At 71.7% G+C, this 57671-nt stretch carries 46 protein-coding genes, 1 tRNA gene and 1 pseudogene (1 of these 48 running past the window's edge); 15 read left to right on the forward strand and 33 right to left on the reverse strand.

The genetic code is table 11. From position 1 onward, the window contains the following. Window positions 1-553: 553 nt before the first annotated feature. Entirely contained in the window at window positions 554-2656 is a 2103-nt protein-coding gene (locus AB1460_RS15145) for a DUF7507 domain-containing protein (RefSeq protein ID WP_420497274.1), read from the reverse strand. A gap of 199 nt (window positions 2657-2855) precedes the next feature. Here AB1460_RS15145 and AB1460_RS15150 point away from each other — a divergent pair. Beyond that, window positions 2856-3113 (forward strand): annotated as a pseudogene (locus tag AB1460_RS15150) (helix-turn-helix domain-containing protein); the annotation flags it as partial. An 18-nt stretch (window positions 3114-3131) separates the two neighbouring features. Here the strand turns inward: AB1460_RS15150 and AB1460_RS15155 are convergent. Further along, window positions 3132-4346 (reverse strand): FAS1-like dehydratase domain-containing protein, encoded by a 1215-nt coding sequence (locus AB1460_RS15155; RefSeq protein WP_368961919.1) that lies wholly within the window; start codon window positions 4344-4346, stop codon window positions 3132-3134. A 355-nt stretch (window positions 4347-4701) separates the two neighbouring features. Here AB1460_RS15155 and AB1460_RS15160 point away from each other — a divergent pair, with 355 nt between their 5' ends. Beyond that, window positions 4702-6528, forward strand: coding sequence for a flavin-containing monooxygenase (locus AB1460_RS15160; RefSeq protein WP_368961920.1), 1827 nt, complete (start codon window positions 4702-4704; stop codon window positions 6526-6528). Between the two features lie 156 nt (window positions 6529-6684). Here the strand turns inward: AB1460_RS15160 and AB1460_RS38355 are convergent, their stop codons facing one another. Together AB1460_RS38355 and AB1460_RS15165 are read right to left on the reverse strand one after the other, a co-directional pair. Continuing rightward, on the reverse strand, window positions 6685-6924 hold the full coding sequence (locus tag AB1460_RS38355; protein WP_420497275.1) for a DUF7507 domain-containing protein: 240 nt from the start codon (window positions 6922-6924) through the stop codon (window positions 6685-6687). A gap of 82 nt (window positions 6925-7006) precedes the next feature. Beyond that, complete coding sequence (locus AB1460_RS15165) at window positions 7007-7492, reverse strand: hypothetical protein (protein ID WP_368961981.1); 486 nt, start codon at window positions 7490-7492, stop codon at window positions 7007-7009. Between the two features lie 442 nt (window positions 7493-7934). Here AB1460_RS15165 and AB1460_RS15170 point away from each other — a divergent pair, with 442 nt between their 5' ends. Next, window positions 7935-8321, forward strand: coding sequence for a hypothetical protein (locus AB1460_RS15170; RefSeq protein WP_368961921.1), 387 nt, complete (start codon window positions 7935-7937; stop codon window positions 8319-8321). Here the strand turns inward: AB1460_RS15170 and AB1460_RS15175 are convergent, their stop codons facing one another. The 7 genes from AB1460_RS15175 to AB1460_RS15205 are packed head-to-tail and all read right to left on the reverse strand — an operon-like array spanning window position 8322 to window position 15101. After that, complete coding sequence (locus tag AB1460_RS15175; RefSeq protein ID WP_368961923.1) at window positions 8322-8480, reverse strand: hypothetical protein; 159 nt, start codon at window positions 8478-8480, stop codon at window positions 8322-8324. Between the two features lie 44 nt (window positions 8481-8524). Next, window positions 8525-9940, reverse strand: a complete 1416-nt coding sequence (locus AB1460_RS15180) for an MFS transporter (RefSeq protein WP_368961924.1) — start codon at window positions 9938-9940, stop codon at window positions 8525-8527. Between the two features lie 17 nt (window positions 9941-9957). Beyond that, window positions 9958-10911, reverse strand: a complete 954-nt coding sequence (locus AB1460_RS15185; RefSeq protein WP_420497276.1) for an STM4011 family radical SAM protein — start codon at window positions 10909-10911, stop codon at window positions 9958-9960. Next, window positions 10911-12221 carry an STM4012 family radical SAM protein gene (locus tag AB1460_RS15190; RefSeq protein WP_368961926.1) on the reverse strand — a complete coding sequence of 437 codons (1311 nt, stop codon included), beginning with the start codon at window positions 12219-12221 and terminating at the stop codon, window positions 10911-10913. Before AB1460_RS15190 ends, AB1460_RS15185 begins: the two co-directional genes overlap by 1 nt. Beyond that, window positions 12218-13009 carry an STM4013/SEN3800 family hydrolase gene (locus AB1460_RS15195; RefSeq protein ID WP_368961983.1) on the reverse strand — a complete coding sequence of 264 codons (792 nt, stop codon included), beginning with the start codon at window positions 13007-13009 and terminating at the stop codon, window positions 12218-12220. Before AB1460_RS15195 ends, AB1460_RS15190 begins: the two co-directional genes overlap by 4 nt. After that, the gene (locus tag AB1460_RS15200) at window positions 13006-14139 is read right to left on the reverse strand and encodes an STM4014 family protein (RefSeq protein ID WP_368961927.1); all 1134 of its coding nucleotides are present in this window, start codon (window positions 14137-14139) and stop codon (window positions 13006-13008) included. The genes AB1460_RS15195 and AB1460_RS15200 overlap by 4 nt, the downstream gene beginning before the upstream one ends. Continuing rightward, window positions 14136-15101, reverse strand: a complete 966-nt coding sequence (locus AB1460_RS15205; RefSeq protein ID WP_368961929.1) for an STM4015 family protein — start codon at window positions 15099-15101, stop codon at window positions 14136-14138. The genes AB1460_RS15200 and AB1460_RS15205 overlap by 4 nt, the downstream gene beginning before the upstream one ends. 208 nt (window positions 15102-15309) lie before the next feature. Here AB1460_RS15205 and AB1460_RS15210 point away from each other — a divergent pair, with 208 nt between their 5' ends. Both AB1460_RS15210 and AB1460_RS15215 read left to right on the forward strand, forming a co-directional pair. Then, a complete protein-coding gene (locus AB1460_RS15210) occupies window positions 15310-15714 on the forward strand; it encodes an SRPBCC family protein (protein ID WP_368961931.1) in 405 nt (134 codons plus the stop codon). A gap of 152 nt (window positions 15715-15866) precedes the next feature. After that, on the forward strand, window positions 15867-16037 hold the full coding sequence (locus tag AB1460_RS15215; protein WP_368961932.1) for a hypothetical protein: 171 nt from the start codon (window positions 15867-15869) through the stop codon (window positions 16035-16037). A gap of 170 nt (window positions 16038-16207) precedes the next feature. On the opposite strand, the gene AB1460_RS15220 is transcribed toward AB1460_RS15215, so the two are convergent. Next, complete coding sequence (locus AB1460_RS15220; RefSeq protein WP_368961934.1) at window positions 16208-16903, reverse strand: NAD(P)-dependent oxidoreductase; 696 nt, start codon at window positions 16901-16903, stop codon at window positions 16208-16210. Further along, entirely contained in the window at window positions 16900-17850 is a 951-nt protein-coding gene (gene sigJ, locus AB1460_RS15225; RefSeq protein WP_368961936.1) for an RNA polymerase sigma factor SigJ, read from the reverse strand. The genes AB1460_RS15220 and sigJ overlap by 4 nt, the downstream gene beginning before the upstream one ends. 245 nt (window positions 17851-18095) lie before the next feature. Between sigJ and AB1460_RS15230 the strand changes: the two genes are divergently transcribed. Continuing rightward, window positions 18096-18776 carry a class I SAM-dependent methyltransferase gene (locus AB1460_RS15230; protein ID WP_368961938.1) on the forward strand — a complete coding sequence of 227 codons (681 nt, stop codon included), beginning with the start codon at window positions 18096-18098 and terminating at the stop codon, window positions 18774-18776. A 104-nt stretch (window positions 18777-18880) separates the two neighbouring features. Here AB1460_RS15230 and AB1460_RS15235 read toward each other — a convergent pair whose 3' ends face one another. Together AB1460_RS15235 and AB1460_RS15240 are read right to left on the reverse strand one after the other, a co-directional pair. Then, the gene (locus AB1460_RS15235; RefSeq protein ID WP_368961940.1) at window positions 18881-20086 is read right to left on the reverse strand and encodes a glycoside hydrolase family 64 protein; all 1206 of its coding nucleotides are present in this window, start codon (window positions 20084-20086) and stop codon (window positions 18881-18883) included. A 20-nt stretch (window positions 20087-20106) separates the two neighbouring features. Next, window positions 20107-21735, reverse strand: a complete 1629-nt coding sequence (locus AB1460_RS15240) for a cellulose binding domain-containing protein (protein ID WP_368961941.1) — start codon at window positions 21733-21735, stop codon at window positions 20107-20109. Window positions 21736-21927: 192 nt separating this feature from the next. Here AB1460_RS15240 and AB1460_RS15245 point away from each other — a divergent pair, with 192 nt between their 5' ends. Beyond that, window positions 21928-22110 carry a hypothetical protein gene (locus tag AB1460_RS15245; RefSeq protein WP_368961943.1) on the forward strand — a complete coding sequence of 61 codons (183 nt, stop codon included), beginning with the start codon at window positions 21928-21930 and terminating at the stop codon, window positions 22108-22110. Between the two features lie 85 nt (window positions 22111-22195). Here AB1460_RS15245 and AB1460_RS15250 read toward each other — a convergent pair whose 3' ends face one another. Further along, entirely contained in the window at window positions 22196-23710 is a 1515-nt protein-coding gene (locus AB1460_RS15250; protein WP_368961945.1) for an ATP-binding protein, read from the reverse strand. Between the two features lie 16 nt (window positions 23711-23726). Further along, window positions 23727-24416, reverse strand: coding sequence for a response regulator transcription factor (locus tag AB1460_RS15255; RefSeq protein ID WP_368961947.1), 690 nt, complete (start codon window positions 24414-24416; stop codon window positions 23727-23729). Between the two features lie 108 nt (window positions 24417-24524). On the opposite strand from AB1460_RS15255, the gene AB1460_RS15260 reads away from it, so the two are divergent. After that, on the forward strand, window positions 24525-25124 hold the full coding sequence (locus AB1460_RS15260) for a hypothetical protein (RefSeq protein ID WP_368961948.1): 600 nt from the start codon (window positions 24525-24527) through the stop codon (window positions 25122-25124). Between the two features lie 99 nt (window positions 25125-25223). Here the strand turns inward: AB1460_RS15260 and AB1460_RS15265 are convergent, their stop codons facing one another. The 5 genes from AB1460_RS15265 to AB1460_RS15285 form a co-directional block, all read right to left on the reverse strand. Continuing rightward, on the reverse strand, window positions 25224-25685 hold the full coding sequence (locus AB1460_RS15265; protein ID WP_368961950.1) for a hypothetical protein: 462 nt from the start codon (window positions 25683-25685) through the stop codon (window positions 25224-25226). Further along, window positions 25682-26563: a mechanosensitive ion channel family protein gene (locus AB1460_RS15270; protein WP_368961985.1), complete on the reverse strand. Its 882-nt coding sequence runs from the start codon at window positions 26561-26563 to the stop codon at window positions 25682-25684. The genes AB1460_RS15265 and AB1460_RS15270 overlap by 4 nt, the downstream gene beginning before the upstream one ends. A 189-nt stretch (window positions 26564-26752) precedes the next feature. Further along, a complete protein-coding gene (locus AB1460_RS15275) occupies window positions 26753-27502 on the reverse strand; it encodes an SDR family oxidoreductase (RefSeq protein ID WP_368961952.1) in 750 nt (249 codons plus the stop codon). Window positions 27503-27691: 189 nt separating this feature from the next. After that, complete coding sequence (locus AB1460_RS15280; protein ID WP_368961954.1) at window positions 27692-28420, reverse strand: hypothetical protein; 729 nt, start codon at window positions 28418-28420, stop codon at window positions 27692-27694. Between the two features lie 371 nt (window positions 28421-28791). Next, window positions 28792-30483: a phospholipase D-like domain-containing protein gene (locus AB1460_RS15285; protein WP_368961956.1), complete on the reverse strand. Its 1692-nt coding sequence runs from the start codon at window positions 30481-30483 to the stop codon at window positions 28792-28794. A gap of 352 nt (window positions 30484-30835) precedes the next feature. Here AB1460_RS15285 and AB1460_RS15290 point away from each other — a divergent pair, with 352 nt between their 5' ends. Continuing rightward, a complete protein-coding gene (locus AB1460_RS15290; protein WP_420497277.1) occupies window positions 30836-31690 on the forward strand; it encodes a polysaccharide deacetylase family protein in 855 nt (284 codons plus the stop codon). On the opposite strand, the gene AB1460_RS15295 is transcribed toward AB1460_RS15290, so the two are convergent. Beyond that, the gene (locus AB1460_RS15295; protein WP_368961957.1) at window positions 31666-33237 is read right to left on the reverse strand and encodes an aldehyde dehydrogenase family protein; all 1572 of its coding nucleotides are present in this window, start codon (window positions 33235-33237) and stop codon (window positions 31666-31668) included. The two genes, AB1460_RS15290 and AB1460_RS15295, sit on opposite strands and share 25 nt — an antisense overlap. Before the next feature lie 484 nt (window positions 33238-33721). Here AB1460_RS15295 and AB1460_RS15300 point away from each other — a divergent pair, with 484 nt between their 5' ends. Next, a complete protein-coding gene (locus AB1460_RS15300) occupies window positions 33722-34450 on the forward strand; it encodes a response regulator (RefSeq protein ID WP_071085282.1) in 729 nt (242 codons plus the stop codon). A gap of 1167 nt (window positions 34451-35617) precedes the next feature. On the opposite strand, the gene AB1460_RS15305 is transcribed toward AB1460_RS15300, so the two are convergent. From AB1460_RS15305 to lon, 4 genes are all read right to left on the reverse strand, one after another. After that, window positions 35618-35693 (reverse strand) — tRNA-His (locus AB1460_RS15305). Between the two features lie 113 nt (window positions 35694-35806). Next, the gene (gene orn / locus AB1460_RS15310) at window positions 35807-36403 is read right to left on the reverse strand and encodes an oligoribonuclease (protein ID WP_368961958.1); all 597 of its coding nucleotides are present in this window, start codon (window positions 36401-36403) and stop codon (window positions 35807-35809) included. A 187-nt stretch (window positions 36404-36590) separates the two neighbouring features. Beyond that, window positions 36591-37175: a hypothetical protein gene (locus AB1460_RS15315; RefSeq protein WP_368961960.1), complete on the reverse strand. Its 585-nt coding sequence runs from the start codon at window positions 37173-37175 to the stop codon at window positions 36591-36593. Between the two features lie 413 nt (window positions 37176-37588). Next, a complete protein-coding gene (gene lon / locus AB1460_RS15320) occupies window positions 37589-40096 on the reverse strand; it encodes an endopeptidase La (RefSeq protein ID WP_368961962.1) in 2508 nt (835 codons plus the stop codon). A gap of 298 nt (window positions 40097-40394) precedes the next feature. On the opposite strand from lon, the gene AB1460_RS15325 reads away from it, so the two are divergent. From AB1460_RS15325 to AB1460_RS15345, 5 genes are all read left to right on the forward strand, one after another. Next, the gene (locus AB1460_RS15325; RefSeq protein ID WP_368961963.1) at window positions 40395-41363 is read left to right on the forward strand and encodes a pirin family protein; all 969 of its coding nucleotides are present in this window, start codon (window positions 40395-40397) and stop codon (window positions 41361-41363) included. 216 nt (window positions 41364-41579) lie between these two features. Then, window positions 41580-42320 carry a Crp/Fnr family transcriptional regulator gene (locus tag AB1460_RS15330; protein WP_368961965.1) on the forward strand — a complete coding sequence of 247 codons (741 nt, stop codon included), beginning with the start codon at window positions 41580-41582 and terminating at the stop codon, window positions 42318-42320. 250 nt (window positions 42321-42570) lie between these two features. Continuing rightward, the gene (locus tag AB1460_RS15335; protein WP_368961966.1) at window positions 42571-43296 is read left to right on the forward strand and encodes a hypothetical protein; all 726 of its coding nucleotides are present in this window, start codon (window positions 42571-42573) and stop codon (window positions 43294-43296) included. A 149-nt stretch (window positions 43297-43445) separates the two neighbouring features. Next, complete coding sequence (locus AB1460_RS15340; protein WP_368961967.1) at window positions 43446-44282, forward strand: HipA family kinase; 837 nt, start codon at window positions 43446-43448, stop codon at window positions 44280-44282. Continuing rightward, entirely contained in the window at window positions 44275-44673 is a 399-nt protein-coding gene (locus AB1460_RS15345) for a DUF3037 domain-containing protein (protein ID WP_368961968.1), read from the forward strand. Before AB1460_RS15340 ends, AB1460_RS15345 begins: the two co-directional genes overlap by 8 nt. Before the next feature lie 121 nt (window positions 44674-44794). On the opposite strand, the gene AB1460_RS15350 is transcribed toward AB1460_RS15345, so the two are convergent. From AB1460_RS15350 to AB1460_RS15375, 6 genes are all read right to left on the reverse strand, one after another. Beyond that, window positions 44795-46480 carry a glycoside hydrolase family 26 protein gene (locus tag AB1460_RS15350; protein WP_368961970.1) on the reverse strand — a complete coding sequence of 562 codons (1686 nt, stop codon included), beginning with the start codon at window positions 46478-46480 and terminating at the stop codon, window positions 44795-44797. 353 nt (window positions 46481-46833) lie between these two features. Next, a complete protein-coding gene (locus AB1460_RS15355) occupies window positions 46834-51729 on the reverse strand; it encodes an alpha-(1->3)-arabinofuranosyltransferase domain-containing protein (protein ID WP_368961971.1) in 4896 nt (1631 codons plus the stop codon). Next, window positions 51726-53102, reverse strand: coding sequence for a glycosyltransferase family 4 protein (locus AB1460_RS15360; RefSeq protein ID WP_420497278.1), 1377 nt, complete (start codon window positions 53100-53102; stop codon window positions 51726-51728). Before AB1460_RS15360 ends, AB1460_RS15355 begins: the two co-directional genes overlap by 4 nt. Beyond that, the gene (locus tag AB1460_RS15365; protein WP_368961972.1) at window positions 53099-54895 is read right to left on the reverse strand and encodes a lipopolysaccharide biosynthesis protein; all 1797 of its coding nucleotides are present in this window, start codon (window positions 54893-54895) and stop codon (window positions 53099-53101) included. The genes AB1460_RS15360 and AB1460_RS15365 overlap by 4 nt, the downstream gene beginning before the upstream one ends. Window positions 54896-55031: 136 nt before the next feature. After that, on the reverse strand, window positions 55032-56033 hold the full coding sequence (gene gmd / locus AB1460_RS15370; RefSeq protein WP_368961973.1) for a GDP-mannose 4,6-dehydratase: 1002 nt from the start codon (window positions 56031-56033) through the stop codon (window positions 55032-55034). A gap of 64 nt (window positions 56034-56097) precedes the next feature. Then, on the reverse strand, window positions 56098-57671 hold the 3' portion of the coding sequence (locus tag AB1460_RS15375) for an acyltransferase family protein (protein ID WP_368961974.1). The gene runs 1087 nt beyond the window's last position; 1574 of the gene's 2661 nt are visible here — the last part of the coding sequence; its start codon lies off the right edge, out of view; it ends in the stop codon at window positions 56098-56100.

Consider the following 57671-nt stretch of genomic DNA (forward strand, 5'->3'; position numbering starts at 1 on the left):
CGACGAACTGCGCGACAGCGTCAAGAAGGCGTTCGCTCGCCTCTTGGCCACACCGGAGATTATCCGAGGCTTCTTCCGATCTCCAGACCTGTCCTACATCAATATTCCACTAACTTAGTTTTCTCTTGGTAGTTGGACGGACGATGACACCGTGGATTCCGGCACCCCCAATGATGATCACCAAACAGGCGAGCTTTCCCCGCTGCGTCCTGCCGTTCTGGCAACGGCCTCCGCGGGCTGGTTGATCTGGACGTCGACAGAATTCCCAGCGGTCCTCGAACCGCACGCACTTACTGGCGATCGGCTGGACGATCGCATTTCGGACACCGATGGGCATGGGGCGGCACTGAAACCCGGTCGTGCCGACTTGGTAGACATCGGTGGAGCCCTGCTCGTCCCGGTGTGCTGCCCGCGGACGATGGTCGCGGGCAGCACACCGGCGGTGCCCTGCGGCAGGCAGCGCGTGCCGGGGATCGCCGAGGTCTCGGGTTCCTCTGTCATGCGACTGGCGGCGCGGGCCGATGGCCGGTACCGGGAGGGCGATGGTCCGGGATCAGAGGAGGGACGCGGGCCTGAAGATCACGTAGGCTTTGGCGGCCGAGGCCACGGGTGCTCCGACGGCCGGGACCGCGGTGACAGCCGCGGTGTTCCAGACGCTGCCGATCAGGACGTCGGCCGCGGTGGTCGTGTACTGGGCTGGGCAGGCCATGGTCGCGCCGGGTGCCAGGGTGGTAGACGGGCAGGTGATGGCGCCAAGCCGATCGTCAACGAGCCGAATGCCTGACAGGGCGAGGCGGGACGGGTTCGTGACCCGGTAGACATAGGTGATTGTCTGGCCTGGGGCCGCGAAGGTGGCGGGGGTCGCGGCCTTCACCAGGCTGATCGCGCCAGCGATGTCCTCGAATGACACCCGCGCCTGGGACAGCGACCTCACGGTTACTCCGGTGGGCGGAGTCGCGGTGGCTGCCGCGGTGTTCACGATGCTGCCGGCTGCGACATCCGCCGCGGTGGTCGTGTACTGGGCCGTGCACACCATGGTCGCGCCGGGTACCAGGGTGGTGAACGGGCAGGTGATGGCGCCGAGCCGATCGTCGACCAGCGAGACTCCCGAAAGTAGGACCTGGGAAGGGTTTCGCACCCGGTAGACATAGGTGATTGTCTCGCCGGCGGCGGTGAAGGTTTCCGAGAGCCCGACCTTCTCCAGTGCTATTGCACCGGCCGCGGGCATGGCGACGACCTCTGTACCGGCGGTCGCGGTCACGGGTGGCCCGGCGGGCGGGTTCGCGGTGACGGTCGCGGTGTTCTGGATGCTGCCGGCAGTGATGTCGCCCTCGGTGGCTGTGTACTGCGCCAGGCAGTCCATCGTCCCGCCGGGCGGCAGGCTCGTGGCTGGACAGGCCACAGCTCCGAGACGGTCGTCGACCAGTGACACCCCGGACACCTCGACTGCGCCGTTGGTGATTCTGTAGCCATAGGTGATCACCTGTCCGGGGCTGGTGAACGTCGTGGGGCTCGGAATCTTGGAGAGGCGGAGCGCCGGTGCTGATCCGGTGTACGGGACGGCCGCCGTGGTCCGCCTTGTAATAATTGCCCCTTCGGCCCGCTCGCCCATGGCGAACACGGTGTTCGCAACGCCTCCGGCGACCACATCGGCCTGGGTCGTCGTGTACTGCGCGGTACAGACGAGAGGCTGCAGGCGCGGCATCTCGGTGGACGGGCACGGAACCGGACCGATCTTGCTGTCGACCAGCGACACGTTCGTCAGGCCTGTGACGGCGCTGATCAGCCGGTAGGTATAGGTGAGCACCTCACCTGGACCGGAGAACTGGCTCGGGGTCGCCTGCTTGGTGAGCGAGAGCCAGTTGTTGTTGCCGAAGGGCACACTTGCGCTGGCTCGTTGGGAGACGGGCTGACCCGTGGTGCTGGTCCCGGTCACGGTCGCCGTGTTCACGATGACGCCCGCGAGCACGTCGGCCTCGGTGACCGTGTACTGGGCCGTGCAGGTCATTCTGCCGCCGGGAGTCAGAATGCTGGACGGGCAGGAAACCGCACCGATCTGGTCGTCGACCACGGTTATGCCCACCACCCCCAGCGGACCGTTGACCACCTGGTAGGTGTAGGGCAGAACCTCCCCGGGCCGGGTGAAGAAGCTGGCGCCTGTCTTGCCGACGATGAGCGAGGGGACAAGGCCGCTGTAGGGGATGGTCACCGATTCCTGCCTGACGATGCGCGTACCGGTGACCTCGGTCAGGGTCAGCGTGGCGCTGTTCGAGGCAGCTCCGGCCGTCACGTCCGCGCTGGTCGTCGTGTACTGGGCCACGCATTCCATCGAAGCGTTCGGCGCCAGGCTGGTGGCGGGGCATGAGATCGGTCCGATATCGGAGTCGGTCACCGAGATCTGGGTTGCGGTAACAGGGCCGTTAACCACGAGGAAGGTGTAGGTGATGACCTGCCCGGCGCCATCGAAATGGAACACGCCGGAAGTCTTTCTGAAGACGACCTGATCCGTCTGCGCGGATGCGGCCGTGGCGACCGAGAAAATCGCTCCAAAGGCCAGTATGACCGCGAGGGCTCGCGCTGTGGTGCGGGTTGCGGCTCTTGTTCTCCTCCCTGATCGGGCTCGTGGCGCGCCGTGTTGCCTTCTTATGTGAAACATGAGTCTTGCTCCGTACTCGCAGGAGCGGTCGCCGGTATGGCTGACCGAACGGCGAGATTAACGGTCTGATGGCACAGCGTCACGCACGTCGTTGTGGTCGTTTCCGTGCCGGCCGGAATGTCATGAAAGACATTATTGTGCTCGGGCGTCCCGCGCCGAACGGCCGAAGGAATCCGTCGCATCCACCGATCCGCAGGAGATGCGGGGTGATGCGGTCATCAGCCCCTCCGTCACCCGCGGCTCATCGTCGGGTCCGCGAGTCGCCAGGAACGCTCGTCGAGAGCCTGCCGCCCGGTTCCGTGCCCTCACCGGCAGTGAACGTGAGGCCCTGCGGCTGGTCGACGCAGGATGCACCGACCACGAGATCGCCGCTCGGCTGGTGGTCTCCCCCTCACAGCGAAGACCCCACGTCGGCCGCATCATGGCGAAACCGGGCGCGCGGGACAGGTGCCAGGTCGTGGTCAGGGCGTATGAGTCATCGGACTGGCAGCTCGATCTCGGCGGTGCAGTCGACCAGCACGCCGCCGTCCTGGTTGGTGAGCTTCAGCTTCACCTGGACCAGCGGCACACCCCACGCCGAGTCCGCCTGCCTGTCGACGATCTCGGCGTCGAAGTAGGTGACGTCGCCCTCGAAGGCGGGGCCGCGGAAGTTGGCCTTGGTATGGCGGACCATGCCGTCGTGGCCGGCCCAGTAGGCGAGGTAGTCGGTGCACCAGGCGCCCATCGTGGCGCCGTAGCCGTAGGCGCGGGCCATGCCGACCTCGCTGGCCTTGTCGGCGTCGATGTGGCCGCGCGACGGTCCGACGTAGAGGCCGTCGCGCAGCCTCGGATCGATTCTGGCGCCTTCCTCGTCGAAGCCGAAGCCGTCGACCCAGCCCGGGTCCTGGTTGATCCAGGGGTCCTCGACGCCGGGCGGTGCGGTCCAGTGGGACGTGCCCCAGATGTTGAACAGGAAGGCGCGGTACTCGGTGGTGAAGCTGGCGATGCTGTGCGGGCCGATCACCCGGCGCGGCAACGTGTCTCCGACCCTGACGTCCGCGAAGTGCGGCGAGACGCCCTCGCGGTTGCTGAGGAGCCAGGCGTGGCGGACCTTCTCGACTGCGAGCAGCTCCGGGTTCGTCCAGTGCTTCACGGCGCCGAGCTGGTTCTCGTACATGCCACGTTTCTCGGCCTCCGAGGCGAGGTACCGGATCGCGGTCGAGCGCTCGCGGGCCACCAGAGCGCCGCGCTGGTTGGTGTGGACGGTGTCGCCGCGTGAGAACATCGTCGGGCCGGCGAACTTCGTCTCCACGACCTTGTAGTCGTGGAAACGCCGCTCCTGGAACAGCTTGTCGCCCACCCGGACCGGCACGCCGTAGAACCACCACTCCTCGCCACCGAAGATCAGGTGGCTGCCGGGGATGTAGCCCACGCACGCCTGCTGGGCGCCGTGGCCGAAGTCCAACGCGACCGCGATGGACTGCGGGGCGGTAATCTCGCCGAACCGCGACGCGCGGGCGAACTGCTCGTCCCAGTGCAACGGGTTGGGGTAGTCCATCGCCATCACCCAGCGACGGACGTCGGAGGAACTGCACGGGTCGTACAGCTGCCCGCCGCCGACCAACTGACCTACCCGGTGGTCGACGTCCGACAGGTCGAGTTCGAGCTTCTCCGGCGCCGCTTTCTCTGGTGCTGCGGACTTTCCACTCATCAGGCGCTCCCGACTGTCGGTTGACGGCTACGACGATGCGCGGGGTCGGGCGCCGAGGGCCCGGGACGGCCCCCGGGGCACCTCGGACCCGGGAGGCTGTCCCGTCGGTGGGACTCCTCACCGCCAATGGCTAGAACCGTATGGTGGATATTGACACCGCAATACGGTCGCGTCCAGAGTGAGCGCGGCGGACGTCGGCCGGCCGCCTCACCGCTGCCGCGGCCGGGCAGCAGCGGTCTCTGGCACTCGCTTCACGAGCGGAGACGCGCTGTCATGGCACCTGACTTCATCGACCTGACCGGACGTGTCGTCGTCCGCGGCGCGGGCGGCACCGGCCCCGAAGCGAGGAACCTGAATGCAGAACTGTGCTCCTACCGACACGCCTGAGGTCGACCATGATGCCCTCCGGACCAAGTACCTGTTAGAACGCGACAAGCGGCTGCGTCCGGAGGGGCAGCAGCAGTACCTGGTCACCGAGGGGGACTTCGAGGAGTTCTACGAGGCCGACCCGTACACGCCGGTCGTGCCCCGGACGCCGATCGTCGAAGACGTCGACGTGGCGATTCTCGGCGGCGGCTGGGCCGGCCTGGTGGCCGCGGTCCGGCTCGCTGAAGCGGGTGTCACGAACTTCCGGATCATCGAGCTGGCCGGCGACTTCGGCGGCGTGTGGTACTGGAACCGCTACCCCGGCATCCAGTGCGACACGGACAGCTACTGCTACCTGCCGCTGCTCGAAGAGACCGACTACGTCCCCAGGGAGAAGTACGCCCGCGGGGACGAGTGCCTCGAGCACGCGCAGCGCATCGGCAAGCACTACGGGCTCTATGAGCACGCGATCTTCAGCACATTGGTGCGGTCGCAGGAGTGGGACGAGGAAGCCAGGCGCTGGAAGCTCGACACGAACCGGGGCGACGAGATCCGGGCCCGGTTCGTGGTCATGTGCCAGGGGCCCTTCAACAAGCCGAAGCTCCCCGGTATCCCCGGTATCAAGGAGTTCGCCGGCCACACGATCCACACCGCCCGGTGGGACTACGAGTACTCCGGTGGCGACCTGCACGGCGGGCTGGACAAGCTGGCCGGCAAGAAGGTCGCGGTGATCGGCACCGGTGCCAGCGGCGTGCAGGTCATCCCGCACATCGCGCAGACCGCCGAGCACCTGTACGTCTTCCAGCGCACCGCGTCATCGATCGACGAGCGCGGCGACATCCCGACCGACCCGGAATGGGCCGCCTCGCTGCAGCCGGGCTGGCAGAAGGAACGCCGTCGCAACTTCCACACCGCGGCGTACGAGGCGTTCGCGCCGGGCCAGCCGGACCTGATCTGCGACGGCTGGACCGAGATCAGCCGCAACCTGCAGGCGCACCTGGACGCCACCGACGGCTGGGCCGCCATGGCGGACCCGGCGACGTTCATGGAGCTGCGTGAACTCGTCGACTACCAGGTGATGGAGCGGCTGCGCGGCCGGATCGACGCGATCGTCAAGGACGCGGACATCGCGGAGATCCTCAAGCCGTACTACCGGTTCCTGTGTAAGCGGCCGTGCTTCAACGACCAGTACCTGCCGACGTTCAACCGCCCGAATGTCACCCTGATCGACGTGTCGGCGACCAGGGGCGTCGAGCGGATCACCGAGAAGGGCATCGTCGCCGACGGCGTCGAGCACGAGGTCGACTGCATCGTGTTCGCCAGCGGTTTCGAGATCACCACCGACCTCGACCGGCGGCTCGCGATCCACCCGTTCGTCGGCCGCGAAGGCCGGTCGCTCTACGACCACTGGCGCGAGGGCTACCGCACGCTGCACGGGATCATGACCCACGGCTTCCCGAACCAGTTCTTCACCGGCTATATCCAGGGCGGCATCACGGCGGCGGTGCCGGCGATGTTCGAGCAGCAGGCCGTCCACATCGCCCACGTCATCAGTGAGACCCTCGCCCGTGGCGCGGCGACCGTGGAACCCACGTTCGAGGCACAGGAGGAGTGGGTCGCCACGATCCGCGCGAACGAGATCGACAACACCAACTTCGCCCGCGAGTGCACGCCCGGCTACTACAACAACGAGGGCGAGCAGCGGATCCGCTCCGTTCTCGGCGACCCCTACTGGCCCGGTTTCTACGCCATGGAGGACCTGCTGCAGGCCTGGCGTGACGCTGGCGACCTGGCAGGACTCACTCTCGACGGGTGACCGTCAGGCGGGTCCTTCCGGCTCTGGTCTGGGCTGGTCCGGCGGGCGTGGCTCCCCGCCGCTCGCCGTTCGACCATACGGAATCACCAACCCATTACTCGTGAAGATTTTCGCCGCCGCCACCTCCGACGCGCCGGAGGTGGCGGCGGCTGGCTGTTACGAGCGGCTTTCGCCGAGTCGGGCGAAACCAGGTCCGCTGAATCCGTCGGTCGCCCGGGCCGTGACGAACACGCTGTTCGTCACGCTTTCGTTGAGCACATCGTCCTGCGTCGTAGTGCACCGCGACGTACATTCGAGAACCCGTCCGGGTGCTATCACGGTGGACGGGTGGGAAACCGGCCCGAGTGTGCTGTCGACCAGCGACACATCCGTCAGACTTACGTAAGGGCCGGGCAACGTGTAGCGATAGGTCAGTACCTAACCCGGGAACCAGTGGGTCGGCCACAGGGAGATCTTCGTCGGCCTCCCCCTGACCCGATCACATGGAACCGCCGTGATCAGAGCCGAGATCTCTGGTACTGAGCCATCGGGTCGCCGTGTCGGTGAGGACCACCTCGTACGGAAGACCTCGCAGCTCGTCCGCGGTCACCTGCAGGCCGCGCGCCCGCCCCAGGTCGGCCAGCCACGACCAGGGATGGTCACTGGGCTGGTCGCCGTCCGGGAGCACGACGTTCAACACGTTCTGGATGATGCTCTCGCGGGTCTCGCCGAACTGGCCAGCTCCGGAACCTGGGCCACCGAGTACCCGGCTGACGGTGAAGCCCCGGTCCTCGTGCAGGATCACCCGCCGGCCGTCGTCCAGCGTGACGAACTCGCTGACCGAGAAACTCTGGGAACTCCCGTCGTCGGTGCGCGGCGGCCACAGGTCACACAGGGCGCCCAGACCCACGATGCGACCGGGCTTGACAGGGCGAAGATCCCTGTGGTTGACCGCATCCGGGTACAGCTGCCAATTCCATTCCATACCGCTCACGTCCCCCACCTCGGAGTCCCGGGTGGACTGTCCGCAGTGTTCCTCGGGCTCCACCATAACCGCCGGTCACGGCGTGGCCGACGCCGTGACCGGCCACACGGGTGAGGCGCGTTCTACCGCGGCGAACTCCGCTGCGCGAGATCCTTTGTGCGCAGTGCGGGGAAGATAATCCGGTTCACTGGTTTCGTGGGAGCAAGGAGCGGTGTTCGTCGAGAACTTTCCCGGTATTTTCGCGTCGTTTGTCTGGTGAACGAGTGGCGAATCATCATGGAAGTGCGGGAGGAACCTGTGTTCTCGCTGTCACTGTGGTGAACCGGAAGTGGATCCCTGTCGAGACCCGTGAAAAACGCGCGCGAACAACGCACGGGGAGAGCGTGCGGGAAGAACGGGCGTCGGATCCGCGGTTTCTACCCGCCACCGAACTGGAGAGAACATGCGGAAGAAGTCCCTCAAGGCCGCGCTGGTCGCCACGGCGGCCGCGGCGGCGAGCCTGGTCCTCGCGCTGCCGGCGTCGGCGGCGTCCTTCAGCCTCAACGTCGGCGACGGTACCGTCACCTACTCCGACGGCGTCAACCAGTTCTGCCTGACCGCCTACAACTCGGAGGGCGCACGCTGGGTCCAGGCCGTCGTGACGCCCGTCAGCAGCAGCTCCGCGCCCAGCTACACCCGCCGGGACAACAACAACTACTACGGGCACTCGGGTTCCACGTGCTGGACCATCAACGCCCCGGAGGACACCCGCTACCGCGCTGTCATCACGAGCTACTGGGGCGAGCGGGGCACCACGGTGAGCCGCGGCACCCAGACGTTCTACAGCTGATCAGGAAGAGGATGCGGCGCTGATCACGGCCGCGAGCTCCTCGACGTGGTGGGTCGGCCCGGCGATCACGATCGGATCGCCGGGCGCGAGGAGGGGGCCGGCGGTCCGATCGTGGCGGACGGCACGGTCTGCCACAAGGCGCGCCGTGCTGCAGATCACCAGAACCTCAGGCCCTTTGTGATCTGCGGCTGGCGAGCCGGTGTTCATCGGCGGAGGCGGCCGCGGTCAGGCAGGTCGTCCTGGTCGGATCGGTACTGACGCGGTGGGTGCGTCGCGCCGCCGGCCTGCCCGTCCATCTCCCGTCCTGGTCCCTGCCGCCGGGGCCGCCGCCCGGGCCGTTGCCGCAACGCTGCGCCCAGCGGCGGGGAGTCGAGCGCGGCGTCCGGGCCGTTCTGCCAGGCGACGATGCGCGGTGCCTGCAGCCGCAGCCCGCCGCTCACGGCGATCGCGGCCACGAGCAGGACGCCGACCACCACCAGCACGAAGCAGGCCAGGGCGGCGTTCCTGATCCCGGCGGTGAGGTCGTCACCGGTGGTCCGGGCCAGGTGCACGATGAGGGGTGCGGTCAGGAAGGCCGCGACGCCGCGGAGAAGCTCGACCAGCGCGAAGATCCGTGGAAGCTGCAGCGAGGGCAGGGCGAAGCCTGCCACGAACAGTCCTGGGGCGACGGACGCGCCGACGCCCAGGCCGATGCCCGCGGTGCAGACGGCGACGATCGCGGCGCTGCTGCCTGCCGTGGCCACGACCAGTGCCGTCGCCGTCAGGCACAGCATCCCGGCGAACGCGAGCACCGGGACGTAGGCGGTGAAGAACAGGCGGCCGAACAGGAACGCCGTGACGACGGCGCCGATGAACTCGGGCCAGAACAGGGCGGGGGACAGGCCGCCCGCCTCGCTGCTCAGCTGCAGCAGCCCGACAAGCGAGACCGACACACCGCCGCCGAAGAGCGCGAGCACGATGGCCGCCAGCGGAATGGTGCTCGCGAGCTGGCGGATCGGCATCAGCGGATCACGGACGAAGGTCTGGTGCACGATCAGCCCCAGCAGGCAGAGCACGCCGAGGAGCATCGGAACGAGCACGGTCGGTGCGGTGACCGAGTGGTCGACCAGGCGGGAGGCACCGAAGAAGGCGGCCACGCACCCGACGGAGGCCAGCGCGAGCGATGCGGCGTCGAACTTCAGTGCGCGGTCCTGCGGCGGGAGGTCGGTGAACGTCAGGACGGCGAGCAGGAGCGCGACAGCGCCGACCACCGCGGACAACCAGAACAGCAGCCGCCAGTCGCCGAGGCCGTCGAACGCACCGCCGATCACCGGCCCGATGGCGACCGCCCCGAAGATCCCCATGTTCATCACCATCGCGGTCACCCGCATACGGGCCACCGGCCAGCCGAGCACGAGGGCGGGGGCTGCGGTGAGCAGCATGAGGCTGGTCGTCAGCCCCTGCAGGATACGGCCGGTGAAGTACACGGCCGGCGCCGTCGCGGCCGCCGTGAGCACGGAGGCGATCACGAAGACCGCGGTGTGGAGCACCAGCAGCCGGCGTCCGGGCAGCCTCGCGTTCAGCTGCACTGCGAGGACGGTGCCGAAACAGTAGGCGGCGTCGGCCATGCCGGCGCTCATCTCCAGCCCGGCGCCGTTCAGGCCGACATCCGGCTCGGCCAGGCGGCGGGGATGCGTTCCAGGATGCCGCCGGCGAAGGTGCGGGACAGGCCGAGCGGTTCCAGGTGGACGTAGCCGATGTGGCAGTCGCACCGGGGGAGGGGGCACGGCCGGGGGCGCAGCGCTGCGCGGAACGAACCGTCGTACAGGTTGCCCAGCACGGCCGGGACGAAGTGGCAGCGCCGCACTGTTCCCTCACCGTCCACGGACACGACGGTCTCGCCGGTTCGGCAGGGCAGGCCGCGGCTGGGGTGCGGGTGGCGGCTGTGGGCGAACAGCGGATCGATCTCCGCCCAGCCGGCGGCCTCGGCGTCGGTGTAGGAGCGGCCCTCGGCCGCGTTCACCCACAGGTAGACCTCGCGGGGGAGATCCCCGCGCAGGCGGCGTGCCGCGTCCAGATGCTCGGGCTGCCCCACGACGCCGGCGCTGAAGCGGACTCCCCGTGCGGCCAGGTCCCGGCACCGGCCAAGGAAACGCTCGTACCGCACCTGGCCCGGGTGGTAGGTGCACCACAGCGCAAGCCGGGACGGATCAGCCTGGGCCGTCCAGTCGACGCGGTGGCTGAGATTGGTCTGGATCGCGACCCGTTCCACCTGCGGGCAGTGGCTGAGCTCGACCAGCGCCCGCCGGTACCAGGAACGGGCGAGGCCCTCACCCCACGGCGTGAACAGCACCGAGACACCATGGCCCTGCTCCCGGACCCAGCCGACGAAACGCTCGAGCGCCGCCCGGTCCGCCCGCAGCTGCGCGGGCGTGTCCCGCCGTTTCGCGAACGGGCAGTAGGAGCAGTCGTAGTCACAGCTGGCCAGCGGGCCGCGATAGAGGATCGTCAGCTGCCGCGGAGCGACAGGGCCGTGGCGCTCGGGCACGGGTCCGGGTGCACGTCCGGGTGCGGGTCCAGGCCGGCGTGGGGGTGGGGGTGGGAGCGCCATCAGTGCAGGGTGTAGCCGGTCATCAGGGTGCGGACCCGCGGTGAGAAGAGAGCCGGGCCCAGGGCGTCGGAACGGGCCAGACCGTCGGGGGTCAGCCGCAGGATGGTCGGGGTCTGCTCCAGCCAGCCGCGGTCGGCGAAGGCGGTGAGATCGAAGTCGGCGGCGGCGTCGGTGCCGAAACGTTCCCGGTAGGCGGCCCGGTCCAGGCCGTCGGCCTGCAGCAGCGACTGGATCAGGTGGCGGCGCCGGCGCTCCTCGCCGGTGAGGGCGAAACCGACCCGGGCACTCGCGAACTCGGTCTCCCGGACGTAGTCGTCGATGATCGCGCGTACGTGCCGGGCACCCACCGCGTACTCGAACGAGTAGTGCAGGGCCGAGGTGTAGGAACGGGCGCCGCACCCCAGGCCGACCATCCCGTCGGTCTGGCAGCAGTACTCCGTCCCGGTGGGGCGTCCCCTGAGAACGCGGTTCGCGGCACCAGCGGTGCTGGGGGGCAGGCGGAACATACGCATGGAGACCTGCTCGTACCCGTTCGCCAGGAGGTGGTCGCGGCCGAGGCGGTACAGCCGCAGGCGCTGGTCGTCCCAGTCGAGCTCGCGCCGGCCCAGGCCGGTCAGGGGGCGGACGTACAGCGGGTACAGGTACAGCTCCTCCGGGCGCCAGGCCAGGGCGGCGTTCAGGGAGTGCAGCCAGGTGGCCGACGTCTGGCCGCCGATGCCGTAGATCAGGTCGATGTTGAGCGTCGGGAAGCCTGCGGCGCGGATGCGTTCCAGCGCGGACTCGACCTCGGCCCGCCGCTGGGGGCGGCCGGCCGCGCGGGCCTCGACATCCAGGAAGCTCTGCACGCCGATCGAGACGCGGGTGGTGCCGCGTTCGCGCAGGACGGCGAGGCGGTCGGCCGTCGCGGTGGCCGGGGAGGTCTCCACCCCGAGCGGGATGGCGCCCAGCGGGGCGAGGCGGGCGGCGATGTCGCAGAGGCGCCCCAGCTCGGGGGCGGTCAGGTAGGTGGGGGTGCCCCCGCCGAAGGCCGCCGTGGCGAACGCGGCGTCGCCGAGGGCGTCCGCGACACCGGCGGCCTGGCGCTCGAGTGCGTCCAGGTAGGCGCCGGTGAGCTCCTCGGGCGCGCCCGTGCGGGTGAACAGGTTGCAGAAACCGCACCGCATCTCGCAGAACGGGACGTGCAGGTAGAGGAACAGCGCGGAGCGGTCCTGGGCGGCCCACACGTCCCGCAGCGCAGGTCTGGGTGACAGCGGGCGGTAGGCGGTCTTGTGCGGGTACGCGTACACGTACTGCTCGTAGGGCCCGCTCACGCGAGCACGAACTCTCCGTAGGGGACGGTCCAGACGACCTCGTGGCCGAGGCGGTGGCCGGTGTGGCCGTCCTCGCCGTAGGCCGTTCCGTGGTCCGAGCAGACGATCACGAGGCAGGGGCGGCGCATCAGGGCGAACAGGCGCCCGAGCTGCCGGTCGACGTGACGCAGCGCCGCGGCGTGGGAGTCGCGCGAGTCACCGTGGTCGCGGGTGGCACCGGCCAGGTAGAACCAGTTCGGCTGGTGCAGGGCGGCCACGTTGAGCAGCAGGAACAGCCGCCGGTCGGGTGGAAGGCGCCTGATCACCTCGCCGACCCGGTCAATCTGGTGGCTGAGGGAGTCGGGATCGGTGACGCCGAAGCCGGGCTCCCAGTGGCTCTCGACGAACAGGGACGGCAGCGCTGACCCGAGCGGGCTGAGCTTGTTGAAGAAGCCGACCCCGCCCACGCAGACCGTGTGGTAGCCGATCTCGGCCAGGCCGGTGGGGAGGTCCGCCGCGTCGAACGTCCAGGTGCCGGGAGCGGTGGTCTCGCTGCCGGGGAACCGTGCGGCGAACAGCCGTGGGTGCGGGCCGGGACGGGTCGGCGTCGGCAGGAATCCCGCGAGCATGGCGGTGTGCGCCGCGTAGGTGAAGCTGCCCGGGGTGTGGCGCCGTTCCCAGTGCCCACCGGGCAGCAGGCCGCGCAGGGTCGGGGTCTGCCCGGCGGCGGCGAGTTCGGCCGCGACGTCGTAGCGCAGGGTATCGAGGGTCACCAGCAGCAGGTCGTGGCTGCCGATGACCTCGTTCATGTCGCGCACGCCGCCAGCACCGCGTCGATCTGGGCGGCGTAGGTGTCCAGGCCTTCCGCCCGGGTGCCGGGCAGGCCGGTGATCCCGGGCAGCAGATCGCCGAAGGCGTTGACCTCGCCGACGGCCACCCGCCGCCAGCCGATCCCGACGAGGAGGTCGACCCCGACCATGAGACTGCCGGGGAAGCACGCGGCGGCCTGGGCACACACGCCCAGGGCCCGTTCCCAGCCGGCGGTGCCGAGCGCGTCACGCACCGCCGCGACCGAACCCCGCAGGCCGCCGAGGTGCAGGTTGGTCATCGGGGTGTGGCTCGTGCGGACGACCACATGAGTCGGCTCCCCGGCGATCACCACCACCCGCAGATCGAGGACACGGCCACCCAGCGCGGCCTTGGGCAGCCACCGCTCCACGTGCAGCCCGTCCGGTGCCAGCAGGTCGATCAGCCTGGCCACCTCGCTCTCGCTCTCGTGGACACGGACCCGCAGCGAGTTCACGAGACCAGGGCCGCTCCCGTCGCGGGTGCCGCCGCCGCTCCCGCTGCCGGCGCCGCTGCCGGTGCCGCTCCGGGTGAGCGCGGCGGAGGTGACGGCCCTGACCCGCCCGGCGGGCGTGGCCCGCAACGCCACGACACCGGATGCGGACGAGCCGTGTGCCGGTTTCACGAACACCTGGTGCAGACCGGCCTGCACCATCCGGGCACGCAGCTCGGCGTAGCCGTGCACGGGCGGCAGCGCCTCCGGGACGGGGACACCGGCCGCGGCCAGCAGGGCGTGGCAGCGCCTCTTGTCGCACATCACGGCGATGTCGTCGACGTCGCCCAGCGGGCGGGCACCGGCCCGCTCGGCCGCGGCGGCGACACGCCCCAGCGCCGCGGTGAAGGCCGCGTACCACCGTGCACCGCCGCCGACCCGGGCCGGATCACCGGGCCCGCGCAGCAGGGCGTCCACCTCGGGATCGTCGCCGGGCGAGTCGATCCGCAGTGGCGCGCCGGGCACGACCGGCAGCTCGCCGCCGCGCAGCACCTGAGCCCACGGGACGACACGGGGCGCGGCCAGGCCTGCGGCGCGGCACGCGGCGGCGAACAACCCGGTGCGCCGGTCGCCCGGCGCACCGACCACGGTGAACATCATTCGGAGACCGCGACGTAGAACCAGTCGTCCTCCGGCTTCTCCTGCTGCTCGAGGTCGACCTCGACGCCGGGCAGCGCGGCGCGCACGCGCTCGACCATGGCGTCGCCCAGGAAGTGGTGGTGCAGGTCGAGCCGGTCCAGATGGGTGAGCGACTGCCCGGACAGCAGCGACTCGGCGCCCCGGTCGGTGAGCGCCCCCATGGCGAGGCTGAGCGACGTCAGCCGCGCGACGACCGGCGCGCTCGCGACCGCCGCGGCCACCTCGTCCGCGATCCGGGCGTCCTCCAGCCCCAGGTGCGCCAGCGCGGGCAGCCGTTCGCCGCCCAGGATCCCGGCCAGGTCGGCCGCGGTCGCGTCGCCGCCGTAGTCGTCGGTGCCCAGCCACAGGTCGAGGTGTTCCAGGGCGGGCAGGTCGCACTCGCCCACGGCCCGTACCACCGCGGCGGGCAGCCCGCCCGACTCGAACCGCAGCGTTCTCAGCGCACGGCTGTGGACGGGACGCAGCCCCAGCCCCTCACTCCCGCGGACCTCCAGCTGCTCCAGCCCGGGGAAGGCTTCGAACAGCGGCGTGACGTCGGACTGCTCGATCCAGGAGATCTCCGACTCCTCCAGCACGATGTCGCCCAGGAACAGCGCACGGAGCGCGGGCAGCTGCCCGGCGGCCTGCACCAGCCGGCCTACCGGGCCGACGGCGTCCGTGGCGTCATAGGAGGCGCCCCAGTAGCCGATGACCAGATGGGTCACCGCGGCGGTGTCGACCTCGTCGAGGAACGCCTGGAAGACGTCGCCGAAGCTGGGACCGTCGAACCAGGTGCCGACCCGCCAGGCGACGTCGCCGGGGGAGGCCGGGGTGCCGCCCGCGGCGGGCCTGTGGTGATCGTCTGACGACTCACCGTCCCGCTCGTACCGGAAGCCTCGCACCGGCTTCCCGGCGAACTCGGCGAGATGTTCGTTGATGGTCATCTGGTTCCCTTCGGGACGCCCTACGGGAACCGTCCTATCAGTCGCCACCGACACGACCGGGCGACGGAAGGCTGTCACCGGGCGTGACAGTGGGCGATCCCGTCCCGTGGGCCGCCGTGACCTGCGAGTCCGCCGGCGCGGTCGGTGAGCTGCTGACGGGCGGATCCACGGGGGACCGGACCGCCGTGGCTTCTCGTAGCCTGTTCGGATGACCTGGCGAGCGCTGCACCTCTCCCAGCCCATCGAGCGCGCCCCCGAGGCGGTCGCCGCCTTCGCGGGGAACCCGGAGAACCTGCCACTGTGGGCCGCGGGACTCAGCAGTGGCATCCGGTGCGAGGAGGGGCGCTGGGTGACGGACTCGCCGATGGGAAAGGTCGAGGTGTCCTTCTCGGGTCCGGTGGAGCACGGTGTGCTCGATCACGACGTGACCCTCCCGGACGGCACGGTGACGCACAACCCGCTCCGCGTGCTTCGCAACGGTGAGGGGAGCGAGGTCGTCTTCACGCTCTTCCAGCCTCCCGGCGTGGCGGATGATGCCTTCGACCGGGACGCGGCGCACGTGCGCGCGGATCTCGCCCGGCTGCGGAACCTCCTGGAGTCCCAGGGGCGGTAGGTGCCTCCGGCCGGGCCGGGTGCGCAGAGGGCGGTGCGCAGGCGTCCCGTCGTCCTTGGGCCGGCCGCCAGGTCGATGGCGGCCGCGATCCGCAACGTCCCGAAGGGACGCTTGCCCTGCCCACACCGTGCCCGGACTATCGGCTCGGGGCGTTGGTCGGTCATGTCGCCGGCCTGGCGGTGGCGTTCAGCGGCGCCGCGGCGAAGGATCTCGACGCAGGGTCGCAGGCGCTGCCGGCGGGTGGCGCCGACTCCCACCGATACCCGGGCTGTTCGGCAGAGTCGTGGACGTCCCGCCCGACGCTCCGCTGCTCGACCGGGTGATCGGCCTCAGCGGCAGAGACCCGCGCTGGACCAGCGCCGCCACCGCCACCGCGGGCAGTACTGCGAGCAGTACTGCCCGCTGACCGCACCGCGGCCCACGGATCAGCGGCGGGTGTGTCACCGGCTCAGCTGCACTCCTCGGGCTGGACATCGAGATTTCTGGTGTTTTATCAGTCTCGTTTGAATGCCTCCCGTCGCAGCATCTGGAACAGGGTCGGGGCGCCTTCGGAGGTGGTCACGGCGACGAACTTCCGTAGGAACCGGATATCGGTGGCCTGCCCGAGCATGCTGGCGGCGAGGTCCGCGCGGCTGGTGAAGATGCCGGGCGCCTGGTTCTCGTGAAGGTCGTAGCCGGTCACATCGGGCGCGTCGAACAGACCTGACGGCCGCATGATCGTCCAGTCGAGATCGCTGGTACGTGCGAACTCCTCCATGCGGCGCATGTCGGCGTAGGTGGTCCTGCCGATGGTGGCGGTGAGTACTGGTTGGAGAATCCGGTTCAGCAGAAAGCCGCCGTCGGCGTGATGGTGCGGTTCGGTGGCGCTGGAACTCACGGCGACCAGGCGCCTGACCCCGTGCCGGCGCATCGCGGCGTCGATGGTGTGCATTCCGGCGCTGTAGACGTGGACAGGCCGGCGGGTGAACGGCACGCCGAGCGTGGACAGCACCGCGTCGGCTCCCCTGACGGCTCGGTCGACGGCTGGCGGATCGTGAACGTCGGTCTCCACGACGTCCAGGCGAAGGTGCGTGATCGGGAACCCCGCCGGTCGCCGGGTCACCGCGGCGACGTCGTGGCCGGCGGCGAGCGCCTGCTCGGTCAGCAGCCGACCGGTGGGCCCGTTGGCTCCGAAGACGGCGATTCTCACTGTGTCGCTCCTCCTCGTTCAGATGCGCCTGCAGGCACGTGTGGGTCCCGTTGTTCCGGTTGTTCGCGGTGCTCGACGGCATCGAGTTTCACCGGATCGAGGATCAGGTTGATCTCGACGACAGTGGCGCCGACGACGGTCATTCCGGCGACCGCGATGACGCCGTCCGGCCCTCGAGCGATGATTCCGGCGGCTCCGTTGACCAGCGTCGGGTGACACAGCTGGGCGAAACGCGGTCCCACTGTGGCGGTATGCCTGGCAACGGCTTCGCGACCGCTGATCAGGCCGGGCAGCGGTATCGGCATGGGGCGGGAGCCGATATCGATGCGGAAGACCACGTCGGGGTGAAGGATGTCGAGCAGCGCGTCGAAGTCGCCGCTGCGGGCGGCGGCCAGGAATGCCGTCACGACCTCGCGTTGCCGGGCGGGATCGGTCTGCGTCGCGGTCGGGGCCCCGCGGACCCGGCGGCGCGCCCGGCTGGCAAGCTGGCGGGCGGTCGCGGGTGTCCGGTCAAGGATCGCCCCGATCTCCTCGAAGGGGACTGCGAAGATGTCGTGCAGGACGAACGCAAGCCGTTCGGCGGGTGTCAGAGTCTCCAGCACGACGAGCAGCGCCATCCCGACGGCGTCGCTGAGTTCGGCCTGCTGCTCGGGCCCGTCCTGGGCGTCGGTGACGACGAGCGGTTCGGGCAGCCAGGTGCCCTGATGGTTCTCCCGACGAACCCGGCGGGAGCGCAGCATGTCCAGGCAGATCCGGCCGACGACCGTCGTGAGCCAGCCCCGCAGGTCGGCGATCGTGTCCGGAGCGCCGCCGTTGAGCCGCAGCCACGCCTCCTGGACGGCGTCCTCGGCATCAGCGCGCGAACCCAACATCCGGTAGGCGACCGCGAACAGGTGCTGTCGCTGCGCCTCGAACTGCGCGGTCGTCCACGCCTGGTGCGTTGTCATCGCCGTGAGACCTCCGCCGCCGTTGTTCCTGCCCTGGTGGACGCGCAACGCCGAGCGAATGTGACATGACGTCCGCGGACAGACCGAGGACGACTTCTCGCGTCAGACCGACCCGACGCTCTCCGTCGACTGCCCGGGCAGCGTCGAGGCGAAGGTCGGCGCCAGCATCGTCTGAGGGCCGGGGGCGCTTGCCGAAACGGCAAAGAAGTTTGGGGGCGAGGGGCGTCATGGATGAGAGTGGCCAAATGATCGACAACGCTGCGGCCGGATCGCCCACCTCCCACGCCCCCTCGCCCACCGGCGCCTTCCTCGGCGACCCTGCGGTGCAGGAGCAGTGGGACAGGCGGTACGCCGAACGGGAACAGCTGTGGAGCGGCCAGCCCAACGGCGCACTCGTGGCCGAGGTCGCCGGCCTGACGCCCGGCCGGGTGCTGGACGTCGGCTGCGGCGAGGGCGCGGACGCCATCTGGCTTGCGAGCCACGGCTGGGACGTGACCGCGGTCGAGGTCTCGGCCGTGGCGCTGGAACGGGCGACCAGGCACGGGCGGGACGCCGGTGTCACGGTGCGGTGGGTGCATGCCGAACTCACGGAGGCGGCGTTCGCACCGGCGTCCTTCGACCTGGTCTCCGCCCAGTATCCGGCCCTGCTGCGGACGTCCGACGCCGCGGCCGAGCGGGCGCTGCTCGCGGCTGTCGCACCGGGCGGTGTGCTGCTGTTCGTGCACCACGCCGGTATGGACACCCATCCCCAGCACGACGGCGGCTTCGACCCGGCCGACTTCGTGTGGCCCGCGATGATGGCCGCGCTGTTCGACGACGACTGGGTGGTGGAGGTGGACGAGCAGCGGCCGCGCGTCGCGCCGGTGGGCGGAGCCGGCGCCCACCACGTCGACGACGTTGTCCTGCGCGCGCGCCGGCTCCGTTGAGGTTCGCCTGAGGCTCCGGGATCCGCCTGGGTCTCGGCTGGGATCCGCCTGAGGTTCGCCTGAGGTTCGCCGCCCCGGAAGGGGGGTCCCGGGACGGCGGATCTCTAGAAGGGGGTCAGCCAGAGAGTCGCCGACGTCGGCGCCGTGTCCTGGATGTAGGAGGCGAAGCCGGCGACGTCGTCGAAGGCGAAGCCGTAGGCGCGGCCGTCCTCGGTGTGCTCGTGCAGCGCCCGGGCGTAGTGGTTGGTGGTCGGGTCGCGGTAGAAGCCCGCCGGGTCCGCCGCCGGCTGGACGGCCTGGCTCAGCAGGGTCGAGCGGTTGAAGCCGGCGCCCAGCACGGCGGCCACCGGGCCGGTGACACCGTCGTTGGGCGCCGCGAGCGCGCCGTCGCAGAACAGGACGTCCCGCGTGCTCGGCCTCGCGAACGGCGCGACGCCGCCGCCGAAGCGCAGCAGGTCACCGTCCACCGTGCCGGTGTGGGTGCGCGTCCCGACGTCGACGGTGAGCGGACGGGTGGCGATCTGGCGCCACACCGCGTCGATGTAGCCGTCGTAGTAGGACGCGGGGAAGACGCCGGCTTCCAGACCGTGACCGGGCGCGATCACCCGGGTGTCGCCGACGACCAGGGGAGCGAACGTCGGATGGGCCCGTAGCGCGTCGAAGACCGCGGCCCGGCCGCCCGCGGCCAGCCGGCCGGTCGTCTGGTCGGCGGCGCCGCGCAGCCGCAGTGCCATCGGCACGCTGAACATGTCGACGGCCGTGGTGTTGCAGAACATGCCGGCCGCGTTGTGCGTGAACTCGACGAAGTCGTGCACCACGCCGAAGCTGGGATCACCGCGCACCCAGCCGGCCGGATGCTGCAGGGCCGGGGCGCCCGCACCGTCGGCGACCACCTTGAAGCGCAGTTTCGCCCCGGTGGACACGTAGATCCGCCCCGACATCGCGGGCGGGACGACGAACGGCGTGTCGCCGTCCGGCAGGAGGGGGACGGCGAGGTCCGCGAAGCCGTCCGGGCCGTTGTCGGCCGGCGAGACCTGGGCGAGACTCCCGTCGGGACGGGCGTACACCTGCCGACCGGTCGTCAGATCCGTGCCGACGACGTAGAGCCAGATCTGGTTGTTCGCATACCGGTAGGTGTGGTTCACCACGGTCAGTGGCAGGCCGGTGCCGCTGGACGCGGCGGTCAGCGCCGCGGCGAGCGGGCGCTCCCGGCCGTGGCTCCGGCCGCCGGTGACGGACCAGGCGGCGCCCCCGGCGGAGCCGGCGGCCACGGCGGACGCCGCCAGCAGAAAGGTGCGGCGGTTCGGCATGAGAGATGCCTTTCGTCGGCTCAGAAGGCGTTGAACACGCGGGTGAAGTCGAGCGGTGCCGTGGCGAGGCCGCCGCAGGTCGGCTGGGCGTGGGAGACCGGGCCACCCGGGCAGGGCTGGTCGCGGGTCAGTGACCACATCGACAGCCAGGCAAGGTCGACGCGGTGGGCGAAGTCGACCAGCTGCTGTGCGTCCGCCAGGGTGAACACCTCGCTGGCGACGTCGTTCACACCGATCATCGGGGTGACCGCCACCCGCGCCCACGCCTGCGTGTCCGACAGCTCGAGCACGCCCCTGACCTGGGCCTGCGTGGCGGTGGCGGCGTCGATCGCGTACTGGCCCATCCGGCCGGCGGGGTTCGGTGCCGCGCCGTCGCCGTAGTCCATCGCCATGACGTTGACGGCGTCCACTGTCACGCCGTTGTCCCGGGCGTTGGCCAGCAGGTCGACCCCGTCCTGGGTGAGACCGGACGGCAGCACCGGCAGCGTGAACGAGACCTCCAGGCGCCGGCCGGCGGCCGTGGCCTCCCGCTGGAGCTGGGCGATCGCCTGGGCCCGCCGGGTGTTTGCCGTGACGTCGGGCAGGGCGGCGCCCTCGACGTCGAAGTCCAGGCGGGTCACCCCGTAGACATCGACCACCTGGCGGTAGGCGGCGGCGAGCTCGTCGACGCTGGAGCAGGCGCGGGCCAGCTCGGTGCCGGCAACCCCACCGAACGACACCCGGACGTCCCCGCCCAGTTCCCGGAACCGGCCGATCTGGCCGGGCACCCCGTCCGCGGTGAGATCGGTGACGCCGCCCCACTTCGGCGCGCAGCCGCCGCCGCCCACGACGAAGGCCAGGGTGACGTCCCGAAGCCCGGTTGCCTGCGCCGTGGCGACAAGGTCGTACGGCGGATACAGCGAGGTGTCGACGTACGGCGCGAACCCGCCTGGGCCCGCTGAGCCGCCGGAACCACCGGACCCGCCGGAACCACCTGTGCCGCCGGAACCACCTGTGCCGCCGGACCCGCCTGTGCCGCCGGACCCGCCGGACCCGTTCGAGGGCGACGGGGCCGAGGCGGTCGGGGCCGCTGTCGGCCCGCCGGTCGTCGGTTGGTCGGTGGGCGGGGCGGGCGGAGAACTGGTGGACGGCGGCGCCGTCCCGGGTGCGGTGGCGGACGGCGTCACGGACGGCTCCACGCCGGGGCTGCCGGGGCTGCCGGGCGTGCCGGGCCCGGTGGTGCAGTCCGCGCCGTTGATCCGGCAGCTGGCGGGGTCGGTGACGCCGTCCGGTGCCGCGACGACGAAGCCGACGTCGAGTGACTCCCGGGAGGCGAGCGTGGGCTGCCAGGCTGGTGGGGTGACGGTGACGTGCCGTCCGTCCACCGTGTAGGCGGCGTTCCACAGCGAGGTGAGCCGCGCCCGCTCGGGCAGGTCGAACTCGAGAGTGAAGCCGTCCGGCACGTCCGCCGAGTTGGTCACCCGGTACTGGGCCGAGTAGCCGGTGCCCCAGTCGCCGGTGCGGCTGTAGGCCGCGCCGAGCCCGGCGGCGTCGGCCGTGCCGGGCATGACCGCGGCCAGGGCTATCCCGCCGCCGAGGGTGAGCGCGGCCGCGCCACCGGAGATGATCTGACGACGACGGCGACGGTGCCGGCCTCGCGAAGACGACATGTCGTACATACCTCCCGCACTGGGTGATCTGCGGGTGGACGCTAAGGGCGGGTACGACGTCCGCCGGCCGCGTTCAGGCAGCGCAGAAACGCACTTAAGGCCTGCTTAGGGTGTCGGCGCTTCGCTGGTCGGAGTCGGCTGGAACCGGGTCCGTCGGGAGGGCGTCCTGAGACCATCCGGTTGATCGTTCCCGTGCGGAAGAGGGCGGATCCCCTGGGTCGTCTCCGACCGCACCAGATCACTCCTCTGGGTGAACCGATCGTCCTGGGTGACCGCCCGAGCGTCTGGTGGATGGTGGATCTGGCCCACTCCCCGGACGGGCGCATCCTCGCCGTCGGCTCCGATGACCAGACGGTGCGGTTGTTGGCGCCGTGAGAAGACCCCTCGCCCCTGACCGACAGCGCTGAGGGAACGCGGTCGGCGACGGGGGCCGGACGGAGGAGCCGGTGGGACGGCGGACTCAGCGCGCGCGGGTCCGGGAGCCTCGTCGGTGGCGTGTGTGGCGCCTGCCGGCCGGTGCGCCGGCGGCGGAGGTCTCGGTGCGCAGCCGCAGCCGCAGCTCCGCGCCGCCGAGCGGGGACCGGCCGACGGTCAGCTCGCCGCCGGTCGACTCGGCGACGCGCCGGGCGATGTCGAGCCCGAGTCCGGTCGAGCCCGCCCCGCCGGCCCCGCCACCCCGGCGAAGCGCCGCGGCCGGGTCGGCGACCCCTGGACCGGCGTCCAGCACCCGCACGGTGACGGCCTGGTCGGTCCGCCGAAGCTGGACAGCGAAGGCGACGCCCTCGGCGGTGTGCCGGAAGACGTTGCCGAGCAGAGCGTCCAGCGCGGTCGCGAGCTCCGCGGGTGCCACCGGGACCGGGGCCGGCCGGTCCGCTCCGGACACCGACCAGCTGCGTCCCTGGTCCTCGGCAAGCACGGACCAGAAGTCGGCCCGGTCGCGGAGCACGTCGGCGGCGTCGCAGCGTGGGGCGACGACCTGCTCGTCACCCCGCGCCCGGGCCGCGCGGATGATGGAGTCGACCTCGTGCTCGAGCTGTGCCACGGCATGCCGGACAGCGGCCGCCGCCGCCGCAGCCGCCGCGTCACCTCCATGACCGCTGCCCGCGAGGCCGCCGTCGACCCGGCCGTCGGCGGAACCGTCGACCCGGCCGTCGGCCTCGCCGTCGCCGTCGAAGGAGCCGCCGCCCAGAGCGGCGGTGTTGAGGCGTAGCACGGTCAACGGGGTGCGCAGCCGGTGGGACAGGTCCGCGGCTCGTTCCCGTTCGGCCGCCAGCAGCATCCGGACCCGGTCGGCCATCGTGTTGAAGGCGACGGCCGCCTCGTGCAGTTCGGCCGGCGCGGCCTGGTCGGCGACGGGGGCGCGGGCGGTCAGGTCGCCCGCGCCCAGTTCCCGCGCGGCGCGGGCAAGGCCGCGGGCCGACCGCACGATGCGGGTGCCGAGGCGGTCGGCGACCACCACCGAGGCCAGCACCAGCGCCGCGGCGACGCCGCCCAGCACGAGACAGGCCCGCGCGACGCCCCGGTCGAGCTCGGTGTCCGGGATGAACACCTCGATCACCGCGATCCGCGCGTCCGTCACCGCGACCGGTCGCAGCAGGACGGACCCGCGGGGAACCGCGACCACCGCCGAGCTCCCGGCGCGCGCGACGGCGGCCAGCTCGCTGCCCCTGACCCGTGACTGACCGACGGTGACGAGCGACGCGTCCCGGGTCCGCCCTGATGTGGACCCCGGAGCGGGAACGTGGACCGCGACCCGACCCTCGGCTCCGCCGCGGGTGCTGGCCAGGGCACGGCGCAGTGCCGCCTGGTCCGTCGTGACTGCCAGCGCCGGACCCAGTTCGGCGGCCCGGCGCTCGCCGTCGGTGAACGCCCGGTCATGCGCGGTGCGCTGGACCGTCAGCACGAGCGGGACGAGGAACGCCAGCGCCACCATCGAGGTCACGGCGATCGAGACCCGGGCGAGCGCCCACCTCATCGTGTTCTGGCCCATCTCATGGGCGAGGCGCGTCGAGCTTGACCCCGACGCCACGCACCGTGTGCAGGTATCGCGGCCGAGCCGCGGCCTCTCCGAGCTTGCGGCGCAGCCACGACAGGTGGACGTCGATCGTCTGGTCGCCGCCGTAGGCCTGCTGCCACACCGCGGCCAGCAGCTCGCGGCGCGGCACGACCTCGCCGGGGCGGGCGGCCAGGTAGGCGAGCAGGTCGAACTCGCGCCGGGTGAGGTCGAGCTCGCGTCCGTCCAGCACCGCAGTGCGCTGCCGGGAGTCGACCACCAGATCACCCACCCGGAACGCCGGCGCGCGGGCGGTGGCAGCGGAGGGGCTCGTGCGGCGTAGCACGGCGGTGACACGCGCGTTGAGGTGCTCCGGCGAGAACGGCTTCACCAGATAGTCGTCGGCACCGCTGTGCAGCAGGCGGACCATGGCCGGCTCGTCACCACGCGCCGTCGCGACGACCACGGGGACGTCGCTGACGCCGCGCAGCATCCGCAGCGCCGCGGCGCCGTCCAGGTCCGGCAGACCCAGGTCGAGCAGGACGAGGTCACAGCCGACCTGGGTCACCTCGCGCAGCGCGTCGAGCGCCGCACCGACGCTGCGCACCGCATGCCCGACGGCGGACAGGTGCCGCACCAGCGCGGCACGTACGTACGGGTCGTCCTCGACGACCAGAATCGTGGCCACCCGGCTACGGGCTTGCCTGCGACGTCATGGGTGTGACTCCTTCCGGGCAGCGGCGCTGGACGACGCCGTGGACCTGAACTGTCACGGATATGGCAATATCGCACCGCGATGGCTGGGAGACTGATCCGCCTGGCTGCCTGGGCGGCCTCCACGGCGCTTGCCGTCACGCTGTCCTGGTTCGCCGTCTCCGACGTCCTCGCGCGGGAGATACCTGTCGACCGGCCGGCGTCGGCCCTCGCTCCGGCCCGGCCAGCCGGTCCGCCTGCCTCCTCGGGGGAGGCGGCCACCGACCCGTCGCCGCATCCCTCCGCGCAGCCGTCTCCCCTCACGCTGCCGTCGCCGTCCTCGATGACAGCGGTGGCGGGGGAGCCGGCTGCGTCCGAGACTCTCCCTGGGGCTGGCATCGCGCCTGGGGCCGGGACCGTGCCGCCCCGCTCACCGGGCGCGGTGACACCGTCCGCGGGAGCTGGTATCCCGCCTGCGCCCACCGGGCCGGCGGCCCAGAGTTACCAGCTCGACGGCGGACGCGTCGTGATCGAGACCACCGACGTCGCGGCCCGTCTGGTGTCCGCCATTCCGGATGTCGGCTGGACGGTGCAGGCCTGGCAGGCGGAGGGGTGGCTACGGGTCGACTTCAGCCGCGACGGCCGGACGTCGTCGTGCTTCGTCACCTGGAACGGCCATCCGCCCTCCGTCCAGATCACCTGACCTCGCCACACCTTCTCCCACGAAGGTCGTCCGTCAGGGTTCCACGGGACGCCGGACCGCCCAGCCACCGCTCTACGGGACCTACGGGACCTACGGGACCTACGGGACCTGCGGCGGGGAGCCGGACGCGCCGACGGATGGCGTCGGCGTCGGTGTGCCGAGCCAGAGAAGGCCGGGTGCGTCGCTGGGAGACGCGTCGGGATCCGCGGGGCTACCGGAGTTCGACGGAACAGGCGAGGCGGTGCCGCCGGGTGGGGTGAGGCTCGGGTCCGCCGACACGGTCGGAGTGAGGCTCGGCGTGGGCGTGGCGGACCCGGTACTGGCCGGCGCCGGCGCCTCCCGCCCGGACGGGTTCGCGGTGGGAGTGGTCGGGGGGTTCAACTCGTCGCGCAGCTCCCTCTTGACCTGTTCGACGGTGGCGTTGTGGGCGACGGTGGACGAGCGCGACGCTGGCAGCGACTCGGGTCGGACGAACACGTAAAGGGCGAAGACGCCGGCGAGCGCGACGCTGAGCAGCAGCGTCGAGCGGCGTGCCGGGATCCGGGCCAGGGGGTTGGTCATGAGGCGGTCGGCGGGGCCGCGTCGAGGACGGCGGGGATGTGGATGCCGGCGCGCAGCAGCGCGCCGCTGATCCTGGCCCGCAGCGCCCGCCCGACCTCGAACTGTTTGCCGGGCAGGGTCCGCGCGACGATCTGGACCTTGAACTGGTCGAGGTCGATGCTCTCCACCCCCATCACGGTCGGCTCGTCCAGGAGCAGGTCGCGCAGCGAGTCGTCGGCGTAGGCGTTGGCCCCGACCTCGGTGAGCAGTGTGGTGACCGTCGTGACGTCCACATTCGAGGGGATCGGGACGTCGATGACGGCTCGTGCCCAGTCGCGGGAGAGGTTGACGACCTGGATGATCTGCCCGTTCGGGGTGATCACGACCTCGCCGTCGGGCGTGCGGACGCGGGTGATCCGCAGGGTGACCTCCTCCACCGTCCCGGTGATGGCGGTCGGCGAGCCGAGCACGATCAGGCGGACGAGGTCACCGAAGCCGTACTGCCGCTCGGTGACCATGAAGAAGCCGGCGAGGACGTCCTGCACGACCCGCTGCGCGCCGAAGCCGAGCGCGACACCGAGGACGGTCGCCGGTGCGGCGATCCCGGTCAGCGGCACGCCGAGCCGCTGCAGCACCAGCACGACCGCCACGCAGTAGACGAGCGTGAGCGAGACCCAGGTGAGGACCTGCACGAGGGCGTGCCGGTGTTTGGTGGTCTCGGAGCGCACCACCGCGTCGGACTGCTGCGCCTGCGTGTCGATGCGACGCTCGATGTACGCACCCGCCCAGGTCGCGAGCCGGGTCAGCAGGACCGCCGCCATCACGATCATGACGACCTCGAGCCCGCTGCCGCGGGCCCACTCCGACAGGTCCGTCAGCGGCGCGGCGGCCTCGATCATGAGCGGCAGGCGGCGGCGACACTCGGGCGCTGGCCGCACGCATGGACGTCCATGTAGGCGTGCCGGGTCGGGTATGCCCTCACCTGTCCGAACCTACCCGGGGTGCGCAACCGTCGGCGCGCCAGCACGCCGGGAGCCGGCGAACCGCGAAGAGATTCTCAGCGTACTGGCGACGACCAGCGGCAGCGATCAGGTGAGAGCGGGCTGCCGTGGCGTCACGGCCACGGACGGAATGCTGCCCCCGCAGCGCAGGACGGTGTCGACGACCTGGACCAGCTCGGCGACGTCGAGGAGGGAGCCGCCGCCCTGCAGGCCCTGCTTCGCCCAGATCGGGCGGAAGGCGGCCATGGCCTCCATGTCCCACCCGTGGGTGAACTCCGTCCTGGCGTCACCCTCGCCGCCGGCGCAGTCGCCGACGATGACCCGGGTGAAGCCGATGGCGGGGTACTCCGCGCGCAGCGACTCGACGAGCTTGTCCAGCGCGGCCTTGCTGACGTTGTAGGCGGCGAAGCCGGGCCACGGCGAGGTGAGGGAGGCGCTGACCGAGGACAGGTAGGCCGCGACGCCGCCCGAGGCCGCGAGGTGGGGCAGGGCCGCGGCGGTGATGAGGGCCGCCCCGATGACGTTCGTGTCGAAGGCCTGGCGCCAGGTCGCCGCACCGATCTTGTCGAAGGCGACGAGCGGGCCGATGCCGGTGGCGTAGACGAGGCCGTCGATGCCGCCGAGACCGGCGGCCGCCTCCTCGATCGCGTCGGCGCAGGACTGCTCGTCGGTCACGTCGCAGGCGACGGCGAGCGCACCGGGGCCGGCGTCCTTCGTCGCGTCGGCCAGCCGGTCCTTCCGACGGGCTAAGAGGGCGACCTGGTCACCCCGCTGCCCGAGACTGACGCCGATACACCGGCCGAGACCGCTCGAGGCACCGACCACGACAACCTTCATGCTGTTCGCTCCGCTCTCCGACTGACGGCTCCCTGGCGGCAGAGCTCCGCCGATGGCGCAGCGCTGCCCGTGCGTGCCCGTCGCCGCCGGTGTCCGGACGTCCCGTGACCGGTGACACTGCAGGCCCGCCAACCCATCATCGCTGGCAGAGGTGATGTCGGTCGAGCCTCGGTGTCGGTCGAGCCTCGGTCAGGGCGTGGGGGTGTCGTCCACCCGCGCCGCCTCGGCCATGGCCCGGCCGTAGCGCTCGGCGCCGACCGAGCGCACCGGGCAGGCCGTCATCGGCGGCTGGACCACCGGGCAGAAATGCACGCCGTCCGGGCTGCGAACCGTGACCAGCCCGTCGCTGTCGCAGGTCTCGCCGGCCGCGCAGGGCAGCCGCGGAACGAACAGGCCCTTGTAGGTGAGGGTCTGCCCGACCGGGGCCACCCGGACGTCCGACCGCATGCTGGCGATGTCGCGCCACAGCCGGTCGAGGGCGGTGAGGCCGTCGGAGTCGACGGCCTGGTCCCTGCGGGGCGGGGCGTCGATCAGGATGACCTCGGTGCCGCGCCGGGTGAGGATCTCGACGGCTTCGGTGACGTCGTTGCGGTAGGCGGTGAGCAGGTCACGGTCGCGCATGCACTCCGAGCCGGTGTTGCCGGAGAAGGACAGCACCGCGACGCTCGGCTTCCAGCGGCGGCCCTGTCTGCGCATGTCGTCGAGCCAGTCGCACGGGGCTGTCCCGCCCCAGGTGTGGGCCTGCGCCTGGGTGGAGCCGTCCTTCTGGGCCGCTGCGACGAACGCGTCGCGGGACTCCCAGGCCAGCGAGTCGCCCCAGAGCGCGACCCGCTGCTCGTCCGGGTCGTTCCGGCCGGCGGTCAGCGCGATCACGGCCAGGACGATGGCACCCGCGAACATCCAGCCGATGATGCCCACGCGTGGGATGTTCAGCGTGACTCCTCTCCACGGACGCCGGGGCGCTCGCGCCGGGCATCAGGATCCGACGAGTGCGGAGTCACTCACCGTCGGACCTCTCACGATCGAACCACTAGCCATCAGACACAGACAGGCCACGGATACGGACACGGGCATGCCACAGATGCCATCTGTGCTGCACCGGCCCGGCCCGGCCCCGCCCGGCCCCGCCCGGCCTACGCCCAGGGTAGGACCGCAACGGACGCCCGGGGTGGCACGCAGGCGCGCAGCGGACGCCCGTCGCCATCCCGCGGGGATCCCTGGCCGGTGATGTGCCGGAACCGGGTGGCCTTGTCGGTGTTACGTGCTGACAGCGGGCTGCCCCCGCCTGCTCACCAGGTGTTGTCGCCGCGCATGCGGCGCGGACGGCCGTCCGGGTCGTAGACGGCGTGGTAAAGCGGTGCGGCCCAGGCGCGGGTGAGCCGGTTCAGACGCTGCGGCTGGTGCGGCCGGACCCGCCCGGGCGGGCGGGGGCCCACCTGGCCCCCGTGGTGCCAGGCCTCCAGCTGCTCGGCGCGGCGCCGGAACGCCTTGAAACCGGCCTCGGGGTCGAGGAGCTCGGCGTCGTCACCGTCCCAGTCGAGGTGCTCGCGCCAGAGCTCGAGCCGCAGCTCGCGGGCGAACACCCGTGCCCCGTCGCCGAGCCCGCCCGGATCGGCGGGCTCGCGCAGGTCGAGTGTGGTGTCGATCGTGGCGACGGCGAGCTCCGAGTCGTGGCTCCACGAGCGCCGGTTCAGGTTGTCCGAACCCACCGATGCCCAGACGTCGTCGACGGTCACAGCCTTCGAATGGACGTACACCGGCGTGCCGGCATGGTTCTCCACGTCGTACACGCCGACGCGCTCGCCACCGGCGGTGCGGCAGATCTCCAGCGCCTGCTCCCGGCCGACGAGGTTCGGCGGCAGCGCGAACCGGCCCCCCTGCGTCGGGAACCGCGGGACGACGATCACCAGGTGCAGCTCCGGTTCGCGGCGCAGCGCCTCCGCGAACAGCCGCGCCACCTCGGTGGACCACATGTACTGGTCCTCCAGGTAGATCAGCCGCCGGGCCCGGCGCAGCGCCTTCCGGTACGCCCGCGCGATCGACCGCTCGCCGTGGCGCGCGAACGGGTAGTGGGGGCGCCGCCGCGGGTAGGTGCGCAGGATCTGCACGGCGTGCGGCCCCACCGGCGCCGGGTCCTCCGCCTGTGGTGGCAGCCGGTCCGGGTCCGTCTCCACCGGGCGGAAGCGGTAGTACGCCTGCCTTGGCGGATTCGGGTTGTTGGGGCTGGCCGGGTCGTCCCAGCGCTCGCGGAACGTCCGCTCCAGATCGCCGACGGCCGGCCCGCGCACCTCGACCTGGATGTCGTGCCAGGGCGGCGCCTGCCCGTAGGCGTCGGCGATCGGCTGGCTCTGCGGGTCGCCGGCGTGCGCGGCGTCGTCCCGGCGGCTGTAACACAGGTCGATGCCGCCGACGAACGCCACCGCATCGTCACCGGGACCGTTGGCGCTGTCCGCGCTGTCGGCGCTGTCGGCGCTGTCGGCGCTGTCGGCGCTGCTCGTACTGCTCGCGCTGCCGGTCCCGCCGGTGCCGGCGGAGCGGCGGACGACGACCAGCTTCTGGTGGTGCGACCCGTTGCGGTGCACCCGGTGGTCGAGCACCACCTGTGCGCCCGAGAGGTTCAGCTCCTCGGCGAGCCGCCGGTTCGGCCGCGAACTGAAGGACAACAGCTCCAGGTGGGAGCGCCACATCAGCCCGCGGACGGTGACACCCCGCCCGGCCGCCCGCCCGAGCACCCGGCCCACCTCCGAGCCGGCACCGTCGAGCCGCTCGTCGAGGTCACCGCGCCAGTCGGTGAACAGCAGCAGATCCCCCGCGCGCAGGCCCTCGACGACCTCCAGCAGCCGGGAGAAGTAGGCCCGGCCATGAACCAGGGGGCGGACCAGGTTGCCCGTCGTCCAGGCCTGCCCGTCGGGGTGGCGGCTGTCCAGATCGGTGTCCGGGTTGCCGCGTTCCTCGGCAGTGAGGAACCACTGGTCGAGCATCTGCCGGTCCTCCTTCTCACGGTGCCGTGCGGACCGGCGCGGGTGGCGACAGATCGCCACGCCGCCGCGTGCTACACGCGTGAAACGCATGAAACCGAAACGTCGGATGTCAGACGAAGATCGGGGATCCTCCCGGAATGGTGTGTTCCCACCCCGGGCCGGTCTGAATCAGGCTGTTCGCCCCACAGCGACGTACGTGGGACGTCCCGGGACGCGCGTCGAAGGCCCGGCGCGGCGCGGAGCGAAGGCTCTCCCCGGGATGGCGCACGCTCGGTGCGGTGCGGTGCGCGGCCGGCTGGGAGCGGAGGTACGAAGCGGTGACCAGCAGCGACGGTGTGGCAAAGTGTCCGTCATGACGGGCGGAGCGCAGGCGCGGCCGGGGGGCGCGGCGGGTGGATCGGCGGGCCTGGTCGCGGGCGGGCTCGTCGTCACGGCGGCCGTGCTGGCCCATGGGTTGCCGTCGCTGATGACACTGCGCCGGCTGCGCACCGCGGTCGCCCCGCGCCTTGCCGGGGTCGGCCGGGCCGACCACGTCGCGTTGACCTTCGACGACGGGCCGGACCCGGCGTCCACACCGCAGTTTCTCGAGGTGCTCGACGAGCTCGCCGTCCGGGCGACGTTCTTCGTGCTCGGCAGCATGGTGCGCAGGTCAACAGGCCTGACACGGGAGATGGCGGCAGCCGGCCACGAGCTGGCCGTGCACGGCTGGGACCACCGGCCGATGCTGCTTCGCGGGCCGATGTCCAGCTACGACCAGCTCGCCCGCACCCGCGATCTGGTGGCCGAGACGACCGGGCAGGTGCCGGCGCATGTCCGGCCGCCGCACGGGGTGCTGTCCTCGGGGGTGCTCGCCGCCGCGCGCCGCCTCGACCTCACACCCGTCCTGTGGACGGCGTGGGGCCGGGACTGGACGGCGACGGCGACCCCGCAGACGGTGCTGGCCACGCTCGCGCCTGACCTGCGCGGCGGTGCCACCGTGCTGCTGCACGACAGCGACTGCACCTCCGCACCCGGCGCCTGGCGCAGCGCCCTTGGCGCCCTGCCGGAACTGGCCGCCCGCTGCGACGACGCCGGCCTGGTGCTCGGCCCGCTCGCCGACCACGGCCTGCGCGCCCCCGCGGCTGAAACGACTCAGAGACGCCCAGCGCTGGCGATATGCCGGAGAAGCCCTTGCTCCGCGGGCTACGTCTCCGGGTACAGCGAGTAGGACGGGAAGTTGCCGTAGAGGCGTTCGTGGCTGTCGGACCCGACGGTGACGGCGTGGACGAGGTGTTCGCCGCCGACGAAGGCGCCCTTCCAGGACGCGCCGCGGCCACCGAACGGCTCGGCGCGGTCGCCGCGGGAGCGGGGCTTGTTGACACCGACCTTGAACGCGGCGAGTTCGCCGGACAGGCGCCGGGCGGTGGATTCGTCGTCGCAGGCGAGGGAGGCGACGAGCGCGCCGTTGGAGGCGTTCATGGCGGCGAGCAGTTCGGCTTCGGAGTCGACGATGACGATGCTGTCGATCGGCCCGAACGGTTCGGCGTGGTGCAGTGCGGCCGCCGGCGGCGGGTTGAGGATCGCGACGGGTGGGACGTACGCGGAGCGGTCCTGGTCGGGCAGGAACCGGCCGTCGGCCAGGTCGCCGCGGTAGAGCGGCAGGCCGCCCTTGGTGATCGCCTCGTCGACCTTGGCGGCGAGTTCCGTGGCCTTCTCGGCGGTGATGACCGGGCCGTAGTCGAGGTCGGGCAGCGGGTCGGCGTCGTGCTCGACGGCGAGGGGGTGCCCGAACCGGACGGAGGAGACCACCGGCAGGTACATCTGGAGGAACTGGTCGAACAACTGCCGCTGGACGACGTAGCGCGGGTAGGCGGTGCAGCGCTGCTTGCCGTACTCGAAGCCCTTGCGCAGGTGACCGGCGAGCAGGTCCCACTGGGAGAAGTCCCAGATGCCCCAGGCGTTGAGGCCCTCCTGCTCGAGGAAGTGCCGCTTCCCGGTGTCAACGAGCGCGGCGGCGACCTGGCCGCCGGCGGAACGGCCGCCGACGAAGGCCAGGCAGCCGATCTCGGGGGCGCGCACCAGCGCGGACGACAGCCGTGACCCCGAACCGGAGACCAGAGAGACGGGCAGCCCGGCCCGGCGGGCCAGCGCGCAGGCCAGGGTGAGGCACGCGGCGCCGCCGTCGGTCGGTGTCTTCGCGATGGCTGCGTTGCCGGCGAGCATCTGCACCAGCATGGCGTGCATCAGCACGCTCATCGGGTAGTTCCAGCTCGCGATGTTGCTTACCGGGCCGGGCAGCGAGGTCCGGCCGGCGATCATGCTGTCGACCTCGTCGATGTACCAGCGGACGCCGTCCAGGGCGCGGTCGACGTCGGTGCGGGCCAGCCGCCACGGCTTGCCGATCTCCCAGACGAGGAGCAGTGCGAGCAGCTCGCGATGCTCCTCCATGGCCTCGACCGCGGCGGTGACCCGGGCCTTGCGGTCGGCCAGCGGGACGTCGCGCCACTCCTTGTGGTCGTCGAGCGTGGCTCGGATGGCCTCACGGGCCTCGTCGGGGTCGATCATCGGGGGACCAGCGATCGGGGACCCGTCGATGGGTGAGAGGCTGTGGAGTGGATTGCCGGTTCGGTGCCACCGACCGCCCCAGAGGTTGAGCAGGCGGTCCTCGTCGAAGGCCTCAGGTGCGACCTGGCGGGCGCGTGCGTAGGCGTCGGTCCAGGAGGTGCCCGGCTTCAGGTGCAGTCGGGGCGGGGGCGTGCTGGCTGCGGCGTCCATCTCCCGAGGGTCTCTCTGATCCGATCGTGGCGCCACCAAACTGACGTCAATGGCGTCGCTCATCCCGTACATCCAGTCGCCTTCGATAGCTGGTTATGAAGCGGCGGTTACCGGGCTGGGGGACTACTGGGCGTTGTTGACCGGTTCTGCCGCGCAGGGAAGCACCTGCCTGTGAATGCTCTGGCCGAGGCGGCCCGGGCCGGTGCCAGTGGCGTCCGTGCAGGTGCAACGCTCGGCCGGCGCGTCGGCGAGCGAAGTCGAGTTGGTACGGAAACGGGCAGGAAGACTGAACTCGGCCCAAAAGCGCGTACTATTTCCCCTATGTCGGATGTGTTAAGGACATGGAAGCGGGGGGTGACTTCAGCGCGCCTGCGACCTCGTGTGTGTAGTGCATCACGTAGAGTGGGCAGGTGTACGAACCGGCTTTCGCGCGCGGCAGAGAAGCCGCTTGGCGGAGAAACCGAACCCGATTTCCGGATGTGTGATGACGGCCAGTGTGGTGCCGCCGTCGGCCGCTGATGCCGACCCGACCCGTGACGCGACGCCCATACGGGTTCTCGTCGTGGACGATCACGAACTCTTCCTTCAGGGTCTGCAGGTGGTCCTGGACACCGAGGAGGACATCTCGGTGGTGGGGCGTGCCGCCGACGGGCAGGAGGCGCTCGTCCTCGCGTCCGGTACCGCGCCCGACATCGTCCTGATGGACGTGCGCATGCCCGGGCGCGACGGCATCGCTGCCGCGAGCGCCATCAAGCGGGCGGTGCCGCGCGTGCGCATCGTGATGCTGACCGTGTCGGACGAGGAGTCCGACCTCTTCGAAGCGATCAAGGCGGGTGCGGTCGGCTATCTGCTGAAGTCGATCCCGCCGCACGAGGTGGCCGACGCGGTGCGCGCCGTGCACAACGGCCAGAGCCTGATCAGCCCGTCGATGGCCTCGAAGCTCATGGTCGAGTTCGCGACCATGGCCCGCGGCGGCAGCGGTGGCGGTGAGGACCGGCCGCGCGCCCACGCCCCGCATCTGACCGCGCGTGAGCTGGAGGTCCTCAAGCTCGTCGCCGAGGGGCGGGCCAACCGCGAGATCGCCCGCAAGCTCTTCATCAGCGAGAACACGGTGAAGAACCACGTGCGCAACATCCTGGACAAGCTCCAGCTCCACTCGCGGATGGAGGCCGTCATGTACGCCGTCCGCCAGGGCCTGTTCGACATCGAGTAGGCCCCAGCCGTCCAGCCCCCCAGCCCCCAGCCGTCCAGCCCCCGGGACGCGAGCCGCTGCCGGCTGCCGGCAGCGGCTGCTCCGCCGCCGACGGGCGGGGGCTACGCGGGCCGTGCGCGGTGGAGCCAGGTGCGCCGTGCCGGCAGCGTGGCTGGAAAGGCTCCCGGTGGGCTGTTGTTGGCCCACGGCCGGAACGTGCCAGAAAGAGGGGCACTGTCGGGCGTTCGCCGGTGAGATCCACCTCTCAACCGGTCTCGTGCAGAACTCCGGGCCAACCCAACCGCTTTTGGGGCTTTATGGCCAGCTTGTCCGTTATGCAGGCTGTGCTGGACGATGGCGGGGATTGCCACTCGGGAAACCGACAGCGGGCGCGGTGAATGGCGTCGCCCCTGCGGTGCGGGGGAAGAGGCACAGGTGGGCGGCCCTGGAACGGCGGCCAGGCAAGGCCTCCAAGCGCCGGAACGGGGTGCCGGAACTGATCGCCGCAGAGTCAGGACGGATCCGGCTTCCGACCCGCAGTCGGCCGTGAACACACATCTGGTCGCATCGGATTCCCGGCGGCGACCGCGGTGAGCAGAGTTGTGCGGCCCTTTGCTGCATTCCACCCCATACGATGTCGATGATGGCTAGCGTCATCGGTCGACCAGCCTGCTCGGCTGCCCGGCGAGACCGTCCGGCCAGCTCGACCGGGGACTGCATCCGTCGGGGAGGTGAGTACACCGGTGACCACAGCGGAGCAACCGTCCGGGGCTGACACGACCCCGGGCCGTGCGAGCATCATCAACCAGATCTGCCTGACCTGCCGTGGGGGTCGGGCGGTATTCGAGCTCCGCGCCGCGGATCAGGGCGGCACCGCGCCGCACCTGGAACCGTGCCGCCACTGCGCGGGCAAAGGCCGGCACGTCGGCCTTGTCCCGCCCGTATGATCATCCCGCCCGTATGATCATGCTCTGGTAGCGCCCGGCTACCCGGCCCACCCGCCCGGCGAGCCCGGCGGTCGCGGTTCGTCGGCACCCCGACACCGGACTGCCGGGCACCCCCGCCGAGCTTGGTCGGGGGCACGTGCGGCCACGCCCGGACGCGCGGAGGGAACCCAGGCTCTGTCGGGAGGGGCAGAGGGAAAAGAAGTGTGCCACCCACAGAAAGGTGAGTGGCACCGCTACCGCGTGGGGTGAGTGACGGGATTCGAACCCGCGACCCCCGGGACCACAACCCGGTGCTCTGCCAACTGAGCTACACCCACCACGAACCGATCTGAACCGGACCCGATCTGAACCTCAACCGGGCTGAGCCATAGTACCGGTAGAACGGGCCGCTGTGACAGCCGGGTCGCGAGTGAGCGCGGACGCCCTTCGGTCAGGAGGCCCGCACGGCGGCGGCTGCGGCCCGGGCGGTCTCGGTCGTCGGGCCGGGCTGCGGCACGAACAGCACCTCGCGGTAGTAGCGCAGCTCCTCGATGCTCTCCCGGATGTCCGCCAGCGCCCGGTGGCCGCCGGACTTCACCGGGGCCGCGTAGTAGGCCCGTGGGTACCAGCGGCGCGCCAGCTCCTTGATCGACGAGACGTCGATCATCCGGTAGTGCAGGAACTCGTCGAGCTGGGGGAGGTAGCGGGTGATGAAGGTGCGGTCGGTCGCGATCGAGTTGCCGCACAGCGGGGCCTTGCGCGCGTCCGGGACGAAGCGCCGGATGTAGGCGAGGAGCTGACGCTCCGCCTCGTCGACCTTGAGGTCGGCGGCGCGGACAGCGGTGGTCAGCCCGGAGGCCTCGTGCATCTCCCTGACGATGGGGAGCATCTGGTCGAGCGCCGCGTCCGGTGCGCCGAGAACGAGGTCGATGCCGTCGTCCAGGACGGTGAGCTCGCTGTCGGTCACCAGGCAGGCGACTTCGAGCAGCAGGTCGGAACCGGCGTCAAGACCGGTCATCTCGCAGTCGATCCAAACCAGACGATCCATCCCGTTCACATTAGGGAATTCCGTCGCTGTCGTCACCTACGTCCCTCCGCTTCCTGCGCTGCCGATCCCGCGCTGGCCGGGGCAGGCAAGATCTGACCGTAGCCACGGTGGCACGCAGGGGTGGACGCGGGGGTGCCGCCGCCCGGCTCGTGGCGGCAGCCGGGCCCGCTGCCGGCAGCCGGGCCCGCTACCGGCGGGCGGTGGGCGCCGGGTGGTTGGAGACCCGGAAGCGAACGGTGGTGACGGGGGTGCGGCCCGAGCCGTCCACGACAGCTTCCAGGAAGTAGACCCCGTCGACGACCTCGGTGGTCAGCCAGCCGGAGTCATGCGGGGCGAAGACGTACGGCGGACCGGCTGAGGGGACGTTGTAATGACGCCCGGTCGGCCCGGTGAGGACAAAGGTGACCCGCCCGACCGAACCGCTGGTCTGCAGGGTGATCCGCCGGAAGCCGCTGATGGTCTCGCCTTCCGTCACCCCCGCGAACCCCGCCGGAGCGTCCGGGGAGGAGGGCGTGCTCGTGGGAGCGGAGACCGTGGCGAGAGGGCTCGGCCCGGCTCCGGTGCCCGGCCCGGGTCTGGAAGCGCCTCCGGGTCTGGCGGCGGGGCTGGTGCCGAGTGCGGGCACGCCCGGGGCGATCCCGGGATACTCCGCCGCGGCGAGGCCGGCAGTGTCGCGCGTACCGTTCTGGTACTCGACGACGAGCAACGGCATCAGGAGAAGCGCGGAGAAGAACAGGGCCAGGCCAATCCAGCCCCGCCGAAAGGCGTTCACGTGGGCTGTACCCTTCGTCACCGCTGCGGGTAAGCGCCCACTCTATGCGGTGTGCGACAGTCTGCCCACGCCGGGGTGATCAGCGCGGCCGACGGCCCGGCGGTCTGGTCGGCCGCCGGCCGGGGCCTCGGTTGTCCCGAGGGCGCTGGCGTCCGCGTAGTCGACTCACTGCCAGGATGCGCTCCTGTACGACGCGCTCCTGCCGAAGGCACCGGCCACGATCCACACTCCGAAGGTAGCCTCCGGAGCCCCGTTCCGGCGATGGCGTCACAAGCTGTTAACCGAACTTCCGGCGTGTCGCCCGCGTCGGGCGTTGTGCGCTCCCCGTTGCTCCGGGGTGATTCCGTTGCTGGTGGACACCGCCGTCATACGTGACGGCGGTGTCCACCAGTGGCCAGCCGGCCTGGTGTGGCTCAGGCGGCGACGGCCTTGGGGAGCTTGGTGTCAAAGGCCGGTTCGAGCGCGAGCTCCAGCACCTCGCGGACGTCCGCGACCAGGTGCACTGTCAGCGCCTCCCGGACCGCGGCCGGAACGTCGTCCAGGTCGGGCCCGTTCCGCGTGGGCAGCAGCACGGTGGTGAGGCCGGCCCGGTGGGCGGCGAGCAGCTTCTGCTTGACCCCACCAATGGGCAGCACCCGGCCGGTCAGCGAGACCTCCCCGGTCATCGCCACATCGGCCCGCACGGGACGGCCGGACAGCAGCGACGCCAGTGCGGTGGTCATCGTGACCCCGGCGCTGGGCCCGTCCTTGGGCACCGCGCCGGCCGGGACGTGGATGTGGATGCCGCGGTCGCGCAGGTCCCCGACCGGCAGCTCCAGCTCGACCCCGCGCGAGCGCAGGTAGGACAGCGCGATCTGCGCCGACTCCTTCATGACGTCGCCGAGCTGCCCGGTGAGCGTCACGCCGCTGGCTCCGGTCTCCGGGTCGGCGAGCGAGGCCTCGACGAAGAGGACGTCGCCGCCGGCGCCGGTGACGGCGAGCCCGGTCGCCACGCCCGGCAGCGCGGTGCGTTCGGCCGATTCCGGGGTGTGCCGCGGCCGGCCCAGGTAGCCGGTCAGGTCCCCGGGGCCGATCGTGACCGGCAGTTCCGTCTCCCCGAGCGCCACCTTCGCGACGACCTTGCGCAGCACCCGCGCGGTGGCCCGCTCCAGGTCGCGGACGCCGGCCTCGCGGGTGTACTCGCCGGCGAGCTGACGCAGTGCCTCGTCGTCGACGACGACGTCGTCCGCGGTCAGCCCGGCGCGCTCGACCTGCCGGGGCAGCAGGTGGTCGCGGGCGATGGTGACCTTCTCCTCCTCGGTGTAGCCGTCGAGCAGGATCAGCTCCATCCGGTCCAGCAGCGGCGCGGGGATGGCCTCCAGCACGTTCGCGGTGGCCAGGAACAGGACGTCCGACAGGTCGAGCTCCACCTCCAGGTAGTGGTCGCGGAACGTGTGGTTCTGTGCCGGGTCGAGCACCTCGAGCAGGGCGGCGGTCGGATCGCCGCGGTAGTCCGAGCCGACCTTGTCGACCTCGTCCAGCAGGATCACCGGGTTCATCGACCCGGCCTCGCGGATCGCGCGCACGATGCGCCCCGGCTGGGCACCGACGTAGGTGCGCCGGTGGCCGCGGATCTCCGCCTCGTCGCGGACGCCGCCGAGCGCCACCCGGGCGAACTTCCGGCCCATCGCCCGCGCGACCGACTCGCCCAGCGACGTCTTGCCCACTCCGGGCGGGCCGGCGAGCGCGAGGACCGCACCACTGCGGCGGCCACCGACGACCCCGAGCCCGGCGTCCGCGCGGCGACGGCGCACGGCCAGGTACTCGACGATCCGATCCTTGACGTCGTCGAGGCCGGCATGGTCGGCGTCCAGGACGGCCCGGGCGGCGGTGATGTCGTACGTGTCCTCGGCGTGGGAGCTCCACGGTAGTTCCAGGACGGTGTCGAGCCAGGTGCGGATCCAACCGCCCTCCGGGGAGGAGTCGGTCGTCCGCTCGAGCTTGTCGACCTCCTTCAGCGCGGCGGTGCGGACCTTCTCCGGCAGGTCGGCGGCCTCGATCCGGGCCCGGTAGTCCTCCTTGCCGGCGTCCTCGGCGGAGCCGTCCAGCTCCGCCAGCTCCTTGCGGACGGCGTCGAGCTGGCGCCGCAGCAGGAACTCGCGCTGCTGGCGATCCACCCCCTCCTGGACGTCGCGGCGGATGGTCTCGGCGACCTCGACCTCGGCGGCGTGCTCCTTCGTCCAGGGGATCAGCTTCTCCAGCCGGGCCGTGACGTCGAGCGTGCGCAGCAGCTCCAGCTTCTGCGCGGTCGACAGGTAGGACGAGTAGCCGGCGGTGTCGGCCAGGGTGCTGGGGTTCTCCAGCGCCGCGACCGTGTCGGCGACCTGGTCGACGCCCCGGGTGCGGAGCAGACCGGTCACCAGGGCGCGGTACTCCAGCGCCAGGGTGACGAGACGGGTGACCGCGCCGTCCGGGTTGTCGGGGTCCGCGGCGTCGTCACCGCGGTGCGGGGCACTGAGCGTGCCCGAGAAGCCGGGCGGGGCGACCGGTTCGACGACCGTCGCCTCCACCCACACGGGCGCGTCGTCCGCGGGGGCGTCCGCGGGCGGGGGTGCCTGCAGCCGGGCCCGGGTGGCGGCGCGGACAACCGCGGCGGTGGTGCCGTTCGGCAGCCGCCCGATCTGTTCGACGACCGCGACGACACCGATGTCGGCGAGCTCCCCGTCCACGCGGGGGACCAGCAGGACCTCGGCCTTGCGCTGGGAGGAGCGGCTGGAGATGCCCGGCGCGCGGGCTTCGGGTATGGAATCGGGCCGGCCGCCCCGGGCCGCGTCCACGGCGGCGCGGGTCCGGTCGTCCGACAGATCGAGCGGAACCACCATGCCGGGCAGGAGCACCGAGTCGTCCAGCGGCAGCAGCGGCAGGAACCTGGTCTGTGACATGCGACCTTCATCCCTCGTGTCGAGCGGGTCCGGCCCAGTCATCTTGAGCCTGACCTACTCAAGCCATCGGAGTGGATCGGTGTTCCCTCATCTGATCGCCCTGGGCGAACGCCGTCGGCGGGTCGGGTGCATGGGAGGGTGGCCGGGGGCGGGAAGTCTCCGAGGGGTCGGCTGGTTGCACGCAGATAGTTGAATCGGCAACCGTCAGGGCCGGGTCAGGAGGGGCGCCTGCCGCCCCGGCGGGCCCGAGCCGAGCGGTCGCCGCAACGAAGATCAGCACGCTTTCTGGGAGGTCACCATGCCAGCCGTCACCGCCGACACCCTCACCCTGCCGAGGCTGCCCGCGCCCGGGCCCGGCGACGTCGAGCGCCCGGTGCGGAAGGTCGTGACCGCCCCGTCCGGCTTCGAGGGGGAGGGCTTCCCCGTCCGTCGGATGTTCGCCGGGGTGGGCCTCGCCGACCTCGACCCGTTCGTCCACGCCGACCAGATGGGCGCCGTCGACTACGCGGCCGGCGAGCCCAAGGGCACCCCGTGGCACCCGCACCGCGGGTTCGAGACCGTGACCTACATGATCGACGGCACCTTCCAGCACCAGGACTCGCACGGTGGCGGTGGCCTGATCGCCGACGGCGCGACCCAGTGGATGACGGCCGGCGCCGGCATCCTGCACATCGAGACGCCGCCCGAGGAGCTCGTCATCAGCGGTGGTCTCTTCCACGGGGTCCAGCTCTGGGTGAACCTGCCCGCCCGGGACAAGTTCAGCCCGCCGCGCTACCAGAGCATCGAGGGTGAGCAGGTCTCGCTGGTCGCCTCGCCGGACGGTGGGAGCCTTGTCCGGATCATCGCCGGGGACGTCGGCGGCTTCCGCGGGCCCGGCTCCACCCACACGCCGATCGCGGTCGTCCACACCACCGTCAGCCCGGGCGCGCGGGTCAGCGTGCCGTGGAACCCGGAGTACAACAGCCTGGTCTACGTCCTCGCTGGCGCCGGAACCGTCGGTGCGAAGGACACTCCCGTCCATCTCGGCCAGACAGCCGTGCTCGGTGCCGGAGACCGGATCAGCCTCGCCGCCGCTCCCCGCCAGGGCGCGGACGCCCCGAACCTGGAGGTACTGCTGCTCGGCGGCCAGCCCATCCGCGAGCACGTGGAGATGTACGGGCCGTTCGTGATGAACACCCGTCAGGAGCTCCAGCAGGCCGTCGAGGACTTCCAGGCCGGCCGCCTCGGTGTGATCCCGGAGAACGCCCTGATGCCGCACCGGGCGTGACCCGGGCACGCTCCGACCGTGCCCGGGCCGGGCCGGGCCGGGCCTGTGCTGTGATGGTTTGCGCAGCGCACCCGATCCTTCACGTAAGGCCGCTGACGTGGTGGTATCAACCTTGAGTCAGAACGCGTGGCGCCGCGCCGGTTCCGGTGGCCCGCGATACCACCCGACAGTTGGTCGCGCCCGGCTCAGCGGTGCCCGGCGCAGAAGGAGCAGATCATGGTTCGGCCTGGTGGTGGCACTGGTCCGGACCGCCAGCGTCCGCGGCGGCCGGACTGGCCGGCCAAGAGCCTGCTGGGCCGGCTGCCGGAGCCGATCCGCACGGAGTTCGTCGCGCTCGGCGCCTACCGGGAGTTCAGCAGCGACGAGGTGCTGCTGAGGGAGGGCGAGGGGACGAACTTCGTCGTGCTGCTGCTGAGCGGCTGGGTCAAGGTGACCGCGTCGACCGAGAACGGCGGCTTCGCGCTGCTGGCGATCCGGCACGGCGGTGACCTCGTCGGCGAGCAGGCCGGGCTGGACGGTGAGCCGCGCTCGGCGACAGTGACGGCGGCCGGTGCCGTCCTCGCGAAGGTCATCGCGCTGGAGACCTTTCTGGACTTCCTGCGGCGCGCCCCCGAGGCGAGCACCCCCGTGCTCCAGTCCGTCAGTGCCAAGCTGCGCAACTCGACCCGGCGCCGGGTCGAGTTCGGCGGGTGCACGGTCGCGATGCGCCTGGCCCGCGTGGTCTGCGAGCTGGAGCACGCCTACGGCGCCGACGCGACGGACGGGACCGGGCGCCGCGTGCAGATCTCGCTCACCCAGCCGGAACTCGCCGGCCTCGTCGGCGCCGCCGAGCCGACCGTGCACAAGGTTCTGCGCGAGCTGCGCCAGCAGGGCGTGGTGGACACCCGCTACCGGGCGATCGTGATCCGCGATGTCGACGCGCTCTACACGGCCGCAGGCATACCCCGTCACCGCTGACCTGCGGCTCGCAGGTGTCGACCCGCCTCCCGCGCCGGCACCCTGCCGTCACCCCTGCCTGCCGTCACCCCTGCTGCCGGCCGTCACGCTTCCCTGCCGGCGCCGCGACCGGCACCGCTGGGGAACTGGTGCTGGTGCCACATCGTTGTCCAGTCGGCTCCGCTCGGTGAAAACCATCGCAGGAGGATGTCTTCGTCCCTCCGCGGGTGAACAGTGGCTCTCAGCGAAACGTCCTTCTCGGAGGCTGAGCGTGAACGAAGCGGCTCCCGGCATCCGGCGGCTCTGCATCGCCATCGCCACGGACGCCCCTGCCCTCCTCCCCGGCCACCGGCCGGATGGTCCGGAAGCCCGGGGCGGGCTCGCGGCGTTCCCGGGTGACCCGTCACCGCGGGCTTCACTGGGCGCGGTCCTCGACGAGGCCTGCGGCGCCGCGGGTGTGCAACGTGTGCACTGGGTTCCCTGGCCGGAAGGCGGCGAGCTGGGGGTCTTCCCGCCTGGGATCGACGAGGGCCGGGTGGTCGCCGCGTTCACCCGGGAGCTGTGCCGTGCGGTCGCCGAGGCCAACGACGCCCAGGACGACGTTCAGGCCGGAGGCGACCGGGTGGGAAGCGACCGGGTGGGAAGCGACCGGGCTGGCGGCGGCACGGTGCGGCTGCGGCTTCGGGTCGCGCTGCACCAGGGGATCACCCGCTGCGACGAGGGGGGCTACAGCGGGCGGGCGGTGGTGAAGGCCTGCCAGCTGCTCGACGCCGAGGTGCTCCGCCGGGAGCTGGCGGCCAGCCCGGGAGCGGATCTGGTGTTCATCGTGTCCGCGGAACTGTTCGACGACGTCGCCGGCGAGGACCACACCGATCTGCGCCGCAGCGAGTTCCGGCAGGTCACCGTGCCCGGGCCGCTGGCGGGCCCCGACCTGCTGGCCTGGGTCTCCACGCGCCGGTCGCCCGCGCGGGTCGGAGGCACCGCCGCGCCCTGGTGACCTGGCGGTGGTCGGGAGGCCCGTTGTGTGACCAGGTGAACCGTTGATCAGGCGAACCGGTGCCCGGGCGAGCGGCCCACTGTTCGCGGGCTGGCCGCGGCAGCCGCCCCGCCTGCCGCGGAAGGCCGGTTGGCAGGCATGCTGGGGGCGTGCTGCGTCATGTCCGCGCGATCCGCTACGCCACGCCCCTGCGAGAGGGCGGCAGTCTGCCCGGTCTGATGGAGGGCGACGATCTCGGGACCTGGGTGGTCAAGTTCACCGGCGCGGGCCAGGGCCCGAAGTCGCTGGTCGCCGAGGTGGTCGTCGGTGAGCTCGCGCGCGGCCTGGGGTTCGCGGTGCCCGAGCTGGTCGTGGTGGACGTCGATCCCGACCTTGGCCGCACCGAGCCCGACCAGGAGGTCCAGGAGCTGCTGCGGGCCAGCCCGGGCAGCAACCTCGGCATGGACTACCTGCCGGGTTCGATCACCTACGATCCGCTGGCCTTCGACGTCGAGCGGGAGCTCGCCGCCCGGGTGGTGTGGCTCGACGCCCTCACCCTGAACGTGGACCGGTCCTGGCGGAACCCGAATCTGCTGGTGTGGGGCGGTCGGCTGTGGCTGATCGATCACGGCGCGGCGCTGTATCCGCACCATGACTGGGCGGGTGTCGGGGCGGCCGTCGACCGACCACTGCCCCGCTTCGCCGAGCATGTGCTGCTGCCGGTGCTCGGTCCCGGCGCCGCCGAGCTGCTCGCCGCGGCCGACGCGGAGCTGGCGCCCGCGGTCACGGCCGCGCTGCTGTCCCGGGTGCTTGAGCTGGTGCCGGGGGAGTGGGCCGACGCTCCGGGATCGGCCTACATCGACTGGCTGCTGGCTCGGGTGGGCGGGGCCCGGCCCTGGTTGGAGCCGATGCTTGTCCCGGCGGCGCAGGCGCCCTCGGCGGGGGAGCGGGTCGCTGATCGGCCCTCGGCGCGTCCCGGCTGGCTCACGGGAGGGCTCGGTGCCTGACCTGTTCGAGTACGCGATGGTCCGGGTGGTGCCGCGGGTCGAGCGCGGCGAATGCGTCAACGTCGGGGTGCTGTTGTGGTGCCAGCGGGCCGCCTTCCTCGGCTCGCGGTGCGTCCTCGACCGGGAGCGGCTGGTCAGCCTCGATCCGTTTCTCGACCTGGCCGCGGTGGCGGCGCATCTCGCCGCGCTGCGCCGGGTCTGCGCGGGTGGCCCGGAGGCCGGACCCGCCGGCCAGCTCTCCGGGGGGGAGCGGTTCCGCTGGCTGACCGCCCCGCGCAGCACCGTCGTTCAGACATCAGCCGTACACAGCGGCCTCACGGAGGATCCGGCGGCCGAACTGGACCGGCTGGTGGCCCTGCTCGTCGACCGCCCCGGCCCGCTCACAGGCTGACAGCCCCAGGCCCGCGGCCGGAATCTGATCGGCCCGAGTCCGATCGACCCCGGACAGGTGGCGGCGTCGCTCGCGGGTCCCCCAGGTACCCGCGAGCGACGCGCCGGTCATGCGCCTCCCGCTACGGATTGCTCCACAGCTGGGTGTAGAGCTGGGCAGACGCGTTGTTGACGAACAGGCAGTGCTGATCGGTGGGCCGGTAGAGGTTCGAACCGACGTTGGGCGGTTCGCAGGTGTTGTAGTAGTTCTCGTAGTACAGACCCGCGTTGGCCCTGGCCTCCATCCAGTCACGCATGAAGCGGATGAAGTTCGGGTTGTCGCCGGCCCCGTTCTCGTTGCGCCCGCTCACGACGCCCCACTCCCCGATTCCGAAGAGCTTGTTGTTCGCTCGGGCGAAGTTGTAGAGCCAGGTCATTCCGCCGACGGCGTTCGCCTGGTTGTTGAACTCCGTCAGGGTCCGGGAGGGCGGGTAGTGGTCGTAGGCGTCGATGCCGATGATGTCCACCCAGTCGTTACCCGGGTAGAGATCGAGCGGATTGTGACTGGGCGGGTTCTGCGAGTAGTGCGCGTTGATGGTCCAGTCCAGCAGCGGGTCGGGCTCCGCGGTGGAGTTGATGGCATCGGCGATGTGCCGCCAGCAGCCCACGTAGGCGGCGGGGTTGCTGCCCGACCACTGGTACCAGTTGCCGTTCGCCTCCCAGGCGATCCGGATGATGGAGTTCTGCCTCCCGGTGCTGTTCAGGGTGTGGCCGAACGTGCGCCACTGCGAGTCGTAGGCACCCGCGGCGCAGGCGGTGAGTGTGTGCCCTGAGCTCTCGGGGAAGGGAGGTACCGAGATGACGAGACGGCCTGGCCAACCCGCGAAGTTGGCCTGGGTCCAGGACGGCTGCACGATGTTCTGCCAGTTGTTGCGGCTGACGAAGACATGCGCCAGGTCGCATGGTCTGCCACGGAGGGAGCAGAACGCGTCCACATTGGGTGCGTTCTGAACGGGGTCGCCGTTCGCCCCGGAGAGCCAGCGCTGACCCGGTGGCGGATTCGAGTCGACATAGACCTGCGCCCGGTCGAAAGTGACCTGAATGCCGCCGGACGCCGGGTCGTTCCAACCGACGTTCACCAGCACCGCGGTGTGGACACCGGCGTTGAGGAGGCCGGACTGGTAGATGCGGGCCACGCTCGCGGACGAGGCGAAGGTGTTTACCGCGGTCGGAGTCTGGCCGTCCACGCTGATGGTCGCGATACCGCCGTCGGGCCCGAGAATGCCGTAGATGTCCAGCTGCACCCCGGTGAACCGCAGCACGGCGCCGCTGGATGCCTGTGTCGAACGGCGGTAGCTCCCGTTGGGCGTGGCCGGTGGGCCACCTGTGACGGCCGACCAGTCACCGAAGTAACTGACCTGGTTGACACTGGAGCCGACCGCGGTGTCCTCGATGAGGACGCCGGGAGCGGGAACGGCCTCGGCGCCCGCGCCGGTGATCGCCGCCCCGGTGAACAGGACTGGCGCGAGGACGGCGAGCCGCAGCAGGGCCGTCCGTCGCGGTGATCTGCGCGGCGGATGGCGTCGGTGCCTGGGCGGAGCGCCCCGCCCGATCCGCCTGCCCGTGGTGTCGTTGCCGCCGGTTTCTCCGCTCGCCGAATAGTGACTCCCCCCGTCGTGCTGAGCTGTGCCGCGTGCTCGACCGGCCCGGACTCGCCAGGCGGTGGATCTCCGGCGCTGTCGATGTTTCGCATGCCTCGGGTTGTGTTCGCCGCAGTCGATGACCTCCTGTGGCGAAATCCCCCGATCCGAAGTGGTTGCGTGTGGCACCCCCGCGCCTCATCCCTTCGTCAGGACCCGTGGCCGGTGCACTCGTCGACCAGAGCCGCTTCTAGCAGATGACGCGGCGATGCTATACGGAGAGTAAGTGGAAACTACTCTCCGTTACTCTTGGGTCGGAGATTCGACCGGCCGTACCCGGACTTGCGCTGACCGTGTCCGAGACGCCGCGGGAGCAGGCCTCGCCGGGCATCCGGTCCCAGAAGGACGACGGTAGGAGGGGCGGCCAGCCCCGACCCGGCGTGGCCGCGCGGCGGGGCGCGGCCACGCTGATCAGGCGCTGGCCGGACGCGGCGTGGCCAGCTGACCACGCCGGTCGGACGCCGCTGTGCGGCGGTGTGCGATCAGGAGCTGGCCCGGCGACGGCTTGCCATGGTGAGGACGGCCTCGGCGGCCAGCAGCAGGACGGCCAGCCAGGACAGCGTGGCCACCCGGTCGAACGAGGAGACCCAGGAACCGTTCGCCGGCAGGTCGTGCCGTGCCTGCGCCTGCAGCACATAGAGAGCACTCACCGCCAGGCAGACGGCCGGAGCGGCCCGCAGCGCCAGCCGGACCCGCGGCACCCGGGCCGCCGCGCCCGTCAGCAGTGCGACGACCAGCCCGGCCACCGGGCTGACCAGTACGACACTGACCGCGCCGGTCGCCAGGGCCAGCAGTATCGCCGACCGCACCGAGACCGTCCCGGTGCCGCCCCGCCACGGCTCGGCGGTCGGGAGCTCGGCCCTGGGGGGCGGCGCTGACGAGACCCGTACCGGCGCTGCCGTGAGGCCGGGCGCCGAGCCGGCCGCGCCGCCCAGGCCTGCGGCGCCTCCCGCCGGGGCGAGGTCGAGGTCACGCCAGGTGCGCCCGCGCCGCCGCCGGTAGGTGGCGGCGAACAGCAGGGCCGCGGTCAGGACGCCGGCCGCCGCGGATGCCCTCAGGACAAGATCGACGGTCCGCTGCGGGACCCAGTCGATGTCGATCGTGAAGCTGCCGCTGGTCGGGCTGACCCGCCAGCCATTGGCGTAGGCGTCGATCAGGCGGGACTCGCCGAGATCACGGCCGTCGACGTCTGCCCGCCACCCGGCGGACCGGCCCTCACCCAGAACCAGCCAGAACGGGGTGCCCGGCGTGGCGCCGGTGACGTCGACCCGGAACGAGGTGGCGCTGGTCGCCTCCACCTTCAGCGTGGGTAGGCCGGTGCTGGTGCCGCCGGGCGTGCCGGAGGCTTCGCCCGTGATCGCGTTGACGCCGGTGGCGTCGAGCCAGGCGCCGCCGCCGGCCTCGGAGGCGAGTAGCAGGCGGTCGATGTCGAGGCCGGTCAGGGCGCCGTTCGCAGTGCGGACGACATGGTCACCCGCACTGAGTGTGACTGGTGTGCCACAGGTGCGCACCCCCAGGCCATGACGATCGGTGGCGCCCTGGATGCTCCCGGTGATCTGTAGGCCGACCGGGGCACCGTCGATGGTCATCAGATCGGTGCGGCACGGCGCCGGGATGTCCTGCGGGCCGGCCGCGGCCAGCCCGGAGGGCCCGGCCTGCGCGGTTGCCGCGGGCTGCGCGGTGATCGTGCCGTTCGCGGCGCTGGCGGTCGCTCCGGGCGTGCCGGCGGCGCCGGGCGCGGTGGTGGCCGCCTCCCTGCGCCCCGTCCCGCCGGCCGAGCCGTCCAGGCCGGGAACGGCGATCTCCGCGATGCCGACCGGCAGGTTGGTGGTCAGGCCGCTGATCGTGTCCTTGCTGGTGACGGTGCGGACCTCCTCGACGACCAGCCGGATCGTGTTCCCGGTGACCGCGGGGAAGGAGAGGGCGACGGTCCGGGTGGCGTCTCGGGCGCCGGAGCTCACCGGGGCGTCGGTGACGGGCGGGACGTCGACCGCGCCGACCCGCCGCCCGTCCACCACGATCCCGATCTTCGTCGGCACCGAGTGCCGTCCGTCGGCCACCAGGGCAAGGTTCATCGAGGAGAACGTGACCGGAGTCGGTGTACTGACCTGGACCCAGGTGCCGGCCTGCTCGCCGAACCCCGGGCTCCAGGCCGTGCCCGGGTCGCCGTCGAAGGCGCTCGACCCGCGGGCGTCCAGATCACCGGGCAGGCGTCCGGACGAGGTGACCACCGGTGCGGCCCCGGCCCGGCCGAGCGTCGCGTCGATCATCTGGTCGCCGGCGTAGGCGGAGACCCGTGCCGTCCCGGTGAGGGCGAAAGTGCGGTCGGTGGGAAGGGTGAACGTACGCCGCATCGTGCTTTCCGGGTCGCTGCGGAACGGTTCCGCCGGGTTGGCGCGGTCCCGCGACAACTGCAGGCTCAGGCGGTGGTCCAGCGAGTCGGCGCCGGCAGCGTCAAGGGTGTCGGTGGGCAGCCGCAGCACCTCCTCGGCGATCATCGGCCTGCCGTCCACGCCCGGGATCTCCACCTCGGCGAGGCCGACGCCGGACAGGCCGTCGTAGGACCTCTGCTCGCCGAAGTTCGTGGCGTCGATGTGCACGCGCAGGGTGGTGAACGTCCGCCGGGAGAAGGCGATCGTCTGCCCGATCTGGGTGCGGGACGACTCGCTCAGGTCGACGGTGACGGGGGAGCCGCCGTCGAACGTGAGCGTGAGACGGGTGATCCACCGGTTGCGCGGGCCGTTGATCGGCTGGACGACGCGGATGTGGTCGGTGGTCGTCGGCTTCGCGAGCTCGACCTGCCAGGCGTCGCCGGTCGGGTCCTTGAACGCGCCGACCCGCCAGGCGGACTGCAGGTCGCCGTCGATCGCCCCGACGGGCCGGTCGGCGACTCCGTAGGAGAAGGTGTTGCCGTAGTCGGAGGCCCGCACGTTCTCGACCTGCGCCTCGGAACCGGGTGCGTGCGTCTGCATGATCGTTTCGGACGCGTGGCCGGCGTCGGGGAAGACCTCCAGCCGGTTGTCGTTCACGTCGTCGGCCAGCGGGGTCACCCCGGGCTGTTCCACGTAGCCGAAGTTCTCCCGGAGGCCGGTCCAGCGCTCGGCTCGCAGCCGGTTGGTGTCGCTGACGAGCAGTTCGGCCCCGTCGTTGAGGGCCTGGCGCAGCAGATCGGGCTGGCCGACGAGGCTGCCGGCGTAGAGGACCGTGCGCCCGCCGTCGAGGACGGCGTCGAGCTGGCCGGTGGCCGCCGCGTCGACGAGCGCCTCACCGTTGCCGCTGACGAGCAGCGGGGCCCGGGTGCTCTGGGCACGCAGGATCGAGTGCGGGTCGGCGACGGCGAAGTCGGCGAGTGCCGGCGGGTCGATGACCTCCGCATCCGTGCCCAGGGTGATCTCGTCGGTGAACGGGATGCCCGGGTCCTCCAGGACGGGGGGACCGAAGGTGCGCGGCTCGCTCAGCCCGGCCGGGCGCTGGCCCGCGATCAGATCCCAGGTCGCCCGGGGGCGGGGGGTCCGGAACCGCTCGTAGGCGAGATTGCTGCGCAGCACGACGTCGCCGGCGCTCATCAACCGGGCGATGCCCGGGATCGAGGCCGGGTCGAGCACGCCCTCCTGCAGCCGGCGGTCCAGCGCACGCAGCAGGTCCACCGAGCTGGCGCCGCCGAAGGGGATGAGCTCGCGGACCACCTCCGCCCGGTCCATCAGCCCAGGGGTGACCGGGTCGAGGACGGTCCCCCACCGGTAGTGGAAGAAGTCGGAGCCGGGCAGCTCCAGCACCCGGGTCTGCTCGCCGGTCGCGTCGGGGGGGACGGCGTCCAGCGCGCTGGCGAGCTCCTGTTCGTAGCCGGGGATGTCCTCCGGGCGGTCCAGCAGCGGCTCGATGAAGTGGCCCCGGTACAGGGGTGACATGTTCAGCACCAGCAGCAGCGCGACGCCCCCGAAGGCCAGCGTCCCCGCCACCGACGGCCGCAGCCACGACGCACCCGACGCGCCCGAGGCCGCCGGCACCTGTGCCGGCACAGGGAGGGCGCGGCGGGCCGCCAGCCGCTGGTCGAGGACGGCCAGCCCGCCCGCGAGCAGCACCGACAGCCCGAGGGCGACCAGGGGTACCGCGCGGGGCATCGACCGCAGCGCGAGGCCCGCCGTCGACCCCTCGGCGATGGCGCGGAACAGCCGGCCGAACGGTGACGGGTTGTCGTACGGGTACACGCCGACCGCGATCGTCGTGCCCACGACGATCAGGGTGACGAAGTAGGCGCGGTGCCCCCAGCGCACGCAGGCCGCGGCGGCCAGCGCGAGGATCGGTACCGCGAAGCTGATCGCCATCACGACGAGGTTGCCGGTGTAGTCGGTCGCCGGCCCGATCCAGGGGCCGAGGGCGTCCTGACCGTAGAAGAACCAGTTACCCAGGCCGCGCAGTACCTCGGAGGCCTGCGAGCTGCTCGCGACGGTCTTCACCGTCTCGCTGTAGGCGAGTACGTTCAGCCCGTAGCCGGCCTGCGTGTAGAGCCCCACGATCCACCAGGCGGACGTCACGAGGACCAGCACCGACGCCCGCGCGCTCAGCGTCAGGGCGGTGCCGAGCCGCACCTCGCGGGTGCCCCACACCGCGAACGGCACCCACAGCATCGGCCCGACCAGAATGAAGATCAGGCTGGACGCGTTGATGCTGCCGACCAGCGTCACCATCAGGGCGAACGCCGCCGGCCATCGCCAGCCGGAGCGCCACCGCACCAGCCGGGGAGCGCCCGGGTCGCGGGCCAGCTCGTCCACGCCGGCCTCGCGCAGGCCCCGCACGGTGATGCCGATGAACCAGCCCAGGCCGGCGTAGGGCAGCAGGATCGCCGAGATCCGCGCCTCGTACTCCAGCGTGTACGGGGTGAGCATGTAACCCAGCGCGGCGATGAACGCGTACCGGTCGGGCCAGCGGAACGTGCGCAGCAGGAACAGGACGCCGGTGCCGGCGCCGAACAGGATCGAGCCCGTCCACAGCCGCTGCGCCACCCAGTCGGGCAGGCCGGCGATCTCGGCGAGCCAGTAGAAGAGGCCCTGCGGGAACAGGTAGCCGATGTTCTGGTGGGTGACTGTGCCCATCCCGACGTTCGGATCCCACATCGACGTGGCCCGGCCCAGCATCCGGCCCGGGTCGAGGTAGAGGTAGGCCTTCGTGTCGGCGCCGACCCGGCCCGGCGAGGTCGCCAGCAGCGGGATGTAGGACAGTGCGGCCAGCACGAGCACCGGCCAGGACGGCAGCAGGCGGCGCAGGCGGTTCGTCGTGCGCGGCTGGCCGTCCGGGATCGCGGCGCCGGGACCCGTCGAGGCGTCCTGGCCGGGCCCGCTCGGGTGGGCCGGGCCGGACGCCGGCACGGTCAAGGTCACCGGGGCGCACCCGGGTGCGCGCTCGGAGCCGGGCGGCGCACGAGACGCCGGCGGGCGGCCTCGTTGACCAGCGCGAGGTACGTCATGCGAGCGGTCTGCTCCCAGGTGAACGTCGCCGCGTGGGCCCTCGCACCGGCGGACAGCCGCGACCGCAGCTCACCGTCGGAGAGCACGCCCGCGAGGGTCTTCCCGAGGTCGTGCGGGTTCTCGACGAGCAGGCCGGACGCACCGTCCACCACGGCGTCGGTATGCCCGGCGATCTTCGTCGCGACGGCGGGAGTTCCGCAAGCGGCCGCCTCGGTGATCGTCATGCCCCACCCTTCTCTGGCCGAGGCCGAGGTGAGCACCCAGGCACGTCGGTACAGACCGAGAAGTGTGTCATCGTCCACCCGGCCGACGAGACGCAGCCAGGCCGAAGCCCCCGCGGCCGCGATGCGGGCCTCGAGCTCCGGCCGTTTGTAGCCCTCGCCGACGATGACCGCCTCCATCGACGGATGCTCGTCATGCGCGCGGATCAGTGCGTCGATCAGGACGTCGAACCGCTTCACCGGCACCAGCCGGCCCACGGCGAGGACCAGCGGGTGCGGCGACCGCTCACCGGCGGGGCTGAACGTCGGGTCGATCCCCGGCGGGATCACCGAGATGTTGCGGGCCGGCAGGCCCAGCAGCTCGATGATCTCGTCGCGGGATGACTGGGAGAGGGTGAGGATCCTGGTCCGGCGGTACAGGGGCGGCGCCATCCGGAACTCGATGGTCTCGCCGATGGGGGCGAGGCGGCGGGAGAGCACCATCCGCCACATCTCGGCGTGCACGTGGTGCAGGAACACCACCCGCGGGCAGCGGGCCCAGACGGGGGAGAAGAACGGCATGCCGTTCCAGATCTCGACCAGCCCGTCCCACGGTCCGGAGCGCCCGAGCGCGCCGGAGACGGCGGTCCGGGGGAACACCGAGTACCGGCCGGCCTTGCGCACGACCTGGTAGCCGTGCCGGCTTGCCGACTCGGGATGACCGGGGGCCAGCGCCGTGCGCATGCTGACGTCGACCCCGGCGGCGGCCCACTGCTCGGCGACCTTGTCGGCGTGCAGCTCCGAGCCACCGGACTCGGGGTCGTCGAGGTCACGCCAGGCGAGCATGTGGATGCGGCGCAGCCCCGAGGTCTCGACCAGTTCGGCCAGGCTGGGGACCGGGCCCGCCAGCTCCGCCAGTTCCGCGAGCGCCAGCCGCGACGCCGCGGCGGGCTCGCTCTGGGTCGGCAGCGCGGCCACGCGCAGCGGAGTGCGCGGCGCGGCTGCGTCCCGGGCCCCGGAAGCGGGCGGCCAGGGGTCCAGCGAGGCGGCGTCGAGCTGCGGCGAGCGGTCCGGGAGCGTGCTCACGCGCGGGCCGTCCGGCGCGCGGCGGCCAGGACCATCAGACCGGTGACGACGGCCAGCACGGCCTGGCAGCCGAAGTTCGCCCGGGCGGTGGAGACAGGGGAGCCCTGTGCCCAGACCATCAGCGACACGGCCGCGCCGGTCGCGATGGCGAGGACGGCGAGGACGGCCCGTTCGCCGAGGGCGAGCAGATAATGGGAGAACAACACAGTCGCTCCGAGACAGGTCATCGCTCCGGCCAGGGGAAACAGGGCGCCGGAGGCATTGGTGAATCGTGGCCCGAAGGCCAGCGACAGCAGGGTGTCGGGTGCGATCGCGGCGATGGAGAGCAGCCCGGCTGCGGGCACGGCGAGTATCGCCAGGGTCGCACCGAGCTGATGCAGGGCGTGCTGCCCGAGATGGTTGCGGTCGGCCGCCTCCGGCAGGAGGAAACCGGCGAGCACCACCGCGGCCAGCACGATCACCTTCGCCGCGACCGACACGGCCGCGTAGGAGCCGGACTCGTCCGGAGCGAGCCGGCCCTGGAGCAGGACGTCGATGTTCTGCAGGACACCCAGGAACCCCAGCGTCACCAGGGCTGCGCCGACCTCCACGGCCAGGCGCCGGGGCTCCGCGACGGACGCGGGCCCGGCGACCGGCAGGGGCAGCGTCGTCGCGGCCGTGTCGGCGCCAGGTGCCCGCAGCCGGACGGCGGACGCCGCGAGCGACTCCCGCGGGCCCGCAGCACCCGCGCCCTGGGGCAACGGGACAACCGGGACCACCGGGACCGGAGGGGGCTGCCAGCCCACCGGCCCGCCGTGCCGCACAGCGGACGGGTGCCGGCGCAGGCACCAGCGGGTGTGCGCCAGCGCCGCGAGGACCCCGAACAGCACCGCCATCGCCGCGCCCGCCTCGTCCAGGCCGGCCAGGACCAGGGCGATCGTGGCGCCGCTCTTCACCACCGCGTCGACGAGCAGGTTCGCGGCGAGCGCCGGGTAGAGCCGCCCGCACTGCATGAGCCCCCGGTCCACGCAGAGCAGACACCAGGCGGCGCCGGCGATGATGATCTCCGCCACGCCGCCGGGACCCGGCAGCGACAGCTCGGTGGCGATGAAGCCGCGGGCCAGGATCGCCAGTACCGCGACGGTGAGGACCACCGTGACGCCGGCTCGGCGCACCCGGCCGATCCATGCGTCGATCAGGTCGGCCTGCCCGGTGTGCTGCCAGTTCGTGATCCGCCGGACGACGCCGACGAGCAGCGCGTTCCCCGGCATCGACACGACGAAGAAGATGGCGACGAGCTGGGCGACGGCGCCGTAGGAGCGGGTGCTCATGGCCCGCGCGATGACCAGGGTGACCCCCAGGTTCGCCGCGTTGGCAATCAGTCCGGCGAACGCGAGGGGGATGGCGCCCCGCATCGCGGCCCGGATCCGGTCGCTCTGGCCGCGCAGCCGCCGCGGGGCGAGCTTCGCCAGCCTCGGGGAGGCCACGAGGCCTGGATGCTCCCGGCCAGCACGCCCGGCTGGCGCCCCTGTCTCTGTCCCTGCCGGATCCGGCGCCTCAGCCGGCCTACCTGCCCCGGCTGGCGCACCTGCCCCGGTCGGCAGCCCGGCGTTCGGCGTACCGGTGGGCACTGCGGGCACCAAGGCAGGCTCGGACGGCTCGGCCAGGCGGGCTGGTGCCCCCGGCACCCCGGAACGGCCGCGGGTTCCACCGGCAACCCCCGGCGCCGAGGGACGTTCCGACGCCCGATGACCGAGTCGATGCCGCCCGCGGGACTGCGGCGAGAGAGATCCGGTGGCAGGACCGGTCTTCATGGGTTGTCCCCCGGAGTCACGCACGCGCGTACCCTCCCCATCACAGGACGTGACATGCGCCCGGTCGCCAACTCACCCGCGCCGGGTCTGCGCGGCGAGCGCGCGCGGCGCGTGACGAGGGCCCGGGAAATGTCGGTCACCGGTCGGTCAGTGTCTGTCCCGCAGCAGCGGCCTCGGTGGCGAGGTCGGCGTCCACCATCATCTCCACCAGCTCCCGGAAACCCACCCGCGGCTTCCACCCGAGCACCTCCCGGGCCTTCGACGCATCACCTACCAGCACATCGACCTCCGCCGGCCGGAAGAACCGAGGATCGGTTCGCACATAACCCGACCAGTCCTCGATCCCGACCCGCGCGAACGCCACGTCCAGCAACTCGCGAATACTGTGCGTCTCGCCCGTCGCCACCACGAAGTCATCCGGAGAATCCTGCTGCAGCATCCGCCACATCGCATCCACATAATCCCCCGCGAAACCCCAGTCCCGCCGCGACTCGAGATTCCCCAGCGACACCGACTCCTGCAACCCCAGCGAAATCCGCGACACCGCCCGCGAAATCTTCCGCGTCACGAACTCGATCCCCCGCCGCGGCGACTCGTGATTGAACAGCAACCCCGAACACGCGAACAACCCGTACGACTCCCGGTAGTTCACCGTCAGATAGTGCCCGAACGTCTTCGCCACCCCGTACGGCGACCGCGGATGAAACGGCGTCGTCTCCCGCTGCGGCGTCTCCCGCACCTTCCCGAACATCTCCGACGACGACGCCTGGTAGAAACGCACTCGCGACAGATCGTTACCGCCCGCGATCCGTAGCGCCTCGAGTACCCGCAGCACACCCATACCCGTGGTCTCGCCGGTCAGCTCCGCCTGCTTCCACGACAGCCCCACAAACGAGATCGCGCCCAGGTTGTACACCTCGTCCGGCTGCGAGATCTCCACCGCGCCGATCAACGACGGAAGATCCGTCAGATCACCCTCCAGCAGCACCACCCCCGGTACCAGCCGCTCCACCCGCTCCACCTTCGGGTTCGACTGCCCACGCACCAGCCCGAACACCTCGTAACCCCGACCCACCAGCTGCTCGCCCAGATACAGGCCATCCTGGCCGGTGATTCCCGTAATCAGCGCACGAGGCACGATCATCCTCCTGTGAACCGTGGAGTACTGCTGCGGAAGGTTAGCGCCAGGGGAAACGAGCAGGTCAACCGGGGTCGGAACCCGCCGGGGCCGCCGGGCCGGCGGTGGTGGCCGGCCCGGGCCGCTGCCCCGCGCCCGCCGCGCCATCCGCGGCCGGGCGCAGCAGCTGAAGTAGCTGCGGCACTATGAGTTTTCCGGCCCGCGCACCGCCGCCGTTGCTGATGTGCACGCCGTCGTCGTCGCGTATCTGAACACCGTCGATCTCACCGCGGTACTCGTTGCCCGGGCTGAGGACCGCCGCCAGATCGATGACGGTGGCCACCCCGGGATGCCGGGCGGCGGCCTGACGGAGCAGAGCATTGAACTTGATCACGCGGTCAGTCCGCGTTTCCGGAAAAATGCTACCGGATGAGCTTTCGCCCGCTTCGAACATCGGTGTGGTCAGCAGTACGACCTTGGCCCCGCGCGCGGACATCGTGGTGATCGCCAGGTCGAGCTCCCGACCCAGGTAGGCGTCGAACTTCGGGTCGCCGATCTGGGTTCGCCGGCCGTCCAGGATCTGGTCGGTGACCTCCCAGCGCCCGACCAGCAGCAGCGCGAGGTCGGGACGGATCTCGTCCACCTTCTGCTGGATCCGCGTGGGCCAGTTGACGCAGGTGCGCGGGGGCGGGAACGGCTCGCCGCCGGTGAAGCGCGTCTCGGCTCGGGTCACTCCGCAGCCGAGCTCGGCTGCGTCGTGGATCTCCAGCCCCTCGCCCGCCGCGGTGACCGAGAACTCGCTGAACCCCAGCGTGAGCGCCAGCGAGTCCCCGGCCAGGATCGCCCGTAGAGGGCGGCCACCGCCCACTGCCTGGGCGTTCACCGTGGGTGGGGCGGCGTTCGCGGCCTGCGCCGCCAGCCGCTCCAGATCGTCGGCGCCACGCCCGGCGGACGGGTCCGGGACAGTCGCGACCAGGACCACGGCGACGACCGCGCCGATCGTGGCCGGGACGGTCACCCGTGGTACCGGGAAGCGGAACTTCCGGCGCCGGATCGGGTTCTCGACCAGATGGAACGAGATGAGGGTGACCGCGGCCGTCACAGCGACCCGGGCGGCGAGCAGCGCCACGCCGCTCAGGCCCGTCCGGCCCGCTGTCACGGTCAGAAAGACCGGCCAGTGCCACAGGTACAGGCCGTAGGAGACCCGCCCGATGGCGGGCAGCGGCGGGCAGGAGAGCACCCGGGCCGCCGGCCCTCTCGGCACCTCCACGATCGAGGCGACCAGGAGCATCACGACGACGGCGACTCCGAGGAACCCACCCGAGTACAGGACGCGGCTCTCGCCGTCCACGGTCGCCCAGATGCCGAGCATCGCCACACCGGCGAGGGCGCCGACGACCGCGAGGCCCTTCTTCGTCCGCTCGGTGAGCGGGGTCCGGCGCTGGATCCGCCAGACGGCGAGCGCCGCACCGACAAGCAGAGCCTGGGCCCGGCTGTCGGTGCCGTAGTAGATCCGGGACGGGTCGATGTCGAGGACCACCAGCAGCAGCCCGAGCAGGGCCGATGCCTCCGCCCCGAGCACGGCGACGGTCAGGATGAGCGTCTGCGCCTTCCGGCGCTGGGCGCGCCAGCGGGCCGCCGTCCGGCCGCTGTGCCACA

This window comes from Parafrankia sp. FMc2 (assembly GCF_041008525.1).
In the GTDB taxonomy this organism is placed as follows: Bacteria; Actinomycetota; Actinomycetes; order Frankiales; family Frankiaceae; genus Parafrankia.

Bases quoted from the DNA above. Each gene is read 5' to 3' on its own strand.
- AB1460_RS15145 (WP_420497274.1), bottom strand. From the start codon at position 2,656: ATGTTTCACATAAGAAGGCAACACGGCGCGCCACGAGCCCGATCAGGG.
- AB1460_RS15155 (WP_368961919.1), bottom strand. From the start codon at position 4,346: ATGAGTGGAAAGTCCGCAGCACCAGAGAAAGCGGCGCCGGAGAAGCTC.
- AB1460_RS15160 (WP_368961920.1), top strand. From the start codon at position 4,702: ATGCAGAACTGTGCTCCTACCGACACGCCTGAGGTCGACCATGATGCC.
- AB1460_RS15165 (WP_368961981.1), bottom strand. From the start codon at position 7,492: ATGGAATGGAATTGGCAGCTGTACCCGGATGCGGTCAACCACAGGGAT.
- AB1460_RS15170 (WP_368961921.1), top strand. From the start codon at position 7,935: ATGCGGAAGAAGTCCCTCAAGGCCGCGCTGGTCGCCACGGCGGCCGCG.
- AB1460_RS15180 (WP_368961924.1), bottom strand. From the start codon at position 9,940: ATGAGCGCCGGCATGGCCGACGCCGCCTACTGTTTCGGCACCGTCCTC.
- AB1460_RS15185 (WP_420497276.1), bottom strand. From the start codon at position 10,911: ATGGCGCTCCCACCCCCACCCCCACGCCGGCCTGGACCCGCACCCGGA.
- AB1460_RS15195 (WP_368961983.1), bottom strand. From the start codon at position 13,009: ATGAACGAGGTCATCGGCAGCCACGACCTGCTGCTGGTGACCCTCGAT.
- AB1460_RS15200 (WP_368961927.1), bottom strand. From the start codon at position 14,139: ATGATGTTCACCGTGGTCGGTGCGCCGGGCGACCGGCGCACCGGGTTG.
- AB1460_RS15205 (WP_368961929.1), bottom strand. From the start codon at position 15,101: ATGACCATCAACGAACATCTCGCCGAGTTCGCCGGGAAGCCGGTGCGA.
- AB1460_RS15210 (WP_368961931.1), top strand. From the start codon at position 15,310: ATGACCTGGCGAGCGCTGCACCTCTCCCAGCCCATCGAGCGCGCCCCC.
- sigJ (WP_368961936.1), bottom strand. From the start codon at position 17,850: ATGACAACGCACCAGGCGTGGACGACCGCGCAGTTCGAGGCGCAGCGA.
- AB1460_RS15230 (WP_368961938.1), top strand. From the start codon at position 18,096: ATGATCGACAACGCTGCGGCCGGATCGCCCACCTCCCACGCCCCCTCG.
- AB1460_RS15235 (WP_368961940.1), bottom strand. From the start codon at position 20,086: ATGCCGAACCGCCGCACCTTTCTGCTGGCGGCGTCCGCCGTGGCCGCC.
- AB1460_RS15240 (WP_368961941.1), bottom strand. From the start codon at position 21,735: ATGTCGTCTTCGCGAGGCCGGCACCGTCGCCGTCGTCGTCAGATCATC.
- AB1460_RS15250 (WP_368961945.1), bottom strand. From the start codon at position 23,710: ATGAGGTGGGCGCTCGCCCGGGTCTCGATCGCCGTGACCTCGATGGTG.
- AB1460_RS15260 (WP_368961948.1), top strand. From the start codon at position 24,525: ATGGCTGGGAGACTGATCCGCCTGGCTGCCTGGGCGGCCTCCACGGCG.
- AB1460_RS15265 (WP_368961950.1), bottom strand. From the start codon at position 25,685: ATGACCAACCCCCTGGCCCGGATCCCGGCACGCCGCTCGACGCTGCTG.
- AB1460_RS15270 (WP_368961985.1), bottom strand. From the start codon at position 26,563: ATGATCGAGGCCGCCGCGCCGCTGACGGACCTGTCGGAGTGGGCCCGC.
- AB1460_RS15275 (WP_368961952.1), bottom strand. From the start codon at position 27,502: ATGAAGGTTGTCGTGGTCGGTGCCTCGAGCGGTCTCGGCCGGTGTATC.
- AB1460_RS15285 (WP_368961956.1), bottom strand. From the start codon at position 30,483: ATGCTCGACCAGTGGTTCCTCACTGCCGAGGAACGCGGCAACCCGGAC.
- AB1460_RS15290 (WP_420497277.1), top strand. From the start codon at position 30,836: ATGACGGGCGGAGCGCAGGCGCGGCCGGGGGGCGCGGCGGGTGGATCG.
- AB1460_RS15295 (WP_368961957.1), bottom strand. From the start codon at position 33,237: ATGGACGCCGCAGCCAGCACGCCCCCGCCCCGACTGCACCTGAAGCCG.
- AB1460_RS15300 (WP_071085282.1), top strand. From the start codon at position 33,722: ATGACGGCCAGTGTGGTGCCGCCGTCGGCCGCTGATGCCGACCCGACC.
- orn (WP_368961958.1), bottom strand. From the start codon at position 36,403: ATGGATCGTCTGGTTTGGATCGACTGCGAGATGACCGGTCTTGACGCC.
- lon (WP_368961962.1), bottom strand. From the start codon at position 40,096: ATGTCACAGACCAGGTTCCTGCCGCTGCTGCCGCTGGACGACTCGGTG.
- AB1460_RS15325 (WP_368961963.1), top strand. From the start codon at position 40,395: ATGCCAGCCGTCACCGCCGACACCCTCACCCTGCCGAGGCTGCCCGCG.
- AB1460_RS15330 (WP_368961965.1), top strand. From the start codon at position 41,580: ATGGTTCGGCCTGGTGGTGGCACTGGTCCGGACCGCCAGCGTCCGCGG.
- AB1460_RS15365 (WP_368961972.1), bottom strand. From the start codon at position 54,895: ATGAAGACCGGTCCTGCCACCGGATCTCTCTCGCCGCAGTCCCGCGGG.